The organism is Akkermansia muciniphila (assembly GCF_030848305.1).
Lineage (GTDB): Bacteria > Verrucomicrobiota > Verrucomicrobiia > Verrucomicrobiales > Akkermansiaceae > Akkermansia > Akkermansia muciniphila_A.
Genome location: NZ_CP114598.1, coordinates 1,037,489 through 1,094,473 on the forward strand (window position 1 = coordinate 1,037,489; position 56,985 = coordinate 1,094,473).

48 protein-coding genes and 1 other RNA gene (2 of these 49 only partly in view) are annotated in these 56,985 nt (G+C 58.2%); 23 read left to right on the forward strand and 26 right to left on the reverse strand.

What is annotated here, in order from left to right; all coding sequences use genetic code 11:
* Window positions 1-613, reverse strand: the 5' portion of a protein-coding gene (locus tag O4G22_RS04555; RefSeq protein ID WP_306702278.1) for an alkaline phosphatase. The gene continues 533 nt to the left of window position 1, outside the view; the window shows 613 of its 1,146 coding nt (coding positions 1-613); the start codon lies at window positions 611-613; the stop codon falls past the left edge of the window.
* 89 nt (window positions 614-702) lie between these two features.
* Entirely contained in the window at window positions 703-1,116 is a 414-nt protein-coding gene (mscL, locus tag O4G22_RS04560; protein ID WP_306702279.1) for a large conductance mechanosensitive channel protein MscL, read from the reverse strand.
* Between the two features lie 188 nt (window positions 1,117-1,304).
* Here mscL and O4G22_RS04565 point away from each other — a divergent pair, with 188 nt between their 5' ends.
* The 4 genes from O4G22_RS04565 (at window position 1,305) to O4G22_RS04580 (ending at window position 4,554) form a co-directional block, all read left to right on the forward strand.
* Entirely contained in the window at window positions 1,305-2,561 is a 1,257-nt protein-coding gene (locus O4G22_RS04565) for an aspartate aminotransferase family protein (RefSeq protein ID WP_306702280.1), read from the forward strand.
* Window positions 2,562-2,588: 27 nt separating this feature from the next.
* The gene (locus tag O4G22_RS04570) at window positions 2,589-3,047 is read left to right on the forward strand and encodes a hypothetical protein (protein ID WP_094136526.1); all 459 of its coding nucleotides are present in this window, start codon (window positions 2,589-2,591) and stop codon (window positions 3,045-3,047) included.
* Window positions 3,048-3,170: 123 nt separating this feature from the next.
* The gene (efp, locus tag O4G22_RS04575; protein WP_012419922.1) at window positions 3,171-3,737 is read left to right on the forward strand and encodes an elongation factor P; all 567 of its coding nucleotides are present in this window, start codon (window positions 3,171-3,173) and stop codon (window positions 3,735-3,737) included.
* Between the two features lie 163 nt (window positions 3,738-3,900).
* Entirely contained in the window at window positions 3,901-4,554 is a 654-nt protein-coding gene (locus O4G22_RS04580) for a GDSL-type esterase/lipase family protein (protein ID WP_306702281.1), read from the forward strand.
* Between the two features lie 129 nt (window positions 4,555-4,683).
* Here O4G22_RS04580 and O4G22_RS04585 read toward each other — a convergent pair whose 3' ends face one another.
* Together O4G22_RS04585 and O4G22_RS04590 are read right to left on the reverse strand one after the other, a co-directional pair.
* Entirely contained in the window at window positions 4,684-4,956 is a 273-nt protein-coding gene (locus O4G22_RS04585; protein ID WP_306713952.1) for a glycoside hydrolase family 16 protein, read from the reverse strand.
* Window positions 4,905-5,624: a glycoside hydrolase family 16 protein gene (locus O4G22_RS04590; protein ID WP_306713953.1), complete on the reverse strand. Its 720-nt coding sequence runs from the start codon at window positions 5,622-5,624 to the stop codon at window positions 4,905-4,907. Before O4G22_RS04590 ends, O4G22_RS04585 begins: the two co-directional genes overlap by 52 nt.
* 173 nt (window positions 5,625-5,797) lie before the next feature.
* Here O4G22_RS04590 and O4G22_RS04595 point away from each other — a divergent pair, with 173 nt between their 5' ends.
* On the forward strand, window positions 5,798-8,047 hold the full coding sequence (locus tag O4G22_RS04595) for a heavy metal translocating P-type ATPase (protein WP_306702282.1): 2,250 nt from the start codon (window positions 5,798-5,800) through the stop codon (window positions 8,045-8,047).
* A 34-nt stretch (window positions 8,048-8,081) separates the two neighbouring features.
* Here O4G22_RS04595 and recN read toward each other — a convergent pair whose 3' ends face one another.
* Window positions 8,082-9,740 carry a DNA repair protein RecN gene (recN, locus tag O4G22_RS04600; protein ID WP_022197226.1) on the reverse strand — a complete coding sequence of 553 codons (1,659 nt, stop codon included), beginning with the start codon at window positions 9,738-9,740 and terminating at the stop codon, window positions 8,082-8,084.
* Window positions 9,741-9,804: 64 nt separating this feature from the next.
* Between recN and O4G22_RS04605 the strand changes: the two genes are divergently transcribed.
* The 6 genes from O4G22_RS04605 to O4G22_RS04630 all read left to right on the forward strand — a co-directional run bounded on the left by O4G22_RS04605 (window position 9,805) and on the right by O4G22_RS04630 (window position 13,313).
* Entirely contained in the window at window positions 9,805-10,578 is a 774-nt protein-coding gene (locus tag O4G22_RS04605; RefSeq protein ID WP_179218409.1) for an MBL fold metallo-hydrolase, read from the forward strand.
* A gap of 26 nt (window positions 10,579-10,604) precedes the next feature.
* Entirely contained in the window at window positions 10,605-11,399 is a 795-nt protein-coding gene (locus O4G22_RS04610; RefSeq protein ID WP_306702283.1) for a WecB/TagA/CpsF family glycosyltransferase, read from the forward strand.
* Window positions 11,400-11,546: 147 nt separating this feature from the next.
* The gene (locus tag O4G22_RS04615; protein WP_297668510.1) at window positions 11,547-12,251 is read left to right on the forward strand and encodes an MmcQ/YjbR family DNA-binding protein; all 705 of its coding nucleotides are present in this window, start codon (window positions 11,547-11,549) and stop codon (window positions 12,249-12,251) included.
* A gap of 104 nt (window positions 12,252-12,355) precedes the next feature.
* Window positions 12,356-12,682, forward strand: coding sequence for a hypothetical protein (locus O4G22_RS04620; protein WP_022197230.1), 327 nt, complete (start codon window positions 12,356-12,358; stop codon window positions 12,680-12,682).
* A 78-nt stretch (window positions 12,683-12,760) separates the two neighbouring features.
* Entirely contained in the window at window positions 12,761-13,090 is a 330-nt protein-coding gene (locus O4G22_RS04625; RefSeq protein WP_295980660.1) for a hypothetical protein, read from the forward strand.
* A gap of 55 nt (window positions 13,091-13,145) precedes the next feature.
* Entirely contained in the window at window positions 13,146-13,313 is a 168-nt protein-coding gene (locus tag O4G22_RS04630; protein WP_164907846.1) for a hypothetical protein, read from the forward strand.
* A 93-nt stretch (window positions 13,314-13,406) separates the two neighbouring features.
* Here the strand turns inward: O4G22_RS04630 and O4G22_RS04635 are convergent, their stop codons facing one another.
* Genes O4G22_RS04635 through O4G22_RS04650 form a run of 4 tightly spaced genes read right to left on the reverse strand, consistent with a single transcriptional unit; the run spans window position 13,407 to window position 17,590 of the window.
* A complete protein-coding gene (locus tag O4G22_RS04635) occupies window positions 13,407-14,270 on the reverse strand; it encodes an LpxI family protein (protein ID WP_094136515.1) in 864 nt (287 codons plus the stop codon).
* Window positions 14,271-14,299: 29 nt separating this feature from the next.
* Window positions 14,300-15,574: a 2-oxo acid dehydrogenase subunit E2 gene (locus O4G22_RS04640; RefSeq protein WP_022197234.1), complete on the reverse strand. Its 1,275-nt coding sequence runs from the start codon at window positions 15,572-15,574 to the stop codon at window positions 14,300-14,302.
* An 18-nt stretch (window positions 15,575-15,592) separates the two neighbouring features.
* Complete coding sequence (locus tag O4G22_RS04645) at window positions 15,593-16,567, reverse strand: alpha-ketoacid dehydrogenase subunit beta (RefSeq protein ID WP_022197235.1); 975 nt, start codon at window positions 16,565-16,567, stop codon at window positions 15,593-15,595.
* Window positions 16,568-16,588: 21 nt separating this feature from the next.
* Window positions 16,589-17,590 (reverse strand): thiamine pyrophosphate-dependent dehydrogenase E1 component subunit alpha, encoded by a 1,002-nt coding sequence (locus O4G22_RS04650; RefSeq protein ID WP_233465527.1) that lies wholly within the window; start codon window positions 17,588-17,590, stop codon window positions 16,589-16,591.
* Between the two features lie 594 nt (window positions 17,591-18,184).
* Here O4G22_RS04650 and O4G22_RS04655 point away from each other — a divergent pair.
* Window positions 18,185-21,271, forward strand: a complete 3,087-nt coding sequence (locus tag O4G22_RS04655; RefSeq protein WP_306702284.1) for an autotransporter outer membrane beta-barrel domain-containing protein — start codon at window positions 18,185-18,187, stop codon at window positions 21,269-21,271.
* Between the two features lie 48 nt (window positions 21,272-21,319).
* Entirely contained in the window at window positions 21,320-21,763 is a 444-nt protein-coding gene (locus tag O4G22_RS04660; protein ID WP_290489676.1) for a hypothetical protein, read from the forward strand.
* Between the two features lie 334 nt (window positions 21,764-22,097).
* Here the strand turns inward: O4G22_RS04660 and O4G22_RS04665 are convergent, their stop codons facing one another.
* Window positions 22,098-22,856 carry a zinc metallopeptidase gene (locus tag O4G22_RS04665; protein ID WP_218823912.1) on the reverse strand — a complete coding sequence of 253 codons (759 nt, stop codon included), beginning with the start codon at window positions 22,854-22,856 and terminating at the stop codon, window positions 22,098-22,100.
* 128 nt (window positions 22,857-22,984) lie between these two features.
* Between O4G22_RS04665 and cobA the strand changes: the two genes are divergently transcribed.
* Window positions 22,985-24,598, forward strand: coding sequence for a uroporphyrinogen-III C-methyltransferase (gene cobA / locus O4G22_RS04670; RefSeq protein ID WP_306702285.1), 1,614 nt, complete (start codon window positions 22,985-22,987; stop codon window positions 24,596-24,598).
* Window positions 24,599-24,667: 69 nt separating this feature from the next.
* Here cobA and O4G22_RS04675 read toward each other — a convergent pair whose 3' ends face one another.
* Complete coding sequence (locus O4G22_RS04675; protein ID WP_297673322.1) at window positions 24,668-25,105, reverse strand: hypothetical protein; 438 nt, start codon at window positions 25,103-25,105, stop codon at window positions 24,668-24,670.
* 234 nt (window positions 25,106-25,339) lie between these two features.
* On the opposite strand from O4G22_RS04675, the gene O4G22_RS04680 reads away from it, so the two are divergent.
* Both O4G22_RS04680 and O4G22_RS04685 read left to right on the forward strand, forming a co-directional pair.
* Window positions 25,340-27,949, forward strand: coding sequence for a DNA topoisomerase (locus O4G22_RS04680; RefSeq protein ID WP_297546488.1), 2,610 nt, complete (start codon window positions 25,340-25,342; stop codon window positions 27,947-27,949).
* A 113-nt stretch (window positions 27,950-28,062) separates the two neighbouring features.
* Entirely contained in the window at window positions 28,063-29,235 is a 1,173-nt protein-coding gene (locus tag O4G22_RS04685) for a hypothetical protein (protein ID WP_306702286.1), read from the forward strand.
* A gap of 77 nt (window positions 29,236-29,312) precedes the next feature.
* Here the strand turns inward: O4G22_RS04685 and O4G22_RS04690 are convergent, their stop codons facing one another.
* Together O4G22_RS04690 and acnA are read right to left on the reverse strand one after the other, a co-directional pair.
* Window positions 29,313-29,978 carry a peptidoglycan recognition protein family protein gene (locus tag O4G22_RS04690; RefSeq protein ID WP_306702287.1) on the reverse strand — a complete coding sequence of 222 codons (666 nt, stop codon included), beginning with the start codon at window positions 29,976-29,978 and terminating at the stop codon, window positions 29,313-29,315.
* A gap of 186 nt (window positions 29,979-30,164) precedes the next feature.
* Window positions 30,165-32,918, reverse strand: coding sequence for an aconitate hydratase AcnA (gene acnA / locus O4G22_RS04695; protein WP_306702288.1), 2,754 nt, complete (start codon window positions 32,916-32,918; stop codon window positions 30,165-30,167).
* A gap of 269 nt (window positions 32,919-33,187) precedes the next feature.
* Between acnA and O4G22_RS04700 the strand changes: the two genes are divergently transcribed.
* Window positions 33,188-33,757 (forward strand): L,D-transpeptidase, encoded by a 570-nt coding sequence (locus O4G22_RS04700; protein WP_295980277.1) that lies wholly within the window; start codon window positions 33,188-33,190, stop codon window positions 33,755-33,757.
* Window positions 33,758-34,063: 306 nt separating this feature from the next.
* Here O4G22_RS04700 and msrB read toward each other — a convergent pair whose 3' ends face one another.
* The 3 genes from msrB to O4G22_RS04715 form a co-directional block, all read right to left on the reverse strand.
* The gene (msrB, locus tag O4G22_RS04705) at window positions 34,064-35,191 is read right to left on the reverse strand and encodes a peptide-methionine (R)-S-oxide reductase MsrB (protein WP_306702425.1); all 1,128 of its coding nucleotides are present in this window, start codon (window positions 35,189-35,191) and stop codon (window positions 34,064-34,066) included.
* Window positions 35,192-35,330: 139 nt separating this feature from the next.
* Window positions 35,331-35,825: a hypothetical protein gene (locus O4G22_RS04710; protein ID WP_306702289.1), complete on the reverse strand. Its 495-nt coding sequence runs from the start codon at window positions 35,823-35,825 to the stop codon at window positions 35,331-35,333.
* Between the two features lie 210 nt (window positions 35,826-36,035).
* The gene (locus O4G22_RS04715) at window positions 36,036-37,151 is read right to left on the reverse strand and encodes an RtcB family protein (RefSeq protein ID WP_306702290.1); all 1,116 of its coding nucleotides are present in this window, start codon (window positions 37,149-37,151) and stop codon (window positions 36,036-36,038) included.
* A 130-nt stretch (window positions 37,152-37,281) separates the two neighbouring features.
* Between O4G22_RS04715 and O4G22_RS04720 the strand changes: the two genes are divergently transcribed.
* A complete protein-coding gene (locus O4G22_RS04720) occupies window positions 37,282-38,199 on the forward strand; it encodes a LysR family transcriptional regulator (RefSeq protein WP_306702291.1) in 918 nt (305 codons plus the stop codon).
* 11 nt (window positions 38,200-38,210) lie between these two features.
* Here the strand turns inward: O4G22_RS04720 and O4G22_RS04725 are convergent, their stop codons facing one another.
* The gene (locus tag O4G22_RS04725) at window positions 38,211-39,443 is read right to left on the reverse strand and encodes an MFS transporter (protein WP_297668005.1); all 1,233 of its coding nucleotides are present in this window, start codon (window positions 39,441-39,443) and stop codon (window positions 38,211-38,213) included.
* Window positions 39,444-39,490: 47 nt separating this feature from the next.
* Window positions 39,491-39,712, reverse strand: coding sequence for a hypothetical protein (locus O4G22_RS04730; RefSeq protein WP_297405338.1), 222 nt, complete (start codon window positions 39,710-39,712; stop codon window positions 39,491-39,493).
* Between the two features lie 146 nt (window positions 39,713-39,858).
* On the opposite strand from O4G22_RS04730, the gene O4G22_RS04735 reads away from it, so the two are divergent.
* Complete coding sequence (locus O4G22_RS04735; RefSeq protein WP_297405337.1) at window positions 39,859-40,416, forward strand: cob(I)yrinic acid a,c-diamide adenosyltransferase; 558 nt, start codon at window positions 39,859-39,861, stop codon at window positions 40,414-40,416.
* A 147-nt stretch (window positions 40,417-40,563) separates the two neighbouring features.
* Here O4G22_RS04735 and O4G22_RS04740 read toward each other — a convergent pair whose 3' ends face one another.
* Both O4G22_RS04740 and O4G22_RS04745 read right to left on the reverse strand, forming a co-directional pair.
* Window positions 40,564-40,902: a cupin domain-containing protein gene (locus O4G22_RS04740; RefSeq protein ID WP_179218549.1), complete on the reverse strand. Its 339-nt coding sequence runs from the start codon at window positions 40,900-40,902 to the stop codon at window positions 40,564-40,566.
* 277 nt (window positions 40,903-41,179) lie between these two features.
* Window positions 41,180-43,501, reverse strand: a complete 2,322-nt coding sequence (locus O4G22_RS04745; protein WP_306702292.1) for a ribonuclease R family protein — start codon at window positions 43,499-43,501, stop codon at window positions 41,180-41,182.
* 188 nt (window positions 43,502-43,689) lie between these two features.
* Between O4G22_RS04745 and O4G22_RS04750 the strand changes: the two genes are divergently transcribed.
* From O4G22_RS04750 to O4G22_RS04760, 3 genes are read left to right on the forward strand one after another with little or no spacing between them, the layout of a single operon-like run.
* Window positions 43,690-44,640, forward strand: coding sequence for a hypothetical protein (locus O4G22_RS04750; protein WP_306702293.1), 951 nt, complete (start codon window positions 43,690-43,692; stop codon window positions 44,638-44,640).
* Window positions 44,641-44,648: 8 nt separating this feature from the next.
* The gene (locus O4G22_RS04755) at window positions 44,649-45,563 is read left to right on the forward strand and encodes a hypothetical protein (protein WP_306702294.1); all 915 of its coding nucleotides are present in this window, start codon (window positions 44,649-44,651) and stop codon (window positions 45,561-45,563) included.
* Window positions 45,564-45,568: 5 nt separating this feature from the next.
* On the forward strand, window positions 45,569-47,338 hold the full coding sequence (locus tag O4G22_RS04760) for a hypothetical protein (protein WP_297405333.1): 1,770 nt from the start codon (window positions 45,569-45,571) through the stop codon (window positions 47,336-47,338).
* Window positions 47,339-47,363: 25 nt separating this feature from the next.
* Here O4G22_RS04760 and O4G22_RS04765 read toward each other — a convergent pair whose 3' ends face one another.
* From O4G22_RS04765 to O4G22_RS04780, 4 genes are all read right to left on the reverse strand, one after another.
* A complete protein-coding gene (locus O4G22_RS04765; protein WP_306702295.1) occupies window positions 47,364-49,871 on the reverse strand; it encodes a U32 family peptidase in 2,508 nt (835 codons plus the stop codon).
* Between the two features lie 26 nt (window positions 49,872-49,897).
* Complete coding sequence (locus tag O4G22_RS04770; RefSeq protein WP_297405331.1) at window positions 49,898-51,112, reverse strand: bifunctional folylpolyglutamate synthase/dihydrofolate synthase; 1,215 nt, start codon at window positions 51,110-51,112, stop codon at window positions 49,898-49,900.
* Between the two features lie 65 nt (window positions 51,113-51,177).
* Window positions 51,178-51,272: signal recognition particle sRNA small type (gene ffs, locus O4G22_RS04775), an RNA gene on the reverse strand.
* Between the two features lie 51 nt (window positions 51,273-51,323).
* Window positions 51,324-52,340 (reverse strand): hypothetical protein, encoded by a 1,017-nt coding sequence (locus O4G22_RS04780; protein WP_297405330.1) that lies wholly within the window; start codon window positions 52,338-52,340, stop codon window positions 51,324-51,326.
* A gap of 165 nt (window positions 52,341-52,505) precedes the next feature.
* Here O4G22_RS04780 and O4G22_RS04785 point away from each other — a divergent pair, with 165 nt between their 5' ends.
* Complete coding sequence (locus O4G22_RS04785) at window positions 52,506-53,927, forward strand: Gfo/Idh/MocA family protein (RefSeq protein ID WP_297405329.1); 1,422 nt, start codon at window positions 52,506-52,508, stop codon at window positions 53,925-53,927.
* A 73-nt stretch (window positions 53,928-54,000) separates the two neighbouring features.
* Here the strand turns inward: O4G22_RS04785 and O4G22_RS04790 are convergent, their stop codons facing one another.
* Both O4G22_RS04790 and O4G22_RS04795 read right to left on the reverse strand, forming a co-directional pair.
* Window positions 54,001-56,688 (reverse strand): DEAD/DEAH box helicase, encoded by a 2,688-nt coding sequence (locus tag O4G22_RS04790; protein ID WP_306702296.1) that lies wholly within the window; start codon window positions 56,686-56,688, stop codon window positions 54,001-54,003.
* 37 nt (window positions 56,689-56,725) lie between these two features.
* A protein-coding gene (locus O4G22_RS04795; RefSeq protein ID WP_306702297.1) for a bifunctional metallophosphatase/5'-nucleotidase crosses the window boundary here: on the reverse strand, window positions 56,726-56,985 show its end. The gene runs 1,198 nt beyond the window's last position; the window shows 260 of its 1,458 coding nt (coding positions 1,199-1,458); the start codon falls outside the window, past its right edge; it ends in the stop codon at window positions 56,726-56,728.

The following is a 56,985-nucleotide window of genomic DNA, read 5'->3' on the forward strand; positions in this document are numbered from 1 at the left end:
AGCCCTGCGCCTGCATCTCCTGGAAAATATCCCTGCCGTCCGGCCTCTGCGTGAAGTATTTGCCGCCGCCGCCAAAGATGAAATCGGCGCGGGAATGGGGGTAATCCCCGATGATGCCGTAAGCATCCGATCTTTTTTCATTATTGGCGCAGAAAGATGCCGGGGTGGCGTCATTCAGCTCGCAGGTGGCGATGACGCCGGTGGATTTGCCCATGTCCGCAGCCTTGTCCACCAGGGAATCCAGCTTGTTGCCCCTGGGGCATACGGCGACCCGATGGTAAAGCGTCTTGGTTCCTGTCGCCATGGCGGTGCCCGCAGCGGCGGAGTCCGTGACCAGCTTGTCCGCGCACCATGTTTTGGAAATGCCCGTAACAGGACAGTTTTCAATAAACAGGCGGCCTCTGTTGGCCGCCCATGCCGCAGAAAGGTGATGAATGCCCATTCCGTCCCCAATCATCAGAATTACGTTGGTGACGGGAAGGCTGCGGTCAGGTTCCGGGATTTCCGTCACCGGATAGGGGCGTTCCAGAATGAAGCGCTGGTTTTCCGCCGCCGGAAGCAGGGACGGGGCAAGAAAGAGGGCAAAGGCTAAAAGGCGCAGCGGAGAAGTCATGCAATCACTTTCCCGTCTGCGGCGGAACAAGTAAAGAGGAAAAAACATGCCGGTCCCGCATGGAACCGGCATGAACCGTTCAAAAGAACTTATTTGGCGTCCGCCTGTTTTTGCAGGATGTCCCGGATCTGTTCCAGAAGGATGACGTCATCCGGCTTGGGAGCAGGGGCGGCCGGAGCTTCTTCGCTCTTGCGCCTCAGGGCTCCGATCAGCTTGATGGCTACAAAGACGGAGAAGGCGATGATGAGGAAGTCAATGGTCGCCTGGAGCAATTCACCGTATTTTAATTCCACATCGCCCAGTTTCAGCACCAGGTATGCCAGGTTGACTCCGGAAGTAAGGTAACCGATGATGGGGGTGATAATGCTGGAGACGAAGACGGAGACGATTTTATTGAATGCGCCGCCGATGACGACAGCCACCGCCAGGTCAATAACGTTCCCTTTAAGGGCGAATGCCTTGAATTCTTCCAGAAAGCCTTTGAGGTTGAAAAAATGAGCCATAGTGAATTATTACTGGTTGCGGTGATTATTCTGCCTTTAAAATGATAAAAGAAAAGAAAAATGAATGGTCGCCGGACAAAGATATGACCGTCTTCCGGGATAAAATGCGGGAATCATGACGTGGCTCCCAAAAAAATCATTTACAGACGGGGCCAGAAGCGCAAACTACGCCCATATTACCTTAACTTATGAACACAGAAGAAAAGCTCAACCAGTACGTACTCCATTCCTATAGCCGTTATCCCATGGCTGCCGTCCGCGGGGAAGGCTCCCGACTGTGGGACAGCACGGGGAAGTGCTATCTGGACTTCTGTGCCGGCATTGCGACCTGCGTGCTCGGGCACTGCCACCCTGCGGTGACGCAGGCCCTGCAGAAGCAGGCCGCCACCCTGGTACATTGCTCCAACCTGTACCAGATCCCCCAGCAGGCGGATCTGGCGGAATTCATCGTGACCAAATGCGTGGAGCGTCCGGGGAAAATCTTTTTCTCCAACAGCGGTGCGGAATCCAATGACGGTTTAATCAAAGTAGCTCGCCGTTACGGGCACCGCAAGCCCCAGCCGGACGGCAAGCCCCGTTATGAGGTGCTCACGTTCAACAAATCCTTCCACGGAAGGACGCTGGGCAGCATGTCCGCCACGGGGCAGGATAAAATCAAAATCGGCTTTGACCCCATGCTGCCGGGATTCCGCCATTTGCCTTTCAACGATCTGGAAACGGCCCGCGAAGCCATCAGGCCGGAAACGGTGGCCTTCATGCTGGAGACCGTCCAGGGAGAAGGAGGGGTCAACTGCGTGACCCCGGAATTTCTGCGCGGACTGGCGCAGTTGTGCAGGGAGCACGATCTTCTGCTGTTGATGGATGAAGTGCAGTGCGGCTTTGGCCGCTGCGGCGACATCATGGGATGGCGCGCCGTGGCTTCGGACGTGGAGCCGGACGGCGTTTCCTGGGCCAAGGCTCTCGGCGGCGGGTTCCCCATCGGCGGCTTCTGGATTTCCGGCCGCGCCATTGACGGCCAGGGTACGGAGCTTTCCTCCATCATGGACCCCGGTTCCCATGGCTCCACGTATGGAGGCAATCCGCTCGGCACTGCGGTAGGCCTGGCCGTGCTGCGGGAGGTTGTTTCCCAGGGACTCCCGGAGAGGGCGCGGCGCTTGGGCGCGGCAATTCGCAAGGAAATAGAATCCTGGAACCTGCCTGTTGTCCAGGGCGTGCGTGGGCTGGGCCTGCTGCTGGGCATTGGCCTGAACCCGGAAATGGTGGCCGCGCCGGAGGGCAAGACGATTGCCTCCGTAGTGGTGGAGGCCCTGCGGCAGGAAGGGCTGCTTTCCGTTCCCGCCGGGCCGGAAACCGTCCGTCTGCTGCCGCCGCTGAACGTAAGTGAAGAGGAAATCCAGCAGGCTCTGGCCATCATCAGGCGCGTGCTTAAAACGTACGCCAAATAGAACGCCGCCCCTATTTGCTTTATTGTTATGAAGGAAGAAGCCATTAAAGCCCCCGGCAGCACGATAAAGCAATATTCCATCATGCTCCAGAACCGGGTGGGGGCCCTGACCGCCCTCCTCGGCCTGCTGGACATGCACGGCATTTTCTGCCTGGGATTCAGCATGCAGGACTGCCATGAGGCGACCATTGCGCGCCTGATTGTCAGCGATCCGGAACGGACGTCTGAAATTTTTCTGGAGAAGGGTATTTGCTATACGGAATCCGGGGTGCTGGTGGCGGTGCTCCGCCATGGCCCCGCAGACCTCAAAAAATGCCTGGATGCGCTGTACGCCGCGGAAATGAACGTCAACTTTCTCTATCCCCTGCTGCCTTGCGTGAGGCGCGGGTCTCTGGTGGCTCTTCACGTGGAGGATCTCAACTTCGGGCGCACCGTGCTGAATTCCAGCGGCATCAAAGTCCTGTTCCAGCAGGACCTCAGCCGGTAGGAATGGCCGTTTTCCCTTTCTTCCCCGCTTCCCTGTTCAGGAGCGTTTTCCCCAAGCGCCTCAAGGGGTTGCCCGTTTTTTTCGCCTTGACGGGAGGGGAAAACATGGTATGGTACGGGCCGCATGGCAAAAGTACCCGTAATCAATCTTCGCAAGGGACACGCGGTCAATTACAACAATGACGTTTGCGTTGTAGTCAGCATGGAGCACAAGTGCCCCCCCCGCATGGCTTCCTATGTGCAAATGAGCATCCGCAGCATTTCCACTAAAAAGGTATATAACCTTCGCCTGACTTCCAATGAATCCCTGGAAGGCGTCAACCTCGCCCGTGAGGAATATGAGTTCAGCTACATTGACGGCATGGGTTATCACTTCATGAATCCGGATACATACGAAGACATCACCGTGTCTCCGGAAATCGTGGAACCCGTCAAGGATTATCTGATGGAAGGCAATATCTACATCCTGCTTTTCACGGATGAAACGGTCGTTTCCGTGGAACTCCCCGCCGCCATCACCATGGAAGTGGCGGAAGCTCCTGAAGGCGTCAAGGGTGACAGCGCGAACAATGTTTACAAATCCGCCACAATGACCACCGGACTGGTGGTGCAGGTGCCCCTGTTCATCAAGCCCGGTGAAAAGATTTCCGTAAAAACGGAAGACGGTTCCTATCTGGGCCGCGTAAACTGATCCGTCCCTCTTTCCGTTATTTGAAGGGCCCCGTCCGGTTTGTCCGGATGGGGCTTTTTTCATGCCGGAATTCCGCAGGAAAAGACCAGCGGGCGGTCCGGAGTGAAGGCTTTACTTTCAGAGGCGTTTCCAGTAAGCCATTTCCATCAGATTATTTTTCGCCATGAAAAATCTTATTGTTTTGTTGTGGATGGGGCTTCTGGCCGTTTTTCTGCCGGCGGACGGCTTTTCCGCTGTAAAGCTGGCCTGTCTGGGAGACAGCATTACTGCCGGGCTGGGAGTCAGGAAAGAAGAGTGCTGGGTGTCCCGTGCGGCGGAGGCTCTGGGCAAGAAGGCGGAGGTGGGCAACTTCGGCGTATCGGCCCGTTGTCTGCTGTTCAAGGGGGATCGTCCTATTACGCGGGAAAAGGCTTATCGTGATGCTTTGGCGTTCCAACCTGACATTTTATTGGTGGGGTTGGGCACCAATGACAGCAAAAAAGTGAATTGGAGCCACAAGGAAGATTTTGTAAGCAATTATAAGGAAGTCATCGCAGAATTCCGGAAGCGGAACCCCAGGCTGAAAGTGTACTGCCTGCTTCCTGTCCCGTCACAGGAAGCCAGGGCCGGGGGAATCAGCAGGGAATGCATTGAAAAGGAGGTTATTCCTCTTATCAGGCAGGCGGCGAAAAGCACCGGATCCAAAGTGATTGATCTCAACAAGGTGATGCAGGGCCGTGAAAGCCTGCTGGCGGATGGCGTGCATCCTAACGCAGAGGGCCACGCCCTTATGGCGGAACATGTTCTTCTGGTTCTCAAGGGGAAAGCTAAAGAATAACGGCCGGCCTCCCGTTCCCGAAGGATGGGAACCGAGGGATAGAGGCATCATGCCTGTGGGAGTATTTTTGCTCCGGCTATCCCATGCGCCGCAATTCCTGCTCTTGTTCCCGTTTCCGGAAAAGGACGGTTACTTTTCCGTCCGGTATGGAATGGTTCCCTTATGGGGGGAGTCCTTTTTCTGGTAAATGCGAACGTAGTCTATTTCATATTTCTGGGGAAGCGGCAGTTTGCCCAGATCTCCGCCGGTGGCGCCCAGGGCCAGGTTCAGGATGATGTAGTGCGGCTGACGGAAGGGGTTGGCGATTTCCTTGTAAGAAGCATTGACGATATTATCCAGGGGAGTCCGGTTCAGCAGAATATCGTCCGCATACAGGCGCACTTCCTGTTCGTCCCAGTCCATACGGAAGACATGGAAGCTGTCCGCCCAGTCCGCGTGTTTTTCCTGAAGCCATTTGAGCGGCGTGTAAGTGGTGCTCCATTTGCCCACGTGTTTTTTGGGGAACCCCAGCAGAGATTGGCCAGATAGGTGGACTGGTAATACTCCATGATATCTATTTCCCCGCACATGGGCCACTTTTCCTTGACGCCCAGGGTCCAGAAAGCAGGCCACATGCCTTCCCGCGGGCTGAATCTGGCCCGGATTTCAAACCGCCCGTACAACCAGGAAAATTTGCCGCGCGTCGTCAGGGAGGCAGAGGTGTATTCCGCCTCCTTCCGCGTCGTCTGCCAGTTTTTCCCCGCCGGATCGTAATGGGGATTGGCATGTTTTTCCTTCCTGCCTTCAATAATCAGCATGCCGTCTTTGCAACAGGCGTTTTCCGGCTGGTACCATTGCGCTTCCTTGTTGCGGACGAAACCGTGTTCATAATTCCATTTGGCGGGGTCCGGACGGCCGTCTTTGTCGAATTCGTCGTGCCAGACAAGTTCGTAATCGGAATAATCCGCTTTTTCCACGACTCTCTCCGTTTTTTTGACGCCGTCTCCGTGGAGGGTGTAAAGCTGGGCGTGGAGGGGGGTGGACAACAAGGCCGCGCTGGCCAGGACTTTGAATAAAGGAGGCATGTTCATGGTGGAAAATAAAGGTGTTTGTTACTGGTACGGGGCTGCGGGCGTTTTTTTGTCATTTTTTATCAGAAAGGGTTGAAGCCGCGAAAGCGGCTTGAGAAACGGAATAGATGTGTTAGAGCCAACTAACAGTATGGGGCCTTATCTGGACCCGGAACATCAGACACTCCGTTTTAATGACAATGGAAGAAAAGAACTATCTTGTTTCCGGCATGCATTGCGCCGGGTGTGCCGCCAAGGTGGAACGCGCCGTGGAGGGACTGGAGGGGGTGGAGCGCGTCGAGCTGAATTTGCTGACGGGGCGGATGACCGTTTTGTTTGAAAAGGCTGATTCCCCCGCCATGGAGCGGATAGCTCCGGTGGTAGAGAAAGCCGGCTTCCGCGTGGCGGATTGGAAGGAGCAGCCGCTTGCCGGAGCGCAGAAAGAGGAGAGTCAGGAACAGGAGGAAACGGGCGGCTCCCGCCTCGTCTGGTCCATTCTGCTGCTGGTCCCTTTGATGTATTTGTCCATGGGCCCCATGTGGAACTGGCCCGTTCCGGGAGGAAGTTGGGGCCTCTGGATGAATTGGTGGACGCAGTGTATTTTGACGGGCGCCGTCCTGTGGTTGAACCGGCATTATTTGATAAACGGCGTGCGGCAGCTTGTTGCGCTGTCTCCCAATATGGATTCCCTGATCGCCATCGGTTCCGGCTCCGCTTTTCTGTATGGGCTGTATTTGTTGGTTGCGGGGATGTGGCAGGGGTTCAGTGTGGATGGAATGGAGCTGTATTTTGAATCTGCGGCCATGATCGTCACCCTGATTTCCCTGGGGAAATACCTTGAACGCCGCTCTTGCCGGAAAACGAATGCTGCCGTAAAAGGGCTGGTGAAGCTGGTTCCCCAGGAGGCGCTGGTATGGAACGGCGGCGCGGAGCGCGCCGTTCCGCTGGAAGAAATTCGTTCCGGGGACCTGGTGGTGGTGAAAACCGGGCAGCGGATTCCGGTGGACGGCATGATTGAAGAGGGGCAGGCGGCTCTGGATGAATCGGACCTGACGGGGGAAAGCATGCCTGTGGACAGGACGGCGGGGGACCGGGTAATCAGCGGAACGTTCAACCGGGCCGGGTATCTCAAAATCCGCGCGGAACGCGTGGGCGGGGATTCCACGCTGGCCCGCATGATCCGCCTGGTGGAGCAGGCCGGCCAGTCCAAGGCGCCCATTGCGCGTCTGGCGGACCGGGTATGCTATTTCTTTGTCCCTGCGGTCATTGCCGTTGCCCTGGTGTCGCTGGTTGGGTGGATGGCCGCCGGGGAGGGGTTTTCCTTCGCCCTCGCCAGGGCCATTGCGGTGCTGGTGATTTCCTGCCCCTGCGTCCTGGGGCTCGCCACGCCCATCGCCATTATGGTGGGGACGGGCAGGGGTGCGCGGCTGGGCATTCTGTGCAAGTCCGCCGGAGCTCTGGAAGCCCTGAGCCGCGTGGATACCGTTGTTTTTGACAAGACGGGCACCCTGACGGAAGGGGAGCCGCGGGTAATGGCCGTGCTGCCGGAGGAAGGCATGGATGCGGACGCGCTGGTGGAAATGGCGGCGGCTTTGGAACAGGGTTCGGAACATCCGGTGGGAAAGGCTGTTTATGAACATGCCAGGCTTCTGAATTTGCCCGTCCGCGCCGTGGCGGATTTGTCCGTGGTTCCTGGCCGCGGCATTGCCGGAACGGTGGACGGGGCGCCTTACGCGGTGGGCAATTCCGGATTCATGCGGGATAGGGGAATCTTCTGGAAGGAGGATGAAAGCCGCCTGCGGGAATTCATGCGGCAGGGCGCGTCCCCGCTGTATGTGGGCCGGGGGGGCAGCCCCGCCGGCGTCATCATGGTGGCGGATTCCCTGAAACCGGACAGTCGCGCGGCGGTGGACAGTCTGAAGCGGATGAACCTGCGCGTCGTCATGCTGACGGGGGACAACGCCGCCACGGCGCGGCATATGGCCGGAGAACTCCGCATTGACGAGGTGGTTTCCGACGTGCTTCCTGATGAAAAAGCCTCCCATGTGATGAAGATGGAGGAACGCGGGGACAAGGTGGCGATGGTGGGGGACGGCGTGAACGACGCCCCGGCGCTGGCCTGCGCCCGGGTGGGCATTTCCATGAAGTCCGGAACGGAGCTGGCGATGGAATCCTCCGACATCGTGCTGATGAAAAGCAACCCCGCTGGCGTGGCGGAAGCCCTCCAGCTGGGCCGCGCCACGCTGCTCATCATCAGGCAGAATCTCTTCTGGGCTTTCTTTTACAACATCATCGGCATTCCGCTGGCCGCCGGGTGTTTATATCCCGCCTTCGGCCTTACGCTGAATCCCATGCTTGCCGCCGGCGCGATGAGTTTGAGTTCCCTGTGCGTGGTATTCAACTCCCTGAGGCTGCGCAGGTTCAACCCGCGCCTGGGGAAATAGGGCAGTTCTCCCCTCCCCTCCGGCGGTTTCCTGTTCATGAGGGTTGCAGCAGGGCCTGGGCCAGCGTGCGTGCGTGGTCTCCGCCGCCGCCCAGCATGCGGACCAGTTCATCCACCCGCTCTTCATGGCTCACCTCCCGCAGGCAGGAGATGGTGCGGTTGCCCGCGGAAGCTTTCTGAACCAGGTAATGATGGGAAGCCAGGGCCGCCACCTGCGGGAAGTGCGTGATGGAGATCACCTGGTGTCTGTTACCGAGCTGCTGCATCTTGAATCCCACGGCCCGCGCCACTTCTCCGCCCACGTTGGCGTCTATTTCGTCAAACACCAGCAGGGGGGTGGAATCCTTGTGGGCCAGGGCGCTTTTAATCGCCAGCATGATGCGCGCCAGTTCCCCGCTGGAGGCAATCAGGCGGAGAGGCTTGGAGGGTTCCCCGGGATTGGGGCCAAACAGGAATTCCACCGTTTCCATTCCCTGTGAGCCCGGTTCCTGAAGGGGGGAGAGGCTCACTTCAAAGACGGCCTGGCGGAATCCCAGCTCCCGGGAGTGCCTGACGATGGAGGCCGCCAGCCTGGGAGCGGAGTCCTGGCGCGCTTTGGTCAGGGCCTGCCCGGCGGCGTCCATCTGCTTGCGCAAAACGGCGATGGAGGCCCTCAGCTCTTCCAGGCGTTCCGTGCGGTGTTCCATGCGGTCCAGGCGGCCGGCCGCCTCCTCCCTCCGGGAGCAGACGTCCTCAAAGGAAGGGCCGTATTTCATTTTCAGTGATTCCAGCAGGTTGATGCGTTCCTCCAGCTGGAAAAGCTCCCGGGGGTCGCAGTCCAGTTCGGCGGAATAATCCGCCAGGCGTCCCTCGATTTCCTTGAGTTCCAAATTCACTTCCGCCAGCGGGGCCAGCCACGCGGCGGTGGAAGCGTCCATGCGTTCCAGCTCATGGGCCGCCCGTGTCAGTTCCCTTAATTGGGTCCCCAGGCCGGGCACATCCGTTTCCTCCAGCATGGAAAGCATTTTGGAGACCTGTTCCCGGAGCCGGGTGCCGTTGCGGGCGCGCTGCCAGCGCTCTTCCAGCGTGAGCACTTCCTCCGGAGTGAAGGCGGCGGAATCTATTTCATCCACCTGGTGGCGCAGCAGTTCTATTTCCCGCGCGGTGGCCGCTTCCGCATGTTCCAGGTCATCGTAGGCCCGGCGCGCATCCTGCCATTGCCTCCAGGCGTCCGAATAGGCGTGCATCAGGGGGGCGTGCTCTCCAAAGGCGTCCAGCAGGGAAAGCTGCCTTTCCTGGGAGACCAGGGAGCGGTGGTCGCTGGGGCCGTGCATGTCCACCAAGCAGGCCCCCGCTTCCCGCAGCAGGTTCAGAGTACACGGGCTGTCGTTCAGAAACTGGCGGTTGGCCGTGGAGGAAATGAGGCGCTTGATGATCAGGTTGCCGTCTTCGCAGGGCGGGACGCCATGCTCGTTCAGAATGGCGTGCACAGGGGAGGATTCCGGCAGATGGAACACAGCTTCCACGCTGCATTGCTGTTCCCCGGAGCGGATAAGCGTTTTGTCCGCCCGCTCTCCCAGCGCCAGGCGTATGGCTCCAATGATGACGGATTTCCCCGCCCCCGTTTCCCCCGTGATGCAGATGAATCCGGAACTGGGTTCCCAGAGCAGCTGGTCCACGAGGGCCAGGTTTTTAATTTTCAGCAATGTAAGCATTCGGGCTTTGGATTTTGAATGCATTATGGCATCATTTGCTCTAAACGCAATCATGACCTCTGTGATGAACATTCTCTTTTTGGGCACAGGAACGTCCACCGGAGTGCCGCAGATAGGCTGCTCCTGCGCGGTCTGCACGTCTCCGGACCCCAGAAACAGGCGGTTGCGTTCTTCTGTTTATGTGGAGGCCGCGGGCGCCCGCCTCCTGCTGGATTCCTCCCCGGATTTGCGGCAGCAGGCCCTGCGGGAACATATCACGGACGTGGACGCCGTCCTTTATACGCATGCCCATGTGGATCACGTGGGAGGTTTTGATGATTTGCGCGCCTTCTGCTGGCGCCGGTCCGGCGGCCTGCCCATGTATGCTTCCCCCATGACGGTGGACGCTCTGCGGACCATGTACGGCTGGGCGTTCGTTCCCAAACCGGGGCGGAGCGGCTACGTCAGGCCGGAGCCTCATGAGGTGACGGCTCCGTTCCGTGTGGGTAACGTGCTGGCGACGCCCCTTCCGGTGCTCCATGCCGGGGTGGAGACATATGCCTATCTCCTGGAGGCGGAAGGCCGGAGCCTGGTTTACATGCCGGATGTGAAAAGCATCCCGGAACCGTCCCTGGAGAGGATGAAAGGAGTGGATCTGCTGATTATTGACGGGCTGCGTTATCATCTGCATCCCACGCACATGTGCCTGGAGGAAACGTTGGCTGCCATTGCCGCCGTCCGGCCTCGCCGCGCCGTGCTGACCCACCTGTCCCATGATATGGATTACGGGATTCTTTCCGGCAAGCTGCCGGAGAACGTCATGCCCGCGTACGACGGGCTGAGGCTGTCCCTGCCGTAATGCTCACGCTGCATGTTCATCAGGCCATGACTATTCCAGACAATTCTGACCGCCCCGGAGCGCGGATACCGTCCGAAACCAGAAACGTATTCGGCTTTTCCGTAGCCGTCAGTTCCGTGGAAGAGATGTCCGCCGCGCTGGCGGAACGCGCGCTGGAGGCGGAAGCTCCGTTTCTGGTGGCCGCGGCGGACGTCCATGTGGTGACCCGCGGCGTGCATGACCGGGACTACGGGAACATGCTGGAACGGATGGATGTGATTTGCCCGGACGGTATGCCGGTGGTGTGGAAGCTGAACAGGGGCCTTTCCCCCGGGGAAAGGGAAGCCTGCCGCGTGAGCGGGCCGGATCTGATGGAAGCGCTGGTGCGTTTGAATGTGCAGTATCCGGGCTTGCGCCATTTTTTGCTGGGCGGGGATGAAAAGCTGCTGAAAGCCCTGTCTGGGGCATTAAAGGAAAAATACCCCGGTTTTCAACTGGCCGGCGCTTATTCCCCTCCGTTCCGGCCTTGGACGGAAGAAGATCTGGCACACATGCGGAAGGCGGTCGCTTCAAGCGGGGCCAATGTGGTATGGGTGGGGCTGGGCTGCCCGAAACAGGAACGGTGGATGGCGGAGCAGAGGGAGTTGCTGCCCCCCGCGGTTTATGTGGGCGTAGGGGCGGCGTTCGCTTTTCATGCCGGTACGGTGAAACGGGCCCCGCGGTGGATGCAGAAGAACGGCCTGGAATGGCTGTACCGCATTTACCGGGAGCCGGGAAGGCTCCTCAGGCGGTACGTGAAGCACAACAGCCTGTTCGTGTGGTATGTGCTGACGGGCAGATGAAGCCGTTTTTCCGGCGCGCGTCCCGGAGCTGCGCCGCAGGGTATTTTATCCTTGTGCCGTTTTCGTGCGGTTTTATCATGATTCCGTCTGAATCTGAACGGCAACGGAGGGAGCCTTCCCTTTTTCGTCTTTAACCCTGTTTTTCTTATGTTCTTTCGCCGTATTCCCCGGAAAAGCTGGTATGAAAAAGCTGTGGAACGCGTTTTCAGGGACAGGAAGCCGTGCATGGAAAAGCTGCTTTCCTTCGGTTGCGTTCGGGTGGAAAACGGTTTTCTGCACAGGGCGGCATTGCTGAACGGGCAGCTTTGCATGGAATTGGAAATACACGCGGACGGTTCCGTTCATGCAACGGTGCATGAGGAGGACGGGAAAAATATCCGGCATGCCGCCCCGGCAACGGAGGACAGGTTGCGGACAGGAACGCTCCGCAGGGAATATGAAGAAGAATTGTGGCATGTGGCGGAATGCTGCTTTGAACCTGATTTTTTCAAGGCGGCTCCTGCCCGGAGTCTCATCGCGCACATCCGGAAAGCTTACGGGGAGGAACTGGAATTCCTGTGGAGGAAGTTTCCGGGGAACGCAGTAGTGCGCCGGAAGGATACGGAGAAATGGTACGCCGCTTTTCTGGCTGTGCCGCGGTTGAAGCTGGGGGGAAGTTCACGGGAACGGGTTGAGGTGTTGAACCTGCGGGTTTGTCCCGGTGAATCCGGGGGGCTTGTGGATCATCGCAGCCGTTTTCCGGCCTACCATATGAATAAGAAAAACTGGGTGAGCTTTTGCCTGGATGGAACTGTTCCCTTTGAGGAACTGGCTGCGCGCCTGGAAACCAGCCGGAGGCTTGCCGGAAAGTAAGTTCCTCCGGGGCGGGATGCCGGGAGGAACCGCTTTCCCCCTTCTGGCCGGATGGCCGGGAAGGGGGTCTTGACCCGGAAAGAGAAGGAGCCTACAGTAAAGGCATGAACATAGAGGAAAAAGCTCTGTCCACCTTCCGCACGGCGCCCTGGCGCCACAACTGCGCCCAGGCTGTCTGCGCGGCTCTGGGCAGGGAGGATTTGCTGGAAACCGTCTCCGCTTGCGGTACCGGAAAGGCTCCGGACGGCCTGTGCGGCGCGCTTTACGGGGCGCTGCTCTGTACGCCCGTGGAATCCAGGGAGGAGCTGAGGCGGCGGTTTGTGGAAAAGCTGGGTTATTCCTATTGCAGGGAATTGAAAAAAGAGGGGGCCGTGCCATGCCGGGATTGCGTTGCCGCTGCGGCGGTTCTGGCTTTTAACTTGAGGGAGTGAACGCAGAATGACACTGCCGGATTCATGGTTTTTCATGAAAAAAGAGTCTATTGGAATGAAACCAAATAGAATAACATCATGAAAAAATTGATCTATATGATAGCGGCAGCGGCCGTTGCGATTCCGGTGGTAGCCCTGGCCCAGGGAGCCTGCGGCAGCGGCTCCTGCTCCAAGGGAGACAAGGATATGGCTGAAGCCAAAGAGCACATGAAAGAAGGCGCCAAGGCCGCCAAAGACGCCGCCTCCGAAAAAATGAAGGAAGGCAAGCAGGCTGCCAAGGACGCTTACGAGAAGGGCAAGGAAGCCGCCAGGGATGCTTATCAGGACACCCGGGACGCCGTTGACCATGCGGCGGACAGGGCTGCCGATAAGGCCGAGGCCGTAGGTGACGCCGTGAAAAACGGTTAATTCAAATGATCGACAATAAAAATATTTGCTTATTATGTGCGAATCCAAAGATCATATGAATAAAGGCTGCGGATGTGCGAACAATGCCGCTTCCGGAAAAATGGAGGAAGGCAAGCACAAGATGAAGGAGGCCTGCGAAAAAGGCAAGGAAGCCGTCAAGGACATGGCTGAGAGCGTGCGCGACAAGGCCAAATCCATGATGGACAAGGATAAGAATTCTTAGTCCCGGCGGCGGTTGAAGCAAGCCGTTTCCCATTCCTCCTCCCGTATGCGGGAATGGTCTCCCCTTGTCCGGATTTCCGGGCGAGGGGATTTTTTATGCAGGCCGGTCTTCCGGGGGAGGGCTGTCCTGTTCCACGGTTTGGAGGGCATGCAGGCTGATTTTATGCCTTTTGCATAATTCCGCCACCCGGCCGCGTTCCAGCAAAATAGTCTTGCCCGCTTCCAGGGCGATCTGCCTGACGCCGCATTCCGCGCACGTTTCAATGGTGACGGGGCCGACGGTGGGGATGTCAAAACGCATGTCGTGCCCCAGACGGGCCACTTTGGCCAGCGTGGCCGGTTTGCCGTTGCCCAGTTTCCCGCCGCGCCGTATGCAGTTGTTGGTGCCTTCAATCGCTTCCACGGCGATGACGGTGCCGCCGTGCACGATAACGGACTGCCCGATGTGGAGGCGGCTGATTTCCTTGGCCACCTGCATGCCGAAGCGGGCATCCTCCCATTGTTCAGGCGTGGGAAGCGGTCCGGCGATATGCCCCGGCTGCGGCATGTGCTCCTCCATGTAGGTGGAGGCCGGGAGGATGGTGAACCCTTCCTTTTCCGCTTCCGTGATGACGGCCCCAAGCAGGGAGTCCGCATTCTTTTCCGGCATGCGCATCAATACGGAAAGGGCGCGGAGATCCGGGCGGAGGGAGAGAATGTTCTTCGGATTGATGCCGCCGGCCATGATGACGTTCCTGACGCCGTGCTTTTTCAGGAAGGAAAACGGCTTGCTTATCTGGCCCACGCTGAATTCCTGGTAAGCGTCGCACAGGGGGATGACGGCGGGGTTGGTTTCCCCCTTGAACCCTACGGCCACGATACGCAATTCCGGCGTCCGGCGGCGTGCGCCCCGGACAATATATTCCGGATAAACGCCGTCTCCGGCTACCAGGCCTAATACGGGCGGGTCTGTTGTCATGCGGCGTGAAGCTGGGGGAACGGTGCTGGTTACAGGTATTCCGGGCGCTGGAGCAATTCCGCCACGCGCTTGAGCAGGCGTCCGATGTCCGCTCCGTCCACCACGCGGTGGTCTCCCGTAGCCACGATGTTGGCCTTGGAGATGGGAATGAACGCCTCCACTTCGTCACTCCAGACCGGGGTTTTGGTGACGGCTCCCACCCCCAGGATAATGGATTCGCTGGGCATGGGCATGGGCGCGGCAAAAGTGAGGCCGAAGCCGCCGAAGTTGGTGACCGTGGCGATGCCCCCCGTGCTGTCTTCCGGCGCCAGCCTGCGGCGGCGCGCCTGGGCAATCAGCCTGTTATAGTCTTCCAGCAGTTCTTCCATCGTCCGTTCGTTCACGCGGCGCAGCACGGGAACCATGACGCCGTCCGCCACCTGGGCGGCGATGCCGATGTCAATCGTTTTGGGAGAAAGAATGTTTTCCCCCACCAGGTAGCCGGCGCATTCCGGGCTTTCCGCCAGGGCCAGGGCCAGGGCGCGGGCAAAGTACAGGGTGATGCCGGGCCGCAGCGGGGAATTTTGCCTGTGCTTGATGAGAGGATCCATGAATACGGGGCGCCCGGCGGAGGCCAGGGGACGCGTCCAGCTGCGGCGCATGGCGTCCGCCACGGCCAGCCGCATGGATGAGGCCTTGCGGTTCGGCCATTGGCTGACATATTCCAGGAATTCCTCCAGGTCGTCAATGGTGACGCGCCCGCCCGCCCCGGAACCGGAGATGAAAGCGATGTCGGAGGCTCTCATGCCCAATTCATCCATGCGCGCCTTCATCCGGGGGGACATGTAATGCGCGCCCTTCATGCCGGCGGGTACGGGAAGGCCGCGCACGCTGGGCTGGACTTTCAGGTCCGTGCCGTTTTCCTGGTAGGATTCCCCCGTCACTCCGAAATGGACGCCCGCGGGTTGTTCCTCCCGGGGAGGGGCGGAGGGCGCGGCCTGGGGAACGGATTCCGGACTGGCTGGAAGGGACGGCTGGGTGGAGTCTCCGGCCGGAGTCGCTCCGGAACGCTCAATTTCCTCTTCCGTGGCCTCAATCATGGCCATGCAGGCGCCGACCACGACGGATTCCCCTTCCTTGATGAACACATCGCTCAGGATGCCGCCGCACATGGTGGTGACCCCCATGGTGGCCTTGTTGGTTTCTACCTCAAAGATTTCCTGGTCGGCTTCTACGGTATCGCCCTGGGCCGCCAGCAGGCGCAGCACGGTGGCTTCCGCAATGGAATCCCCGAGCTGGGGCATCAGAATGGGTACTTTAGGCATGATGGAAACTGGGTTGAATCAAATGGATAAAAGATGGCGGATGGAGGCGGCGATGGATTCCAGCGTGGGGCGGTGCGCCTTCCAGAGGTTGGGGTGCTGGGGGATGGGGGTATCCCGCGCGTTGAGCCTCTGGGGCGGAGCGTCCAGCAGGTGGAAGCCTTCCGCGACAATGCGCGAAACAACCTCCGCCGTGACGCCGCCCCACGGAAAGTCTTCCCCGACGACCAGGACGCGGCCGGTGCGCGCTACGGAGGCGATGACGGTATCCATGTCCAGCGGGCGCACCGTCCGGAGATCCACGACCTCCACTTCATAGCCGCTTTCCTTTTCAAGCAGGTCTGCCGCGCGCACGGCTTCCGGCACCATGGCGCTGTACGCCACCACGGTGGCGTGCTTCCCCGTGCGGGCGATCCTGGCCATGCCGAACGGGATGGCCGGGGCTTCCCGGTAGTTGTCCTCCGCCTTCAGCCAGCGGTACAGGAATTTGTGTTCCAGAAAAATGACGGGGTCCGGAATTTCCACGGCCTGGCGCAGCATCCAGTAGGCATCCGCTACCGTGGCCGGAGTCATGACGTGCAGGCCCGGATAATGGGCGAACAAAGCCTCCAGGCTCTGGCTGTGGAAAGGGCCGGTGCCGGGGGTTCCCCCGCAGGGCAGGCGCACCGTAATGTTGGCGGGAACGCCCGTGCGGTAGTAATGGGTGGCCGCCATGTTGACAATCTGGTTGAAAGCGATCGTGCTGAAATCGGCAAACTGTATTTCCATAATGGGCTTCTTGCCCATGACGGCGGCCCCGGTCACCATGCCGGCCATGGCGTCCTCACTGATGGGGGAGTCAATGACCCGGTCCGGGAACAGCTCCTTGAGGCCCTTGGTCGCTTTGAAAGCGCCGCCGAAAACGCCTATGTCCTGCCCGTACAGAAAGACGTCCCTGTCTTCCGTAAGCAGGTCTTTCTGGGCGTCGTGGATGGCATCAATGTATGTTACGCTCATGGGAATCTTCCGTTTGCTGGCTTAATAAGGTCTCCATACCGTGGCGTTCCAGTCTTCCCGGAAGGGGTCCGGCTCCGGTTCCCGCTGCGCGGTGGCTACGGCCAGCTGGACTTCGTCGGCATACTGTTTTTTCAGAGCCGCCGTTTCTTCCGGCGTGAGCCAGCCGGCTGCCAGCAGCTGCCGTTCCGCGACCGCCACGGGGTCTTTTTTTTCATATTCCTCTTTCAGCTCCCTGGGGATGTAGGAGGCGTCGTCATGCTCCCCGTGCCCGCACATGCGGAGGGTCTTGGCAAGCACCCACTGGGGCCCCCGGCCTTCCCTCGCGTTCTTGACGGCGGCCCGGAAGGTTTCCAGCGTGGCCATGAAGTCCGTGCCGTCCGTTTCATGCACGGTGAATCCGTAGCCGCGGCCCCTGTCCGCCAGGGAGGCTTCTCCGAATTCCCTGATATTGGGAGTAGAGTAGGCAAATTGATTATTGGTCACCACGAGCACCAGCGGCAGCCGCTCCACCTTCGCCATATTGGCGGCTTCATGGAAAGCTCCTGTGGACGTGGTGCCGTCTCCGCAGAAAGCCACTCCCACGGGGCCGGGCAGTTTGCCGTCCAGGCGCTTGGCGAAAAGGCAGCCGATGACGAAAGCCACCGTGCTGCCCAGATGGCTGATGGGAGCCATATAGCCTTCCGCGGGCAGGCCCCGGTGGACATTGCCGTCCCGCCCTTTCATGCATCCCAGGGCGGAACCCAGGTAGGCGCGCGCCGCTTCAATAATCGGTTCCCCCCAGGCGACGCGTGCCGCCTGTTCCCGGATGAACGGGGCGATGACATCGTAGCCGGCAGTCAGAAAGACGCCTCCGCACGCGGCAATCGCTTCATGCCCGCGGCCCAGATAAACGCCCCCCGTAATTTTGCCCGCTTTGTAAAGGCTGGAAATTTTGGTGTCGAAGGCCCGCGCCAGCAACATGGCCTTGAAAGCCCTGACGGCATTTTCCTTTAAGTCCGGTTGTGTAGTGTCGCAATGTGCCACCCCATTATTCTATATGCTGCATAAGGAAATGCAATGCCATTTCATGAAACTGCCTGAGACTTTATGTCCGCGGGAGCGGGGCCGCGCCGCAGGGCGGTCCCGGGCCGCCGGAAGCGCTTTTGCGTCTTCTGTTCCCGCCGCGGAAAACTTTTCGCGAACGCCGCCGGAACAGGGGGGCGGAGCGCGCTTATTTTCCCCATGGCAGGGGCCGTGAAAGGCTCCTGCCGCCTTGTTGCGGCAGGAGTTCCCGCATGCCGTGCATGAGGGGCATTGACGATGCGTATTTCGAATCCGCTGTTCACGCTGCGGTTTGACAGGAAAAGTCTTAGAAAATATCCCGCTTATCCCAAAATATGTCCTCAGTGAAACGGCAGGCGCGCGTTACCCCCGGAGAACAGCGGCGGCCAGTATCCGAAGGATCATGAGAGACAAATGCAATTTTTTTATTATCAATACATTTCTCATTCACACAGAACACGCGTTTTCCATGACGGCACAAAAAATGCATATCCTACTAAAATAATAGGATTGACAGCGGATTCGAAATCCGCTATTTAGCGGGCCTTCCAATATTAATGATTCTTTTTAAAAGATATGAGACTTATTCTTCCATTGCCGTTGCGCCGCTTCCTGCTGGGTCGTCTTCTGTTTTCCGTAACGCTGGCGACTGCCGCTTCCGGGGCGGAATTCGTGGTGGACGCCGCCCAGGCAACCAACCCGGGGCAGCATGTGTATAACACGCTTCAGGAACTGGCTGCTTCCGGAACGCTGTCTTCCGGGGATACCGTCATTCTGCACAATGACGATTCCTCGCTGACTGGCGGTCTGACGGTAGCCGTTAATTTCCGGTCCAATGATCCGGATACTTTCCGCACCATCGATTTGGCAAAATTGGGGGGAGGGGACTGTTTATATAGATTCAACTTCAATCCCTTTAGGCCCGACTCTTCTGGAGATCCCGATATGTCAGGAGTTCTTGACGTGAACGGAGTTGGCACTTTAATGCTGGATTCTATCATTCTGAGTAATGGTCGTGGCCTACAGATGGATGAGTACGCCCTTGCTACAAAAATAATAGGCGATATTCAATTTAAGAATTCTTCTGGGAGAGCCGCCATCTATGCCGAAAATGTCGTTTACGACGTCAATGCCAGCCTCAGAAGAGCTATCTCCCTGACATTGGAAGATAACACAGTTTTCTCCAATAATGATCGTGCTATAAAGATTTGTGATACAAGAATCGCAATAGGAGATAACGCCATATTCTCCGGTAATAGGGACGATACTGAAAAAGATGGCGGAGGTGCGATTTGGTGCAGAAATGGAGGTATCATCATAGGGGATAACGCCCTCTTCTCCGGCAATTATGTTGACATGGATTCACGAAACTCCTGGGGTGGAGTATTTTTAGATGACATGGGCGGAAGTACAATAACTGTAGGGGAGAATGCCCTTTTTATCGGCAACTATGTTTCTTCTAACTCCGACTGTGCTACTGGTGGTGTGATGTGGGTCAGGAAGTATGGATTGTACGACAATGTTAAAGATACTGGGGCGATATCCATGGGAGCCAATGCTACATTCATCAATAATTATGCATTCAGTGATTCCGGCAATGCTCTTGGGGGTGTCATTTACTCTGACGCGGATATCTCTTTCAGCGACGGGGCAACTTTCATCAACAACTATGCCAAGACCTCAGGAGGAGCCATAGAATTAGGAGGGAAACTCGACCTTTTCGCCCTGACGAAGGACGTGCTTTTCAGCGGCAACATGACCGGGGGTGTTTTCACCCGCCATGACGACGGCAGCTTCTCCGTGAAAAACGGCATCGCCAATGCTATTTCCATGTCCGATTACTTGACTATTTCAGAACAGGTTGCTCCTGTGCCTACGCTGACATTTGCCGCGGAAGAGGGGCGTGAAATCCGCTTCAACGACCCGATTACCAGCCGGAATGAACACTCCGACCGTCCACTTACTCTCACGCTCAACCGTTACACGGATGAGGAAGGGAAGGTTCACGACACAAACGGAACCATCATCTTCAGCGGCGAACTCTACCAGGGGGATGAAGCCCACCTCGCCGCCAGCCGGTACAACAACTTCGTGGCCGACACCACCCTCTATGGCGGCTCCCTCCTGCTGAGCGGCAACGCCGTCTTCGGCAGGAATATCGAGGACATCATTAACGACCAAGGCTCCTCCCTGACGGTACGGCAGGGCACGCTGGAAATCACCGGAGGAAGCACGGCCAACGCCACCTCCTTCTCCCTCTCCGGCAGGGACGCCGTGCTGCGCCCCGGAGACAGCGCCTTCATCAACGCCAACACCGCCGACTTCTCCCGCGGCTTCACCTTCGACATGCGCCACCAGCTCCAGGCCGGGCCGGACTTCGGCCCGGGCCTGACGCTCTCCGCGGCTCAATCCTTCACGGCCGGAGGCCTTATCGGCGTGGCGGACACGGGCTCCAACGCCCCGTACTTCTACGCGGACCGCTCCTGGAAACAGGACCGCGTCTTCCACGTGCTGACAGACGCGGAACACACCCTTCAGGGAAACTTTGACGGGGTCGTCTCCCAGGCCACGGGAACGGACCGGGTGGACTCCCCCTACTCCTACACGGGAACCTGGAGCCACCGGTGGACGGACGCCGACGGAGACGGCTATGCCGAACAGCTCCAGCTGGTCTGGAAGGCGGACGGAACCCCCATCAGCAGCATTGACCCGGAACTGGCCGGTGAGCTGGCCTTCAACTCCCTCTGGAGCTCGGCCTCCAACGCGGCGGCCCTGGGCGGCAATGTCCTTTCCCGCCTGAACGCCTTCCGCCTGGCCGACAAGCATGCGCACGACCTCTGGGGCATGGGCCTGGGAGACTTCGCCCGGCAGCGCAGCCGGGGAGGCGTGGACGGCTACGACTACAACGGAGGCGGCTACTCCGTGGGGGCGGACAGCGGGTTCGGCCATGACAACGGCATCTGGGGGATCGCCTTCGGCCAGCTCTACGGGCATGCCAAAAGCCGGGACTTCCAGGGCCGGAACACGCAGGACACCCGGATGGGCTCCCTGTACTGGGGCCGTCTGCTGGAAGAAAGCAGCAGGCGCGCCCGCTGGACCTTCAAGGGAAGCCTCACGTGGGCGGAGACGCACAACAAAATGAACAGCCGCCTGGGCGGAGCTCCGGCATCCACAGCCAAATGGAACAACGAAACGTGGCTGGCGCAGGCGGAAGTGTCCCGGACGGCGGACTATGCCGGAGGGTGGAGGCTGACGCCCTTCCTGAGGGTGGAATTCACGCACGGCACGCAGGACGCCTTCCGGGAACAGGGAGGGTACGGCCGTGATTTCGGAGGGGCGACGCTGAAGCGCCTGTCCATTCCCGTGGGGCTGGAAATAGGCAGGACGGACGAATGGAAGGGAAGGCCGTGGGCGCAGGCCCTGCGCGTGTCCTACGTGGGAGACGTCCTGCAGGACGCGCCGGAAGGAACGGTGTACAGCCCGTACAGCGACATGAGCTGGAGGGGGAGGGCGGTGAGCCCGGAACGGCACGGCCTGCGCGCGGAGTACAACACGTCCCTGCAGTGCAATGAGCGCTGGAGCGTGTACGGAGGCTACAGCCTGGAAGCGAGAGGAAACTCCCTGTACCACCGCGTCAATGCCGGCGTGGCCAGGAGTTTCTAGAAGGCTCTTCGAGGAACTCAACTATAAACATCATCCTATTATTTCAGCATGAATATACGCAAAAAAGTGATATTTGCCGTCATGGCGCTGGCCATTCCTTCATCATGGGCGGATATTCCGGAATCCTCCGTACCCGCCGCGGCCGTCTCCGCCGTTAAAGGCGCTTGGCCCAGGGCCGGCTTCATTGAATGGGACGCCAGCGGGTCAGGAAAACTTTATGAAGCCGAGTTCAAAATTAACGGTTTTGAATTTGACGTCAAAGTGACTCCTGAAGGAAAGATCATCCGGGTGAAGGAAGAGATAGCGGTATCTTCCCTTCCTGAGCCGGTTCGCGCGGCCGCTTTGAAGCCGTACCCCGGCGGCAGAATCAGAGAGGCGGACAAAGTGACGGAAGGAGAACTCATCCGTTACAAGGTGGAGGTAGTGGACAATCTGGACGATTACGATGTTCTGCTGACTCCGGACGGCACGATCCTTTACGTTGACCATTAAACGGCTCTGCCCATAGGGGAACTCCGTGTCCTGCCGGGTGAATGCCGGCGTGGCCCGGAGCTTCCGGGAACAATTCTTCAGTAATACCTGAAGTCATCAAGGAAGTAAGGAGGGGGCGTTTTCCGCGCAGGCCGCGGGAGGCGCCCCCTCTGATTGACGGGCGATCGTCGGCACGATGACGATGTTTTGCCGGCACCGGATGGCGTTTGTTTTTTCCATTTCCCCTGTGCGCGGCGCGGCATGCGCCCAGGTGGAGGCTGTGGGCCGGCGGCCGGGCCAGGCAGCCCGGACAGGTTTCCAGAGGATGATTTTTCCTCCGCAGCGCGGCGCGGAATTATTCCCTGCCGCGGGCGTTCAGGAAAATGAACACGTAATACAGCAGCATGGCCAGGGAGGAAAGCGCGCCTACCACGTAAGTCATGGCGGCCCAGAACAGGGCGCTTTTGGCCTTTCCATGGTCGAAATAATTCATCAGGCGGGAGCGGTCCAGCCATTTCAAAGCCCTGGCGGAGGCGTCAAATTCCACGGGAAGCGTGATGAACGCGAAGACCGTGGTCACGGCAAACAGACCGATGCCCAGCCCCAGCACCCACGGAGAGCCGCCCATGGCCAGCAGCACAATGCCGATCATCAGCACCATGCCCACCAGGTTGGAGGAGAGCTGGACGATGGGAACCAGCGCGGACCGCAGGCCCAGCCAGTGGTAAGCCTGGGCGTGCTGCACGGCATGCCCCACTTCATGGGCGGCGACGGCCGCGGCGGCGATGCTGTTGGAATTGTAAACGGACTCGCTCAGGTTGACGGTTTTATTTGCCGGATTGTAATGGTCCGTCAGATGGCCGGGCGTGGAAATCACTTTCACGTCCGTAATATGGTTGTCCTTCAGCATCTGCTCCGCCACCTCCCGCCCTGTGACGGGAATGGGAATCTGGGAATATTCGCTGAAGCGGCTCTTCATGCGCGCGCTGACCAGCCAGCTCAGAAGCATGGAACCCAGCAGAATCAGCCAGTAAATGGTATAGGAATGCGTTGGCGCGGTTTCCGCCGTCTGCACCGTATAGGAAAGGAGATCGATATTGAATAGCTCAATCATTGCAAATTTGACCTTATATCACTAGGCTTTGTTGAATCCAGAGGGCGCCGTGTCAGCCTCCGGGGGAGTCCCCGGCTTCTGTCATACGGAATAATGGCATTTATTAAGAAACGGGAATCCTTTTGCGGATGTTTCGCGACAGGTGGGCCATCCATGAAATGAATCCGGGCATGGCGGGGTTTCTTGTCGCCAAAAAGCGGATGGTGGAGTTGAATGGCGGCATGCAACAGGGTATTGTTTATTTGCTTGGAGCGGGTCCCGGCGACCCCGGGCTGATCACCGTCCGCGGGCGGGAACTGCTGGGAATGGCGGAAGTGCTGGTATATGATGCGCTGAGTTCGGCGGAAATGCTGAACTGGGCCCCTGCTGCATGCGAAAGGATTTTTGTGGGGAAGCGGGCTTCCCGCCACGCCCTGCCGCAGGAGGAAATCAACGCCCTGCTGGTCAGGCTGGGCCGTGCCGGGAAAAAAGTGGTGCGCCTGAAGGGGGGCGACCCCTACGTCTTCGGGCGCGGGGGGGAGGAGGCGGACGCCCTGCATGAAGCGGGCATCCCGTTTGAAGTGATTCCGGGCGTTACTTCCGCCATTGCGGGGCCGGCCTACGCGGGCATTCCGGTGACGCACCGCAGGTATTGCACGCAGTTCACCGTATTCACAGGGCATGAAGACGTGAACAAGAAGGCGTCTTCCCTGGACCTGAAGGGAATAGCGGGAGCGCAGGGCACGAAAATCATGCTGATGGGAATGCAGAAACTGGCGGATGTGTGCGAAGCCCTGATCGGGTACGGGCAGGAGCCGTCTGCGCCTGCCGCCGCCGTCCAGTGGGCCACCACGGGCGTTCAGCGTACGGTTACGGGCACTGTGAAAACACTGCCCGCCAGGGTGCAAAAGGCCGGTTTGAGCGCTCCCGCAGTAGTGGTCATCGGGGATGTGGTGAAAGAACGCGAGTCCCTGAACTGGTTTGAACAGCTGCCTCTGTTCGGCAAGCGCATCGTGGTGACGCGCACCCGCGCCCAGGCAGGGGAATTGAGCGCGCGCCTGCGCCGTCTGGGGGCGGAAGTGCTGGAGATGCCTGTCATACGCATTGCCCCGCCCTCCAACAGGAGGGAATTTGCGGAAAGCGTGGTGCACGCCCACACGTATGACTGGCTGGTGTTTTCCAGCCCCAACGGGGTGGAGCGCTTCTTCCAGGCGTTTTTTGCCGTGTACAGGGACATCCGGAGCATTGGCGGAGCCAGGATTGCGGCCATCGGGCCGGGGACGGAGGCGAAGCTCCGGGAATACGGGCTGGCCGTGGATATCATGCCTAAGAAGTTTGTGGCGGAAGGCCTCGTTAAAGCGTTCAGGGACGCGCGCGAAGAAATCGGAAGCATTGAGCACAGCACTTTCCTGTGGGTGCGCGGAGAAGAAGCCCGCCGCGTGATTTATGACGGGTTGAATGCTCTGGGCGCCATCGTGGATGAATGCATCGCCTACAAGACGGAGGCGGAAACGGAGGATGCGGCGGGAGCCCAGGAGGCTTTCCGCGAACATGGGGCGGACATTGTGACGTTCACCAGTTCCTCCACGGCGGAGAACTTCTTCAAGCTGGGGCTTCCGTGGCCGGAGGGCTGCCGGGCCGCCAGCATCGGCCCGGTAACCACGGCAACCCTCAAGGAACTGGGGCATGCCCCTTCAATTACGGCGAAAACACACGATATCAACGGTCTGGTGGAAGCCATCGTCAAGGCCGCCGGCAAATAGGGAAAACGGCGCGGCCGGCGTGAAATGCCGGGCCGGGCAGATGGAAGACACGAGGCGCGGGGAGGCCGTCTAAAAGCCGTTGACGGCTTCCCAGCCGATGACCTTCCCGTTTTCAAACAGGACATTGCAGGAAACGGGCGGACGGCTGCCCAGGGGCATCGTGACGCCTATCCCGGCGCCTGTGCCGGAATCCCAACCCCGGAATCCTCCTCCGCCCAAACCCACGGACCAGCCCGTGCCGTTCTGCGTGTAAATCCACCGTTCCGTGTTTTTCCCGTTCATGCTGCCCGCCATTTTCTGTTCGGGTTCTCCCCATGCCAGCAGAACCGCCGTGGGGGACATTCCTTTTGCCAGCTCCCCGCGCGCCACTTTGGCCTGATGCTCCTTCGGGAGCTGCTCGTAAGCCGGCATATTCTCCGCAATGCGGTCGGACGGCGTGGGGGTGCAGGCTGCCAGCAGCACGAGGCAGGAGGGAAGAAGAACGAAAGAAAGGCCAGTTTTCATCATCCCGTAAATAGCACGGCGGCGGATGCCTGACAAGATGGCGGAGCGGCTTCCCGGGAAAATGGAGATGAAAGGATCCGTTATTTTGACATAAAAGCGCGCTTTTCCCGTAAGTACATAATTGGTTATTGACAAGCATGGGGGGTAGGGGAGTAGGAATTCACCTCCAACTGCAACGCCCCCTTTCCCGAAGCGGGCGCCGCCTTTATTGTTCAGCACTTTTTCCGAGCCGCCGATATGTCCAAAACGTTAATTATAGCAGAAAAGCCGAGCGTCGCCACTGATTTGGCGAGAGTGCTGGGCAAAGAGCTTGGAAAATTCACCCGGGACAAGTCCGGGGCATTTTACCAGAATGACCGGGCCATCATCACCTCTGCCGTGGGGCATCTGCTGGAACAGAAAAAACCCATGACGGAAGAGGGAAAATCCCTGCCGTGGAAATTCGACTATCTGCCCGTCATCCCCCGGAAGTTTGAACTGGAACCCATCAAGCAGTCGGAAGACCGTTTGAAAAAGGTTCTTCAGCTTGCCAGAAGCAAGGAAGTCACGGAAATTGTCAACGCATGCGACGCCGGGCGTGAAGGGGAACTGATTTTTCACAATCTGGTGCGTTACGGAAAATGGACCAAGCCTACGCGGCGCCTGTGGATGCAGTCCATGACGGATGAGGCCATTCTCAACGCATGGCACGGCATGCGCAGCGAAGCTGACATGAAGCCCCTGACGAATGCCGCCGTGTGCCGTTCCGAATCAGACTGGCTGGTAGGGCTGAACAGCACCCGCGCCCTGACTATCCTGCAATCCCGCGGCGGCTTCAACGTCACCCCCGCCGGGCGCGTGCAGACGCCCACGCTGGCTATTCTGACGCAGAGGGAATTGGAAATCCAGGCGTTTGAGCCGGTTCCTTATTCGGAAGTATGGGCTGAATTTGACGTGCAGTCCGGCTCTTACTCCGGCCGCTGGATTGACCGTGACTGGAAGAAAAACGATCATCCCCATTCCCGCGCGGAACGCATCTGGGATCCGGAACAGGCAGCCGTTATCCGCGACCGCTGCCGCGGCAAGTCCGGCACGGTGACGGAAGAAAAAAAACCGGTCACGACGATTGCTCCGCTGTTGTATGACCTGACTTCCCTTCAGCGGGAAGCCGCCAACCGCTACGGCTTTTCCGCCAAGCGCACGCTGCAGCTGGCGCAGGAATGCTATGAAAAGCACAAGGTGCTCACTTATCCGCGTACAGACTCCCGCTACCTGCCGGAAGATTATCTGGGCAAGGTTTACGGCATCGTAGGCACGGTGGCGGAGCAGAATCCTGAATTCGCCCCCTTTGCCAGGGACATTCTGGACAACAAGCGCATCAAGCCCAACCGGCGCGTGTTTGATACGAAAAAGGTGAGCGACCACTTTGCCATCATCCCGACCGGGAAGATGGAGAAGCTTACCGGGGACGCGCAGAAGCTCTTTGAAATGGTCATGGCCCGCTTCCTGGCCGTCTTTTTCCCCGCCGCCGTGTTTGAAGACACGCGGAGAACCACGCTCATTACCCACCAGGACGGCGTGGCGGACGCTTTCCTGACCACGGGCCGGGTGCTTGTGGAGCCGGGCTGGCAGGCTGTTTACGGACGGAAAGCCGGCGCTTCCTCCAAGGAAGAACTGGTGCCCGTCCGCGACGGGGAGCAGGCCGCCTTGCGTGAAATTGAAATCCGCAACGCCATGACCAAGCCGCCCGCCCGGTACAATGAAGCCACGCTGCTGGCCGCCATGGAGGGAGCCGGGAAGCTGGTGCATGACGAAGAACTGGCCGCCGCCATGAGCGAACGCGGCCTGGGCACTCCCGCCACACGCGCCTCCATCATTGAGGGACTGATTTCCCAGGAATACATTGTCCGGGACGGCCGCGAACTTCTGGCGACGCGCCGCGGTATTGAGCTGATTGCCCTGCTGGAACGCATCGGCCTGAAAACGCTTACCTCCCCCAGCCTGACAGGGGAATGGGAATACAAGCTCAAGCAGATGGAACAGGCCGCCCTGCCGAGGGATTCCTTCATGGATGGCATTAAGACCCTGACCGGGGAAATCGTGAAGAGGGTGAAGGATTTCCGGGAAGCCCAGCAACAGGTGGAACTGCCGGAGATGGAACTGGACTGCCCTTCCTGCCATGCCCACGGCCTGAAGAACACGCTGGACGCCGTTTCCTGCCGTTCCTGCAAGTTCAGCATCCGCAAGGTTATCTCCGGCCGCGACATGACGGACGAAGAATTGAAAACTCTTATTGTGGACGGCAGAACGGGAATCCTCCACGGATTTACCTCCCGGTTCGGCAAGCCTTTTGAGGCGGGGCTGGAACTCAACGACAAATTCCGGGCTACGCTTTATTTCCCGGCGCGGGAAGAAGATGAGGCCGCAGGGGCGGAGGAAGCTGTGAAAGTGGCTTCCGTCACCATCCCGGACATGGGAGAGCATGATGTGATGGAAACGGCCAAGGCCTGGAAAATTCCTTCCCTGACCCTTGGAAAGGAACATGCCGCCGTTTCCGTCTCCCGGACTATTCTGGGGCGTGAAATCCCGCTGGACCAGGTATTGAAGATTCTGGCGGAAGGGAAATCCGATCTGATGAAGGGATTCATTTCACAGCGTACCAAGCGCCCGTTTGACGCTTATCTGGTCTTCAACGCGAAGACGGGAAAAATCGGTTTTGAATTCCCGCCGCGGGAAAGGAAATATCCCGCTAAAAACGCTGCCGGAAAAACGGAAGGCAAAGCGGAGAAGACGAGCCGGAACGCCGCCAAAACAGCCGGGAAAGACTCCAAATCCGGGGCTGCGTCCAAAAAGGGGCGCAAGCAATAACGCCGGCGGGAAAATGCCGCCGGGAACGGAGATTGAGGGAAGAGCCGGGAAAAAGCTTCTTTCCGGCCGTTCCCGTATGTTAGCTTGAAAGCGCACCCCCTGGATTCCTGACGATGAAATTCCTTTTCTTTGCTGTGCTGGCGTGGTGCGGCGCGGTTTGTGCGCCGGCGGAGGAATGCTCCTTTCCGGGGGAACGGGAATGGATTTCCAAATTTGGAGATGTGGTGAAGGGCAGTTTCCAGTCCTGCACAGGGGCCGGGGCAGTTCTGAAAATGGGGCGCAGGCGCGTGGAAATTCCGTTAACCCGTCTGGATGAGGAAGACGCCGCGCTTGCGGTTTCTCTGACGGGAGCGGAGGCGCGCCGGAATCTGAAACTGGCCGCGATGCTTTGGCCCTTCCTGATGAAGGAACTGGAAAAGGTAACGTGGACGCCGGCGGAAAAAGATATCCCGCCCCGGTATCAGGAGATGGCCCGGAGAAAAAATGCCGGAGCTTTGACGGGAACCAGGAAAGTGGATGGGCTGGTTTGCGCCACATCGCTTTCCATCATTCAGGGGCCTCCGGTCCGTATCCGGGAATACTTCCGTCCGCAGGCGCGTCCGGAAAGCGGCAGGGGGCAGAAGAATTTCGATGTGGTTCTGGAGCAGGGGAACCGTTGCGTTTATTATGATATGGGTAAGGGCGTTCTTATTCCTTCCAAATGCCTGTCTGAGGAACGCACGGAAATGCGCGCTCCCGTTTCCTTTCTGCTTCCTCAGGGGGAACAGCTTGCCGCAAGGGAAGCAAGGAACTACAGGAATGCGGACTACTCCCTGCTTGTGGAAAACCGCCCCGTCAGGGGAGCCTATGAAACGTGCAAGCCCAATTCCCTGGGAAGAAAAAAACTGGTCATATACTGGAATACGGAGGGTGAAATGGTTTGCGGCGTCATGAAGCTGGACTACGACAACATGCGCGTGGCCGCGTTATTTGACAGCAGACGGAAGCTGATGAATGCCCCTGGGCTGGGATATGCCGTGATTCTTTCCCGGCTGGAGAAAAAAGGCAGGAGCTTGAAGGAGAAAGGCCGTTACTATCATGTGGCGCTGGCCGCGGACGGCCTGCCCGTGTACCATCATGAAGGCCCGGAAGATGAGGCCGCCATGAACCCGCTGCTTTACGGGAAACTATGCGATTCCGAGAAAAAAGCGGCGCTGGCGGAGGAAAGAAAACGTGAACAGGCATGCCGGGCCAAGCGGGAGGCCCGGCGGCGCCTGGTGGAATCCGCCAGGAAGCGGAATACCTGAAACATTCCCTGTCCCCTTGATGCCGGAAGCGGCAAAGGAGAACGCTGCATATGCGGCAATACGGCGGGGGGAAAATGTTATTTTCCCGCCTGGAGGCAGCGGTAATAATAATCCACGCGGGAAATGAACCAGCTCCATTTATATCCGGGGCGCCCGTTAGTCATCAGCGGGGCGGGGCAATTCTTGCCGGACCAGTAGTTGTGGGGCACTACGTTGCGCAGGGGGACGTTGTAGCGCATCATCAGCAGAGCCGCCAGTTTGGCCGTTTTGTTGTAGATGACGACAGGGTTGTGCGTGGTGCATTCACACATTTCAATGGCTACGGAGTATTGGTCTCCCGGTCCGGAATGGTCCGCATGGTGGCCTGTTTCCGTAGTGGGGAGGTGCTGGTAGGCGCCGAATTGGTCCACAGTGAAGTGCCAGTTCAGGCTGCGGGATTTGCCGCTGTTCAGATAGCGGGAGTGGGCGTTGGCGTCTCCCTTGGGGTTGGCGGTGCTGTGGATGGTGATGAAGCGGGGACGCATGGAGGACGCGCGCTTGCGGGCATACGTATTTTTAGGCATGTAGGAAACTTTAATGCCTACTTCACGGCTCATCTGGCCGGGTGTGCGGGGGATTACCGACGCCTTTTGAATTTTAAAGGAGACGGCCGGAGGCCTCATTTTATCGTTCTGCGAACAGCTGCAGAACGTCAGGGCGGCGAATACGGCAAGAAAGCCCGTCCGGACAAATCTATATTCCATGCGTTTGTTCTAGAAACAGCCTGGAAGGATTGCAAGAAGAATTTGGAATTAGTTCACCTGAACTAATTGAGCTGCGCCATGAAGCTGCAGATGTACCCTGTGCAGATAAAACGGACGGGCCGCGCCTTCAGGAGGGAGCCCGTCCGCGAGGGGAAGCCGTGCCGGGAACGCCCGGCACATACCCCGTTATTTGAGGATTTGGGTAAGGACATATTGCAGGATGCCGCCCGCCAGATAGTATTCTTTTTCAATAGGCGTATCAATGCGGACGATGACAGGCACGTCAAACGCTTCCGCGTCTGCGGGCTGTACGCGCAGGGTAACCTGCTGGCGCGGAGCGATGCCGTTGTTCAGGCCCAGAATGGAGAAGGTGGCGTCCTTCAACGGAGCGATGCGATCATAGTCCGCCTTGTCAGCGAAGTTGAGGGGCAGGACGCCCATGCCGATCAGGTTGGAGCGGTGGATGCGCTCAAAGCTCTTGGTGATGACGGCCTTGACGCCCAGCAGGTTAGTCCCCTTGGCCGCCCAGTCGCGGGAAGAGCCCATGCCGTAATCTTCTCCGCCGATGACAATGAGCGGCACTCCGTCCTGAGCATAGGCCATGGCCGCATCATAGATGAAGGCGGGCGTTCCCGCAGCCGGGGTTATTGCCTTGTCCGGGGCGGGAACGGCGCGGTTGCCGAAATACAGCGTGTAGCCGCCTTCCGTGCCGTCCACCATCAGGTTTTTAATGCGGACATTGGCGAAGGTGCCGCGGGTCATCACGCGGTCGTTTCCGCGGCGGGAGCCGAAGGAGTTGAAGTCTTTTCTGTCCACGCCCATGCCCTGCAGGTACAGCCCTGCGGGGCCTGTTTCCCGGATGGCTCCGGCAGGGGAGATGTGGTCCGTGGTTACGGAATCGCCGAAAATGCCCAGCGGACGGGCGTCCGTGATATCCGCCAGTGTGCGGGGCTGGCCGTTGAAGCCGCTGAAGAAGGGAGGGTCCTGAATGTAGGTGGAGTGTTCATTCCACTGGAAGACAGAGCCTTCCGGCGCGTACACGGCTGCCCAGCGGGGATTCTTGTCCGGCGTGATGGTGTAAAGCTCCCGGTAGGCTTCCGGGTTGCGGGATCTGGCAACAGCTTCCGCAATTTCCCCGGAGCTGGGCCAGAGGTCTTTCAAAAATACGGGGTTCCCGCTGCGGTCCGTGCCCAGCGGTTCCGTCTGGAAGTCAATATCCACGCGGCCGGCCAGAGCGAAGGCGACGACCAGCGGGGGGGACATCAGGAAGTTGGTTTTGATGGAGGCATGGATGCGCGCTTCAAAGTTGCGGTTGCCGGACAGGACGGAGGCCGCGACGATGTCATTGTCCCGGACGGCCTGTTCCAGTTCCGGATTTAACGGCCCGGAGTTGCCGATGCAGGTGGTGCAGCCATAGCCGACGGTTTCAAAGCCCAGGGCGTCCAGGGATTCCTGAAGGCGGTTGGCCGCAAAGTAGTCGGAGGCGATACGGGAACCCGGAGCAATGGACGTTTTTACATGCGGAGGAACTTTCAGGCCCCGTTCAACCGCCTTTTTGGCAAGCAGCCCGGCGGCAAGCATCAGGCCCGGGTTGGACGTGTTGGTGCAGGAGGTGATGGCGGCGATGAGGATGCTGCCGTCTTTCAGCTTCGCTTCCTGGCTGAAGCCGTCCACCGGGACGGGGACGCCCGCCGGGGAATGCATGGAGACTGTGACTTCCGGAGATTCCTTTTTGCCGTAGCCTCCTTCCGCCACGGGCATGCTGACAAGCTTGCGGAAGCTGTCCCTGATGGAGTTCAGGCGGATGTGGTCCTGCGGGCGCCTGGGGCCGGAGACGGCCGGTTCCACGGCGGACAGGTCCAGTTCCAGCTGGTCCGTGTAGTCCAGATCTCCGTTGCGCGGCATTCCCCACAGGTTCTGCGCCTTGAAGTAGTTCTCGTACGTGGTGATGGCTTCTTCGCTCCTGCCTGTCTGGCGCAGATAGTCGGAGCAGCGTTCGTCCATGGGGAAGAAACCCATGGTGGCGCCGTATTCCGGGGCCATGTTGGCTACGGTAGCCCGGTCTGCCAGAGGCAGGGCCGCCGCCCCCTCTCCGAAGAATTCCACAAATTTGCCTACGACGCCGTGGCTGCGCAGCATCCGGGTGACATGCAGCGCCAGGTCCGTAGCGGTCACTCCTTCGCGGAGTTCTCCCGTCATATGGACGCCCACTACTTCCGGAACCAGGAAAGTGACGGGCTGGCCGAGCATCCCGGCTTCCGCCTCAATGCCGCCCACGCCCCAGCCTACAACGCCCATGCCGTTAATCATCGTGGTATGGGAGTCCGTCCCCACCAGGGTATCCGGGAAGTAAACGCCGTCCTTTTCCATCACGCCCTGCGCCAGGTATTCCAGATTGACCTGGTGGACGATGCCCACGGACGGAGGCACTACGGAAAAAGTCTGAAAGGCCTGCTGGCCCCATTTGAGGAATTCGTAGCGTTCCGCATTGCGCTGGAATTCAATGTCCAGGTTTTTCTCCAGGGCATCCGTGCAGCCTGCCCAGTCCACCTGGACGGAGTGGTCCACCACCAGGTCTACAGGAACCAGAGGTTCAATGACGGAGGCATCTTTCCCCAGGCCGGCTACGGCGGAGCGCATGGCCGCCAGGTCCACCAGAAGAGGGACGCCCGTCAGGTCCTGCAGGACAATGCGGGCTACCGTGAACGGAATTTCGTAGGAACCGGGATTGTCCGCATCCCAGGAAGCCAGGTTGTCCACATCCTTTTCAGTCACCTTCAGGCCGTCGCAGTTGCGGAGCAGGGATTCCAGAACGATCCTGATGGAAACGGGCAGGCGGTTCAGGCGGGAATAGCCGTTTTCCGCCAAAGCTGGCAGTGAATAAAACTGTCCCGGGGTTCCGGCTCCCGTGGTGAACGTGCTCTTGGCAATCTTGGTCATGATGCGGAATAGAGGGTTAACTGTAAACAGGCGGCTGCCCTCCTGGCAGTCGCGGGTACTATACAGGCCAAATGTGATAAGGCAAGGAATCTGTGTGACGGAGAGCGGATTTTTCCCCCCTTCCGAAGCCGGGGTAATTTTTCTTTGCGCCGGGGTTTCCGTTTTTTTCCGGCATTTTTTCTCCATGCATGCCGCAGGAATAACAGAGTGCGTCATGGAACATTGAAAATAAGTTCTCAGTATTGTCCAACCCTGTGAAAGGTTTCAAGATGATGAACGCGAAAAATATCTTATTAATCACTGCCGGAACGGGAGCGTTGGCGCTGGCTTCCTGCTCCGGCCCGCAGGAAGAGAATTTGCGCATGGTGCCCCTGACCGTGCCTGCAACCGTACCCATGACCTCCTACGGACCGAACGCGAGGGTGGTCGTGGCAGGAATTGATTATACGGAGGTGCACGACGAATGGATGGATACGGATACCATGAAAAAGGCCACCCCGGGCAATACGCGCGTGGTGATCAGCCGCGGGCGTCAAAGGGGCCAGTTGATGGTGGGGGATGAGGTCGCCATGGATTTTCCCGTTTGCGTGGGTAAGGCTTCCCACCGCACGCCCGTGGGCCATTTCCGCATTACGGAAAAGGCGGTGCATCATGTTTCCAATTTGTATGATGCCTCCATGCCTTACTTCATGCGGCTGACGGACAGCGGCATCGGGATGCACGTAGGCCCTGTTTTCCAGACGCCCCAATCCCATGGGTGCATCCGCATGACCCGCTCTTCCTGCGTGCCGCTTTTCAAAACCGTTAAGGTAGGCACGCCCGTTACGATTGTACAATAATGCCCGGAAAATCTCTGGACGCTTTTCCGGCAGAAAAGTTTCCCGCGTTAAAAAACTCATTTTTTTAAACAAAAAAACGCCGCCCGCCGCTATTTTAATAAACGGTACTTGCCGCAAGTCGCATTGCCTCAGCAACCCGAACTTCCATGCCGCTGCCGGCTCATTGTCTTCACTTCATCGGCAGCGGCATGGAAGCCGTCCGCTTAGCCGAGGAACCTGCGGGATGAACGGACTGCCCGTGTGTTCCTCCGGGTTGTGAAGGATTAATGGAGAAGGAGGGATGGCATTCCCTGTTTGCCTTCCGGATTATTTTTCCGCAGCGTTTCTGTCTGTTCCCGTCCGGCGAAGCAGGGGCAGGTATTTTCCATAACCCTGCGCTTCCATCTCCTGTTCCGGGATGAATTTCAGGGAGGCGCTGTTGATGCAGTAGCGCAGGCCGCCCAGCTCCTTCGGGCCGTCCGCGAAAACATGGCCCAGGTGGGCGTCTCCCGTTTTGCTGCGGACTTCCGTACGCCGCATGCCGTGGGAGAAATCCTGTTTTTCCTGAATCAGTTCTTCTTTGATGGGGCGGGAGAAACTGGGCCAGCCGCAGCCTGAATCAAACTTGTCCGTGGACAGGAATAAAGGTTCTCCTGTTGTGACGTCCACATAAATGCCTGGTCTGTCGTTATTGAAATATTCGTTGTGGAAGGGAGGTTCCGTAGCGTTATTCCGCGTGACGGCAAATTGTTCGTTTGTCAGGATGCGGCGCAGCTCTTCGTCCGGTTTTTTCCGGTAAACAGGTTCGTTTTCACGGGCCTGGGCCGCTTCCCGGAATTTGGCGGGTGGAATATGGCAGTATCCGCCGGGGTTTTTATCCAGATAGCGCTGATGGTATTTTTCCGCCCGTGAAAATTGGCGGAGGGGCTGAACTTCAATTGCCAGAGGCTGCCTGAAGTTCTGCTGGAGCCTTTTCAGGGACGTTTCTATAACAGGTTTATCCTTTTCATCCGCGTAATAAATGCCCGTGCGGTATTGAATTCCCCTGTCGTTTCCCTGTTTGTTGACGGAAACGGGATCAATAATGGAGTAATACCGTTCCAGCAGAAAGGGGAGGCTGAGTTCTTCCGGGTCAAATACTATTTTTACCGTTTCCGCATGGCCCGTTTTCCCGCTGCATACTTCTTCATACGTGGGGGAGGGTGTGGAGCCGTTGGCGTATCCCGCTTCCGTTTCCTGAACGCCGGGTATCAGGGAGAAGTACTTTTCCACTCCCCAGAAACAGCCTCCCGCCAGGTAAATCGTTTTTAAATTCTTGTTGTCCATATGAGATTTGTCATTGCTGCTCGCCTGGCCTTTTTCCCCGCAGGAAAAAAAGGAGAGCATGGCGACTGCGGCCAGAATGGCGCATGCCAGTCCGGCCAGTGTCCATGGTCCGTGGTAAATATGCTTCATCAACGCTGTATGGAGTCGTATTCCGGTGCGGGCGCCGTAGCCCCGTGGGCCGGGGATTTGTTGTCCCCATCTCTTCCGGAAAGGTAAAGAATTAGACACCAGCCGGTTCATTCCGTTCGATACCTGGGTCAGTATGCCCTTATTTCTCCCGTTTTTCCGTCTGCATCCTGTTTTTCAGCCACTGGTAAATAACACGGTCGGAGGCGTCCGGTTTTCTGCTTGTCTGCATGCTGAATCCGTATTTAGTTCGGAAGTTGAAGACGGCCAGGGAAGGGCTCAGGCCGATGGAAAGCCCATCCATCCGTATTTCCACCTCTTGCGGGACATGGCTGGAAAAGTTGAGGCGCCCGGCATTGGTGACAGTTCCCACATAATTTTTAATCAGGGAAAGAATTGCCGGCTGAAGGGAAGAACCTCTGGACATGGTCCGCGCGGCGGGCGAGCAAGGCTCTCTAAAAAGAACGGCAACGGGAGCATCCGCTGCGCGGGGAGCCGCGAGCTTGTCCATGGGAACGTTCCACAGGAAAGAAAACAGAGCCGTTCCCGCCAGAAAAACGGGAATCGCCAGAATGGAGGCCCATAGGCGCAGCCTGTTTTTATTCCGTTTTTTGCCGTTGTCTTTCCCCCCAGTCATGGAAGAAGCTGAAGCATGGCATGGGTTCCCGGCAGTGTCCATCAGTAAATGCAGGGTAATGAAGCGTTGCCGGGCTGGATGCCCTTGCGGGGTTCTTTTGCATGGAGCTGAGAGAGAACGGGAGATATTCTTCCTGTTCCCGGGCGTTTTATGGCAACAGGTCCCACCCGGAAAGCCATGTTCCGGGTGGGGCGGGTATTGGGGCGCCTGCTATTCGGGTGCCTTGAAGTTATATACGGGCCTGATGCGTTCCACGATTTCCGCCGTTTCATGGATGTTGTCCAGCACGCTCTCGCCATCCTTGTAGGCCATCGGCGCTTCATCCAACGTGGCGCGGGAAACGCAGGTGGAGAAGATACCCTGCATGGAAGCTTCGAATTCCTCCAGGGAGAGATTGGCTTTAGCCTTTTTGCGGGACATGCTGCGGCCTGCGCCGTGCGGGGATGAAGAATTGAATTCTTCATTTCCTTTGCCGATGCAGATGACGGAGCCGTCACGCATATTCAGGGGAACGATGAGTTTTTCTCCGCGTCCGGCCCGGACAGCTCCCTTGCGGATGATTTGGTCTTCCGCAATGTAGTTGTGCACGGTGTCGAAACTTTCCAGATCAGCTGCATCGTCCAGCAGTTCATGCAGTATCACGCGGCGGTTCAGGGCTGCGAAGCGCTGGGCCGCCTTCATGTCCCGCATGTAGTTCAGCGTATCTTCTCCCTGAAGGTAGCAGAGTCCTTTCTTGCGTTCTTTGAGATAGGCGTCCGGACAAGTGTCCACGGCGATTTTCTGATAGCGTTCCGCAATCTTCAGGCCGAAATTGCGGGAACCGGAGTGGATGCACAGGAAAGCGTGTTCCTTCCCTTGCGCTATTTCAATAAAGTGGTTGCCTCCTCCCAGAGACCCCACGGAGCGGCGGTGCCTGTCTTTGTCCGTTCTCAGCACATCCATGCAGATGCGGGAGATTTCTTCATCCAGTTCCGGGTCGTCCAGCAGGGCTTGATGAACGGAGGAACGGGCGTGCATCCCGGACGGGACACGCTCGCGCAGGCGTGCGTCAAAGCTGGAAAAATCCGGTAGTCCGAACAGTCTGGCGGTAAGCACTCCGCAACCGATGTCCACGCCGATCAGATTGGGAATTACCTTATCCGTTTTCAATTCCGCCGTGAACCCGATGACGCAGCCGGCGCCGGCGTGCACGTCCGGCATGATGCGCACCCGGCTTCCTTCAAAGGCGGGGTGGTTGCAGACGTCCCTGATCTGGGTGCGGGCCAGGTCTTCCAGTTCATCCGTGAACACGCGGGCTTCCGTGTATTTTCCGTCAATGGTGATCATGGTTTTATTCTTTTGGTTGAGGGGCGCAGAGATATTCGGAAAGCGCCTTCGCGCCCTGTGACCTTGTTACCATAACGTATTTTTTGACTCTTGCATTATATAAGTATTCATATTATATAACTATAAAGTTATGTTTGAGCATCTTTTCGCAGAACGGGGGCTGTCCCTGGACCGATTGAAAACCTTGATAGAAGTGGCCAAGGCCGGGAGCATTGCCGCTGCCGCCCGGGGGGACAGTGCGCGGCAGAGCCTGTATTCCCGGCAGATCAAGGAATTGGAGGAATTCTTCGGTGTGGAGCTGGCGAGCCGCCGCGGGAAAGTGCTGGCTCTTACCGGAGCCGGGTGGGAGCTGGTGAGGCTGGCCAGTGAAAGCCTGTGCCTGCTGGATGATTTCAAAAGCCGGAGCCGGAATCTGCCCTACCGGTTCACCATCGGAGCCGGGGACAGCCTGCATGCTTGGGTGGCGGCTCCCGTTCTGGCGAATATCCAGAAACGGGGGCTGCCGTGGCTTTTCGCGCTGGAGAACTTCCGCAACAGTGAGATTCCCTCTAAGCTCCAGAATATGGATATAGACTTCGGCATCGTGCGTACCAGCGCGCTGGAGGCGGAAGGGTTGGAAAGCCGGGTCATTTGCTCCATGGATTATGCGCTGTACGTTCCTGTAGCCCTGGCCGGGAAAAAGGCGCGGGGGAGGAAGGAGGATTTTCTCCGTCTGCTGGAAATGTTCCCCCTGGCGACGCTGGGGAGCGGTTCCGGGTTTCATGCGTTGCTGAAAAGGAACTGCGCTGAGTTCGGCATCAGGCTGCGGGTGCAGTGTGAAACGCAGTCGTTTCCTTTTGCGGCCCGCATGTTGAAGAGCGGGGCGTTTATGGCGATTCTGCCCTGTATGGCGGAAAAAGAACTGGGGGAGGGATTCGTCAAGGTTGCTCATCCGGCGCTGGACGGGTTGTCCCGCAGTATTTCCCTGGCCTGGAATCCGCGGTTGCTGCGCGTGAGGCCTTCAGCCAAACGGGTAATTGATGTTTTTTCCATCTCGGAACGGGAGTGATGAAAGGAAAATCAATCCGAATCCACGCCCAATTTATTTTTCCGGTAGTGGTCCAGGGAAATGCGGTAAAAATACACGATTGCCAGCAGATTCAGCAGGGCTCCCGCTCCGAAGGCCCAGTTCAGGTTCAGGTACGCGTAAATTTTGCCTCCCAGGAACATGCCTGTTCCCACCCCGATGTCAAAAGCGGTGAAAAATGTGGAATTGACGGCTCCCCGGTGGCCGCGGTCCGCCATGTTCAGTTTCATAGTCTGGAACGTGGGGATGAAAATGCCGAAACCGAAGCCGATGAGGATGGCGGAAGCGTAGTAAATCCATTCCAGCGGCGCCAGCGCCAGCGCGCCGAAGCTGACGGTCAGAATGCCCAGGGAGATGACGGAAAGCTCCGCCACGCGTCCGCGGTCGATTTGTCTGCCTACCATGAATCTGGAGACCAGCATGCCCAGCCCCATCAGCGCGTAAAACAGCCCGGCGTATCTGAATCCGTGCATTTCCCCGTACAGGGCGGAATACACGGCCACCACGCCATAGGAGAAGGTGGCGATCATTACGTTCACCGCCAGCGGAATGCCCACGCGCAGCACCAGACGGTCCAGTACCTTTTTAGGCGTTTCATACACGGGCTCCTGAACAGGGCTCCCGGGAACGCGGATGAGAGATGCAATGCCCGCTCCGGCCAGGCACAGGAGCAGGGAGCTCCAGGTAATCACGTAAAAGCCGTACTGCTGGTATACCTGAAGGCCGATGACGGGGCCCAGGCACATGCCCAGCGTCATTGTCATGCCGAAGAAACCCAGGCCTTCCCCGCGGCGGGCAGGGGGGATGATATCCACCGCCATTGTCGGGCCGGAGGTGGTCATGCCTCCCCAGATCAGGCCCTGTATGAAACGCGTCAGGAAAAACGCCAGGGCGGTGGCGGCCGCAGCATACCCTGAAAAGGACAGGGCCAGCAGAATGTAAACCGTGATGTAAATCTTTTTGCGGTCTCCGGTATCCACCCGGTGTGCGAACCAGGGGCGGGAGATAATGGCGGCCAGAACATAAATGGACATGATCCAGCCCAGCCAGCCGGAGGAGACCTGCAATTGCCCCGTCAGATACAGCGGGAGAACGGGCACCAGTTCATAGAAGGCCAGCCCCGTCATTAAGTTGGCGCAACAGGCCAGGATGTAGTCCCGCGTCCAGAGAGGCGCTTTGACGGATGGTGCGGTTCCCGCCGCCAATTCATCTCTGGTCCGGGTCATGCAGGGGTTGTACAGCCGTTGGGAAAAGTTTCAAACGGCCTGACGTGTCATGATGATGAGGAGCGGGGAAGGGACGGATTGTCCAGATTGATGGTCAGGCATCTTTCACAGGTTGAATCCGTCTTCCATTCCTGTATGGGGCCGGGCAGTTCCGATGCGTTCACGATTATTTCTCCAGGCAGCAGGGCGCTTCCCTGTTTAGAGCATGCCTCAAAAAGGAAGCTGATGAAGAGAGGGAGGAAAACGGCAAGAAGACGAAGCAGAAGCATTTATTCATTCTTCTTATATAGTTTTTATTGCATGTCAAAAGAATAGAGAGTGCGATATGCACCGGGAAAGATGACGCTGGCTCCCGCTCCGGAATATGCCTTCTTTTTTGCGTGCAGGACGGCGTGGGCATGGTAGGGTACATGGTATGAGTGTAATCACCAAACGTGGAGACAGCGGCGAAACGGACCTGATGTTCGGCAGGCGGAGTCCCAAGACAGCGCCGCGCATTGAAGCTTACGGAACGGTGGATGAATTAAATTCCCTGATTGGCGTGGTGCGCCATTCCGGGGTAAGCTCCCGGACGGTGGAGATGCTGGACGGCGTCCAGGCGCGTCTGGTGGGAGCCATGGGGGAACTGGCTACGCTGGAGGAAGATTTGCCCAAATATGACGCCAAGGGGTACGCCCGCATTACGGCGGAAGATGTGACATGGCTGGAGGAACAGGCTCATCTGCTGGAAAAGGAATGCGACATCCGTTTCAAAGGCTGGGCCCGCCCGGGCAAGGAAGGATCGCTGGGTTCCGCATATTTGGACCTGGCCCGTTCCGTCTGCCGCCGTGCGGAACGCCGTGTGGTTGCATTGAGGCTGGATCATGCCCTGAGCAACGTGAACACAGCCTTGTTTCTGAACCGCCTTTCCGATCTCTGCTGGGTGCTGGCCCGTTTTGAGGCGCTGGCCGCAGGGGAAAAGGGCCACGCCTGAGCAGGCCGTTTCCGCCCGTCTTCCTTGCGTATCTGCGTGGTTCCTGTGTCGGGAGAAGCCCGGAAAGAATGGTTTTGCCGCAGCTCCATGTCCGGAGGGCAAAGCCCCCGGAATTGTTCTTCGTTATCTCCGGGGGGAGCTTCCCGGTCAATCCAGCGGCAGGATGGAAGTAACCAGCATTTTGAACCGTTCCCGGGCAATGACGGAGTGAGGCACTCCGGCGGGAATCAGAAGGCTTTTTCCCTGGGGCAGAATAACTTCTTCATTGCCCACGGTGAAGTACGCCGTCCCGTCCAGAATCTGTATCAGCGCAGGACCGGGCGTCTGGTGAGTGGGAAGGAGCTGTTCGCTGTCAAAGGCCAGAATGGTCATGTTGACCCCTTTGGAGCGTACAAGGGCCAGACTGGTGATTTGCCCTTCGCGGTAATCGGTCAGATCGGCGTAATTGAAGGGCGTGCGTTCGGGGAGGCGCTGAATGGATGTCATACAAATTGGACATCCTTGTTGGCTCTTCCCGTTTCTCCATGACAGGCTTCCGGGAAAAAGGTCCGCTCCAGACCCGGGAGCGGACCTTGGCATTCAGCATTCATATGGTGCTTACTTACGGAGTCAGCGTCCTGAATTCATAGGCGTGAGGTCGAGTTCACAAGTAAACAACAATTTTTCTATATATGAAAAATACAATTTACTTCAAGAGAATTTCTGCAGGAAAGTTCGGATTCAGCATCCGTATGAGGTTGTTTCCAAATGCGGGCATCTGCCGTCAGCGGTTCCGCCGCCCGCGGCCGGATGTGCGCTTCTCCTGTTTGGCGGGGAAGGCCGTTTTTTCCGTTTGCCGCGGTTTCTTCCGTGAGACGATGGCGAAATCCGCCCACTGCTGCTCCCTGTCCACTTTCACGGGAATGACGGGAACGCGCAGCCCCGCGCACAGCACGGAACCATGGTCGTTTTTCCAGCGGCTGGCAAACGCCTCATACACCCAACGGCCGCCGGGAAGTTTGTCCGGCTTGACCAGCCCCTTAATCTGGAGGCGCGGGATTTCCAGCAGCACGCCGAAGTGGCGCGTTTCCGTAACCAGAGCTTCGTGCACTTCCGGATGATCCGTGTAGCACTGACCTTCCAGCCATTCGAAGAGTTTCATCCGGTTCGCGTCCTTTTCCGCGCTGGCGGAAATGCGTTCCGTCTCTGAAATGTGTTCCGCGTCTTCCTCCAGCCTGCCTGCACTGCCTGCTCCTTTGGCTCCTTTGGGAGGATTGGACAGCAGGGGATTCAGGGAGCGGTGAACCACCAGGTCCGCGTAACGGCGGATGGGGCTGGTAAAATGGCAGTAATTGGGAGTGGCCAGGCCGTAGTGGCCCAGGGGTTCCGTGTCGTACCTGGCCCTCATCAGGCTTTTCAGGAGCGCCAGTTTAAGCAATTGCTCGTCCGGGGAATCCTTGATGGACTTCATCAGTTCATTCAGGTACTGGCGTTGTCCGATATCGTGGACGGGATGCCCGTACAGTTTGCACAGCTGGCCGAATTCAAACAGTTTGGAGGAATCCGGTTCTTCGTGAACACGGTAGATGGTGGGACGGTTCCCGTTTTTCAGAGCCAGGGCCACGGCCTCGTTGGCGGCCAGCATGCACTCCTCAATAAGCTGATGGCTTTCATCGTATTCTTCCGTGATGATGCCCGTCACGCGGCCGTCCTTGTCCATAACGGCTCTCACTTCCGGGAAGTCCAGATCCAGGGCTCCCTTGGCGTAGCGGTTGCGGCGCAGGATGGAGGCCAGATTCCAGGCTTCCCGCACCGTGGAGGGAACTTCCCCCTTGTTGTTTCCTTTCAGCATGGCGAAGGCCTCCTGATAGGTCAGGCGCGCCTTGCTGCGGATGAAAGCGTCCGCAAAGCGTGTACGGAGCATCTTCCCCTTTTGATCAAATTTCATTTCGCATACTTTTGTCAGGCGCACGACATCCGGCCGCAGGCTGCACAAATCGTCGGAAAGGCGGGGAGGGAGCATCGGAAGGACGCGGTCCGGCAGGTACGTGGAATTGCCGCGGCGCAGGGCTTCCCCATCCAACGCGCCGCCGGGCCTGACGAAATGGGAGACGTCCGCAATGTGAACGGCCAGCGTCCAGCCGGACGGAGTGGCCGTGATGGAAATGGCGTCGTCAAAATCCCTGGCGCTTGCCGGGTCAATGGTGATGACGGTCCGGTCCGTCCAGTCTTCCCGGCGGGCGAGTTCCTCGGGGGAAGGGTTTTGAGGCAGCGTTTCCAGTTCCCGGAGCACGGAGGCGGGGAATTCCGTGGAAAGGCCATATTTTCTGATAACGGCTTCCATGTCCACGTGGGGTTCGTCCGGATAGCCGAGCACCTCCACGATTTTCCCGCGCGGGGCTTTCTTTTCCTCACCGCAGGGTACGGGCTCCACGGAAACCAGTTGGCCGGGAAGCACCTCCATGGCGGGTTTTTCCGCCAGTTCAATGGATGACGGAGAGCTTACGCCGTCTCCCAGCACGCGGCCCAGCTTGTTCTTTCCGGTGCGGAAGACGCCAAGCCAGCGGGAGTGCGCGCGTTCCGTCACTTCCTCCACGCGGGCTTTCATGCCGGCATCCAGGGAAGAAAAGCGGTCCCTGCGGATATTCCTCCGGCCCTTGGCCGTCTTGCGTTCCACGCGCACGGCCACCCGGTCCCCGTCCAGGGCATTGCCCAGATGGTTGGGTTTAAGTTCCAGCTCCGGAATGGCTTCCGTGTCCCATCCCAGGGCCGCAGCGGCGGGGTCCCCTTTTCTGGGGAGAAAAAGAATCTTGCCGGAGCGCAGGATGCGGATCATGCCATGCACTAGGTTCCGGCGTTCCCGCTTTAAAGCGTATCTGCCCTTTTGCAGCCGCACGAGTTTTCCCTCCTCCTCCATCTGGTCCACCAGGGCGCGGAAATACAGCTTCTGCCGGGAATCCACGTTCAGGGCGCGGGTCAGTTCGGATTTGCTCTGGGGTTCGTAACGTCCGTCTTCCATGTGACGGATCAGGCGGTCTTTGAGGGAATGATTCATTTTGCGGAAGTTCCGGGAAAAGGTGTCTCCCATTCCCATGAGAGCCATCATAGGGCGGTTTGCGCGCCGCTTCAAGGCGCGGGCGGTGCATGCCGCGTTCGTCAGTGGTTTTTGGCCAGCTGCCGGGCATGCCGTTGTACGGAGCATGTCCGCAGTCCGTCTAGGGATTTTTTTAACTATGTGGTATATGTATTGACAATGATTTGTTTTTTGGATTTAACGATGTTTGGTCGTTTTTTATGAAAACATTTATTTTCCCGTTTTTGGCCTGCTGTTTCCTGGTGTTCAACGCGCTGGCGTCCAAGGGCGTTGAAATACGGCATAAAACCCAGTTCTGCGCGGCGGAAGTATATTTCAGGTATCCCGATCGCAACCCTCCCCAAGAGGAGATAGACAAAAGCAACAGAGAAAGAACAACCGTCACCCTCCGGGAATACATCGCCCTGACCGCCACGCTGGACGGCAAAGAGCTTCCCGAAGGCACCCGGTGTGACTGGTCCGCCGTGGAAGGAGTGGAATATTTCAAACTTGCAATTGATAATGATAAACCGGATCAAGCTACCGTCGATATCAATACCCTGGCCAAAACGCGTCAGACGCTCAAGGTGAAGGCTGAGGTGGACGGAGTGGAGCAGATGGTGGAATTCACCCTCATCCCGCCCCAGGGGCTGATGTACGCGGGGGCGGAGAGCCCTTTCCGGCAGGCGGAGGAAGAAGCGGCCAAGGTGGGATGCACCGTGGGGCTGAGCGCCCTCCGCATCCTGCGCGTGTATCCCTTGAACGTCAGCTTCACCAATCTTTACTCCCTGGAGCTGCATGCCGGTTATGATCCCGACCCTCTTCCGGACCATCCCCTGGTCAGTGAGCATGCGCCTTTGCTGGAGCCCGCACGGGTTTCCGTCACCAATGAAGTCTATGACAGCACCAACTGCCTGTATCCGCCGGCGCTCATTGACGCGTTCTCGGGTTCCATCGGCTGGACGTGGAAGTGCCGCTGGCAGATATTCGGATGCACGGATAAACCCCAAGGCGGCAGGTACACGAAAGAAAAAGTGCTCTGGGATTTCAACACGGATCAGGTTTTCTCCATCAGGCGCGATCCCGATACGGGAACGGTGCACTACCGGATCCAGAAGTTCAAGGGATTGAACAAAAATGACCCGGGCATCGTCACCGCAACAAGCAACTGATTTTCTTTATGAACTATTACCTTTCCCTCTGTCTTTCCGTGTTTCTTTTCTTTTCCGTCGAGAGCCGCGCGGATGAAGCCTCTGTGTACGACGATTTGCCCTCCTTCATGGACATCCAGATTGAACGGCTTAGCGGGGACGCGCGGCATCTGAAAGACCTGCTGGACCAGGGAAAGCTGGGCGACTTTTACCAGCAGGCGCTGCCCGTGCTCAACAGGGAGCTGTTTGACGAGGACGGCGGAATGACCCCGGAGGAGCTGGAAAACGCCCTGTTCATCAACAACATGGTCGTCAAGGCCCCCTATCAGGACTACCGGCTGGACAACTTTTCCATCTGGATCAACGGAGGTGAGCTGGAAACCAAATTTAAGGCTGGGATTAATTTTTCTAAAATCTGCAAATATATTCAAGACAACAAAAAAATAAAACATGGAAAAGAGCTCGCGAGGTTTTGTCTGGAGGCGAAGTTCGAATACCTCAGGCGGATGATTCTCCAAGGCTCCGCCGTTTACCGCTACATCGCCGGCCTGGAGGAGGAGCACGGGAAGTTCCATCCCGTGAGGCCGGTCGACACGCTGCCCTTCTGGCGCTACTGGGAGACGAAAAACCTCGCCGCCTGCGGTGCGGAAGAGGAACGGCGCAGGAAGATCTTGTACGAGCGGAACGTGGACGAGCTGGTCCGCCTCCGGCAGTCCTTCCGCTGGTATATTGAGAACAGCGAGGGTATCCTGTTGAATATCGTTCTGAAGCTTCACCCCGGGAATAGGGGCCGCGCGCTGGAAAGGCTGAGGGAATGCGGCTACAAGACGGACCGGGAGCTGGTGGAGTTTCTGGAGAGGACCGGAGGCATGAGAAAGAGAGTTCAATTCCTGTACTCTCCCGGGATGCTCCGGGAACACAGAAAACTCGGGAAGGAGGATTAGCCGCCATGGCCGCGAATATTCTGCTGAGAATGCTGTTGTGCTGCGTCCTGTTACTGGTATCTGGCGTTTCCCGGGCCCGGGATGCCGCCGCCGTGGAGAGTTTGCTGAGGGCGGATTATTCTTCAGTCATCATTGACGGCGTACGGAATCAACTCCGGAAACATCTTGATTCCGGTACTCTTTCACCGGAAAAAATCCGGCGGATAGTACATCATCCGGAATTGGAGCAACTGTGCCATATCGGACAATTTTTCCGTTATGCCAGCCAGGAAAAGGCGTTTTCAACAAGAGAGCTCCGGGACCGGACGTTTACCAGGTGGCTTGTCTCCCATCCGGAAGCTTTCCGGAAACTGGCCCATGCAGGGTATGCTCAGCAGAGCAGCCTGGCTATTCTTTACCGTCTGTGGAATAGCGCAGATAGGGACTTGTGCGGAGTTGACCTTAACATCGCCCTGGGGGCCTGTCTCATCGCCGATGTTTTCACGGCAGAGGAATGTATAGCCAAGTATGGATTTTACCATGATTCCCATCATCATGGCAGGTGTTATCCGCAGGCCGACAGCCTTGAACCGTGGGAATGGGCCGTGGTTCTGAGAGGAAAAGAGAGTCTGGAAGATCTGGCATGGGCCCAGCAATTTATTGAAGGGAAAAATATCAAACCCGAGCAGGCAGGGGGTAAATTTACCGGATTTATTCCCTACCGTAAAAAGAATCACAGAGGAATCAGCGTCCATGCCGGGGCCGCGTTTTACGATAACAAGCCCATCACTCTTCAGCTTTATACGGAATATGGAGGCGTGTGCGGAGCCGTTTCCAAGGGGGCCGCGGGTTTTTTAAGAGCCAAAGGCGTCCCGGCGTACCCCATCGGGCAGCCGGGGCATTGCGCTTTTATTTGGAAGCACCCCAAAGGGCAATGGCTGATCGGCAACAACATTGGAGGATGGAACTGGGCCAATGGTGGAAATAAACTGCCGTGGAAAGGCCCCGTGCAGATTATCTCCGCCCTCTGCGCTTTCTGGCAGGGCCCCCAGGCCCGTGAATCTTCCTTGATGTACGATTTATCTTTTTATTCCCGGAATCCGCAGCATGTGGAACTGCTGCTTCAGGAGGCGTGCCGGGCCAATCCTTACAATTATCCGGCCTGGGCGCGTTATTTGGGCATCAAGGCGGGAGGTGCGGGCGATAAGAAGAAGCTGGAGTACCTCATTCAGTTCAGCAAGGCGATGCCCCGTGAACATAACCTGATTGATTACGTGGCGGGTCATGTTTTGAAGATTAACCCTGAAAAGGTGAATCCCTATGAATTATACGCCTGCGGGGTCAGCCCGGACAGTACGCCCGAAGCAGAGGAACTTTTCATCCGGCAATTTTGGAAAAAGCTGATTGCCGACTGCCCTGAGGTTAAACTCCATGCTGTTTACAAGGAAGGGACTACCGGTAATTTCTTAAATTTGTGGCTGGAAAAATCAAAAAATATCAAATGGAATTCCAAAATGAAGAGCAAAACCAGCAAAGCTTTTCAACAGGCGTTGCTGGCTTTGACCGGCAAGGAAAAAATTTTCATTAAAATGATGAAAAGCTACCGCCGGTTTCTCATCATGTGGAATGATGAGAAATATATGATGCAGGCGCATGAATTTGTGCAGGACCATTTAAAAGGCATTACCAGCGACCAGGTGAAAAAGGAGATGGCCGGCATGGGTAGAAAAATGGGTATCCTTTTAAAGAATGATAAAATATTGAACATGTATGGTCAAAACCGGGAATCCGAATAGGGATTGACCATTGTTCAAAGGGACATTATCTGGGCCGGAGCGTACCTTCCGTGGTGCCGAGCTGTTCCGCGACATCCAGTTCCCGGATGAGCCGGGCCGCCGTGCAGGAGCCGTCCAGCAATTCCCGGTAGCGGGACACCAGAAGGCGTATTTTTTCCGGGGGATCATCCAGCAGTTCCAGACGGAAGCGGGAAAGACCCAGGCGGCGGAAGCCCCGGAGGAAGCCGGCTCCCGTCTGAGCGCGTCCGTTGAACAGCGTGTTCCGGCACCCGGCGTCCGCCAGCAGGGGATGAAGCTGGCCTACGCGGTCACGCAGCTGCACATGATGCCGTTCGCAGGGGCGTCCGCAATTCTTATAACTGGTGCCGTCCGACAGGAAGGTGCAGAACACGCAATGCTCCATGTGAAACATGGGCATATGCTGATGCAGAGTCAGTTCAAACCATTCCGGCGGCGCGGCGCGGAGCAGGTCCGCCACCTGTTCCGCGTTCAGGTCGTAAGAGAGGGTGAGATATTCCAGTCTCCCCCGTTCTTTCAGGATAGCCGCGCTATACGGATTGGCGACATTCAGGGAAAAATCCCCAATGCGGCGCAGGGGGGAATGGCGGAAGTATTGCGCCGCGCCCAGGTTGCGGATGAGGATGCCGTCCGGCTCCGCCCGTTCCATGAGCTTAAAGTAACCGGTTTCAGACGGCTTCTGGATGCGGGGCGTCGCCAGAAAGACGGGGATGCTGTCCGCGTGCTGCCGAACCGCTTTCACTCCCGCCGCATAGTCCCGGAGGTCTTCAAAGTCCAGATAAACGGCATCCGCCCCGGCATCCAGAACGGAAGGTATCTGTTCCGGCCTGCGGCACAGCACAGACAGGTGCGGAGGTGCGTCCGGAGTTGCCGCCCCCGCCGGAAGCGCGGAAGGGGTGAAAGCCGCGGAAAGACGGGAGGGAACGGGGGCTTCCCTCTCCTGCCGGACCGTTTGAATTTGTTCCACGAGGGCGCGCCTTGCCTGGTTGAGGATGCTGAGCGGGAGCATCAACCCGTTCGGCAGCCGGCATTCGCAGGAAGCCAGGCGGAACCCCGTTCCTCCCAGTCTGCCAAGCTGCTGTTTCAGCGCTTCAGGAGTCAGCGGACGTTTTTCCGCCGTTTGCAGGGGCTGTGCGGACTGCACGGAACACCCGTATTCCGGGCAGGAAACTGTCAGAGGCTCCCCGGCGGATCCGGTGCATGTCAAATGGAGGGGTACGGAGGCTTCCGGCAGGTGTTCCCGCATTTTTTTCAACTCCGCGTTCAGGGCCGGATCATCCGTTTTCCAGAGCTTCTGCCCCGGCCTGACCCTGCTCCAGTCAATGCGGGATGCTTTTCCATGGAAGAAAAGGCGGTTTCTCTGCACTTTCCAGATACGACCGCCCTGTTCTTCATTGCGGTCTTCCCCTGCATCAATGACGAAGCCGTCACCGGGCGCGAGCGGAATGCCTCCTTCCGGTCTGATATCCAGCCAGCCCTGACCGCTGTTCATGATGACGCCTGCATAAGCGCCCCTCTTTTTACCGTAGCGGCCGTGGGTCAGACGCGGGTGGTCCGTTCCGTCCAGCCAGCCTGTGGAGAAGCCGCGTGAAAATACCATTTGCAGTGCGTAGCGGTCGCGTACGGTCACCATTTCATCCACAGGTATTCCAGCGCAGGCGGCGTCCAGGGCTTTTCTATAGGCCGCCGTCACCGCCGCAACGTATTCCGGGCTTTTCAGGCGACCCTCTATCTTATAGCTTTTTACACCCATGCGGACCAGGTCCGGGATGCGGTCAATGGCGCACAGGTCCTGGGGGCTGAGCAGGTAGCGCCGTTCTCCCAGGGGAACGGCTTTGCCGTCTACAACCAGGGAATAGGGCAAGCGGCAGGCCTGCGCGCATTCCCCCCTGTTGGCGCTGCGCTGGCCTAGGCTTTCCGATGTAAGGCATTGGCCGGAGTAGGCCACGCAGAGCGCCCCGTGAACAAATACTTCCAGGGGTATGTCCGTATGCCGTACGCATTGCCCGATTTCCTTCAGGCTCAGTTCCCGGGCCAGGACGGCCTGCTTCAGGTCCAGGAATCCGGAGGCGAATTCCAGCCCGTCCGGAGAGGAAAGCGTCATCTGGGTGGAGGCGTGCAGTTCCAGCTTCATGTCGGGAACCTGCCTTCCCCATTCCGTCAGGCAGCGGGCAAGTCCAATGTCCTGTACGATGACTCCGTCCGCGCCGGCGGCATTCAGGTGGCCCAGGTAGGAGAGGGTGTCCGCCAGCTCGGAGGTGAAAATGAGCGTATTCATGGTTACGTACCCCCTCACGCCGTGCGCGTGAAGGAAACGCATCAGCTCCGGAAGGGAATCCAGCGTGAAGTTGTTTGCGCGCAGACGGGCGTTGAAACGGTCCAGACCGAAATAAATGGCGTCTGCGCCATTGGCTACGGCGGCGCGGGCGCAGTCCATGTCCCCGGCGGGAGCCAGCAGTTCGGGACGCAGGTCTCCGGGCCGGAGGGCGGAAAGGGTCATGTCGTCGGAAGTCACGGGGAAAGGCAAAGAGGCTGTCGGGGTTATTGGGCGGTGCTGCGTTTTTCCGCATGGCAGAGCAATGCTTTCAAATCTCCCAGAAGGAACAGGGAACCTGCCGCCAGAGCGGGGAACGGGGAAGCCAGCGCCGCCTGCAGCCCGTCCGGAAGCGTGGAATGAATGAAAACGGGGCCGGTTTCCTGCCCGGCCAGCAGGGCAGCCATTTCTTCCGCCGGCATGATGCGGGGGGAAGTGCAGGGAACCAGGTGCCATTCTCCGGCAATTTCCCGCAAAACCGGAATCATTTCCCGGATATGCTTGTCTGCGGATGCGGCAAAAACCAGCGCCGCCTTCCGTCCCGGGAATTCCTCTTTCCACGTGGCCGCGAGCACGCGCGCCGCATGTTCGTTATGAGCTCCGTCCAGTACCAGAGGGGGCGTCTCAAGGCGTTCGAACCGTCCGGGCCACTGTACTTTGTCCAGGGCAGCGGCGGCTGCGGCAGGGGAGGGAAGGGCATGGAGTTGCCTCATGGTTTCCAGCGCCAGGGCTGCGTTTTCCCGCTGATGGGCTCCGGGCAGGGATGGGCGGGGCGTGTTCCGGTCCGCCCGGGCAATCGTGAGGGGAGAACGGCGGTTCCGCGCCGTCCGTTCAATGACGGCCATGACGTCCGGGTGCTGCACGGCGGTTGCGGACGGTTTGCCGGGGGCGATGATGGCCGCTTTTTCCGCGGCGATCTCTTCCAGGGTGTCTCCCAGATACTGCTGGTGGTCCAAACCGATGGGGGCCAGTACGGCGATATCCTTGGGCACGGCGTTAGTGGCGTCCAGTCTTCCGCCCAGCCCTGTTTCCAGAATGATGAAGTTCACGTTGTTTTTACGGAAGTGGCGCAGGGCGACGGCCAGAGCCAGCTCAAAAAAAGTGGGCGGCTGTTCCCAGCCTTCCGCCAGTTGTTTCAGGAAGGAAATTTCCTCCGCCAGGGCATCCGGAGCAATCATGTTCCCATTGACGCGGATGCGTTCAGAAAAATCTACCAGATGGGGGGATGTGAACAGGCCCGTTACATAACCCTGCGCCCTGGCCAGGGCTTCAATCATGGCGCAGGTGGAGCCTTTACCATTGGTGCCGGCCACATGGACCACGGTGGCGCTGATATGGTCCGCCCCGGCTGCCGCCAACAGTTTTTCTGTGTTGTCAAGCCCCAGCTTGATCCCGAAAAATTGGGTGGAAAAGAGCCAGTCAAGGGCGGCGGATACGTTCATGGGCGGTATTTTACCACGGGAAAACTCCCGTTCAACTCCGGTATGGCGGGGAGAGCCATAAAATACCGCCGGGAACAGACGCGGCAAACACGAACAAGCTACCGTTGCTACCTCTCGGTCCTGGCGGGGTTTGCCAGTCGTGCCTCCACGGGGTTCCCGGCGGCCCACCCAGTAAACTAGGTTTGCAGTGCAGTGTCAACCTTCAAAGACATCATCTCCTTCTGGCGAAAGAGAGCAGAATGGAGATCAGCAACATTACGCCGATGACGGCCGCCACCGTGAAAAAAATCTCTTCTTCCTGTCTGAGCCGGCTGCGCTCTTCTTCGATTTTCGCGTCTCTGACGCGTTGCAGCCCGTGCAGGGCTTTGGCCTGTTCCTCTACATCCGCCTCCGTTCGCATGACAATCGTTTCCTCATGGTTGACGGCCTGGTCATAAGGAGCGATCATCGCGCGGAATTCGGGGTCTTCCGAAAGTATTTCCGTTTCATCATAATCTTCCGCCAGGGGGGAATTCATGGAGTCCCGAAGGCTGGCGATTTGTCTGTCCACGTTGTTTTGGAACAGGCCCAGCTCCCTTTTGGCTTTTTCGTAGGCTTCCGTCTGGTCTCGCAGAGCGGCTTCCCCCTGGTTGGTAATGCGCTCCAGTTCCTGCGGAAGGCTGGCCTGAAGTTGAAGCAGATCCGCCCGGTTCTCCGTCACTTTAAAATCCCCGCTTTTCTTGTTGGATGCCTCCGCGCGCTGGATGCGGTTGATGTCCAGACGGGTTTCCACCTGACGTATTTGTTCCTGAATCCGGTTTCGGGCGTTGTCCAATTGTTGTCTGGTGGCGTTCCGCCTGCTTTTGAGTTCTTCCACTTCCGCAACGCGGCGGTCATATTGTTCCAGCAGATAGGCTATTCGGGCTTCCGCGCTTCGGGCATTGGGCCTCCCGTTCACGGGGGAGGGCGCCTTTTTCCTGTCTTTTCCCTGGTCGGTCTGCTTGGTTCGGGAATCCCAGTACTTGCGTACGGCTTCTTCCTTCCGTTGAATGGCTTTTTGGAGGCGCGCCGCCTGCTGTTCGTGAAGTTCCGCGGCTTCATCAAAACGGGCTTGGGCCGCATCCAGCTCCGGGCACGGTTCCTGCTCCATGGCTTTGAGAGCTTCATGCTTGGGTGCGATGCCGTTTTGATAATAATTCCAGCCGTAGTATCCCCCGGCGAGCAACAGGATGAGAAGGAGGTAACGCATAAATGAAAGGAGGGTAGAGTCAGAAGCAAATCTCATAGTGGGAGTTCCGCCGGATTTTGCAAATCCTAAAATCAGCCATCCGGAGCTTTTTCCCTCAATAGGGAGAATGATGATAAATCCACTCCGGAGGGGGCGTAGTTTTCCTTGAAGCCATACTTTCAAGCCATGTCTATTTTCCCATCACGCAGACAGTTTCTCAAATCCCTGGGGCTTGCGGCCGGAGCGGCTGCCGCCGGAAATGCCCTCCCCGGGCAGGCTGTGGAAATCCCTGCCGGAGACCATCTCTGGAAATCAGCCTTCCCTGTGGCTCCGAGGCCTTCCGGTTCCACATACATGGGTGGATTCAAGGCTCCCCGGCTGAATCGCATCAGGCTGGCTTTCATCGGCGTGGGCGGGCGCGGGTTCTCCCATTTGACGCAAATGTGCGTGATGGATGGAGTGGAAATCGTGGGCATATGCGATTTGAAGGAAGAGTTGACGAGACGCGGCGTGGACCGCGTGCTTTCCAGAATGGGGAAAAGCCCTCTGGGTTATTCCGGCGGCGACACGGAATACCTGACCATGCTGAAGGAGCTGCAACCGGATGCCGTCATTATCAGTACGGATTGGAGTTCGCATGCCAGAATCGCCTGCGACAGCATGAAGCACGGCGCTCACGCCTTTGTGGAAGTTCCTCTGGCCGTCTCTCTGGAGGAACTCTGGAATCTGGTGGATACCAGCGAGGCCACCAGGAAACATTGCATGATGATGGAAAACGTCAACTATGGGCGGGATGAACTCATGTTCCTGAACATGGTCCGGCAGGGCGTCATCGGCGACCTGCTCCACGGGGAGGCCGCGTATATCCATTGCCTGGTGACGCAGCTGGGGGACACGCGCGGGGAAGGGGCCTGGCGGCCGGAATATCATACCAGAATCAATGGCAACCTGTACCCCACCCACGGGTTGGGGCCGGTGGCTCAATATATGAATTTGGAGCGTAGAGAGGATCGTTTCTGCCGTGTGGCGGCGTTCGCTTCTCCTGCTCTCGGGCGCAATGCCTACGCTAAAAAACATCTTCCCGCCGACCACCGCTGGAACAATACCCCATTCATCTGCGGTGACATGAATACGGCTGTTGTCAAGACGCAGCTGGGGCGGACCATTCTTGTCCAGCTGGATGAGACGTCTCCCCGGCCTTACTCCCGCGCCAACCTGATCCAGGGAACGGAGGGCACGCTGGCCGGCTTCCCAACCCGCGTGGCGGGTGAAAAGCTGGGCAACGGCAATTATCATGAATGGATTGAAGGCAGGGAAAAACTGGCCGCTATTTATGAAAAATACGATCATCCCCTCTGGAAACGCATCGGGGAGCTGGCCACGAAAATGGGCGGTCACGGCGGTATGGACTTTGTGATGCTTTCCCGCATCGTGGAATGCCTCCGGAATGGAAAGCCGATGGATCAGAACGTTTACGAAGGAGCCGCCTGGTCTTCCCTGCTGCCGTTGACAGCCCGTTCTATCGCCCAGGGCGGCCTCCCCGTGGAATTTCCGGATTTCACCCGCGGAGACTGGAAAACCACCGCGCCTCTGTCCGTGGTTTCATGAATGGCGCCGGGGATGAAGGGGCGCTGTCCTCTTCCGGAGAGTTCAGGAAAGAATCCGTTCTTACGCAGGGTGCTCAGCAAGGACTGCCGGAAAACAGATTGTTTAATTCTTCCGCGCTCATCTTCAGGAGCCATTGTTCGGGGCCTCCGGAGAACAGGTCGTCCGCCATGCGGCTCTTGTTCTTCAGCATGGCGTCAATGCGGTCCTCAATGGTGCCCCGGCAGATCAGGCGGTGCACAAGTACGTTCCGGTGCTGCCCGATGCGGTAGGCCCGGTCCGTGGCCTGGTTTTCCACAGCGGGGTTCCACCAGCGGTCCACGTGAATGACGTGGGAGGCCTGGGTCAGCGTCAGGCCGGTGCCGGCGGCTTTCAGGGACAGGATGCAGAAGGGAGGCCCGGATTCCTTTTGAAAGGCGGTGACGATGTTCTGGCGTTCCGGAATGGGCGTTCCCCCGTGCAGGGTAAGCCCGGAACGGCCGAAGACTCCGGACAGGAGATCGTGCAGGTGAGGAATGATGGAGCGGAACTGGGTAAAGAGAATGGTTTTTTCCTGCCGGGCGGCAATGGAAGCGCACAGTTCCTGAAGACGCCGGAACTTTCCGGAACGTTCCGGCGCGTAGTCGTCCGTGCCCTGGAACTGGGCGGGGTGGTTGCATATCTGCTTGAGGCGTGCCAGAATGGGTAAAATCAGCATCAAGCGGGCAGCCGGGTCCGGTTCGTCCAGTACGGCATGCAGCATGTCTATCTGTGTTTGGTAAAGGGCGGCCTGTTCCGGCGTGAGGGAACAATAGGCCGGTATTTCCGTTTTGTCCGGCAGGTCGGGAACCAGCGCCTGGTCCGTTTTCATTCTGCGCAGGATGAAGGGGCGTACCAGGCGCCGCAGCGGAGCATAGCCGTGTTCCAGGGAACGGGTGAAGGATTCAAAGCTTTTTCTGCTGCCCAGCAGCCCCGGATTCAGAAATTCCATCAGGCTCCAGAGTTCATTCAGGTTGTTTTCCACCGGTGTGCCGGACAGGGCTATGCGTCGCTCCCCATGCAGGGAACGGATGGCGCGGGAACGGGCGGAGCCTGCGTTTTTAATAGCCTGGGCTTCATCCAGAATGATGGCCGGAAAATGCAGGTCGGCCAGCGCGGACGTGCGCGCGGCCATGCCATACGTGGTGATGACGGCGTGGCAGTCTTTCCGGCGCGGGGTATTTTCCGGCTGCCACGGGTCCGGGGAGGAAGGGTGCATGATGCACAGCATAAGTTCCGGAGCGAAGCGTTGCGCTTCTTCCTTCCAGTTGGACAGGAGGGAGGCCGGAACCACAATCAGAGCCGGCAGGTTCTCCAGCCGGCCTTTTCTCCGCAGGACATCCAACCACGCGATAGCCTGAAGGGTTTTCCCCAGTCCCATATCATCCGCCAGGCATGCGCCGAAACCCCGTTCCGTAATCCGGTAAAGGAAAGAAAACCCTTCTTTCTGGTAAGGGCGCATCAGTGCGTCCAGCCGGGGAGGAAGCTCCGGTACGGGGGCAGGGGTTTCCCCCGTCAGGATGTCCAGAGCCTGCCGGAGGTTTTGTCCCGGTTCCATAACGCAGTCTTCATCCGGTTCCGGAATCTGTACAAGCTGGCTGGAAGGGCCATTAACCAGCATTCTCAGGCCCTGGACCAAAGGGATGCCGAGGGAGCTCATCATACATGCCGCTTTAGTCCACCGGTCCATTAAATCCCGGACTTTCCGGGCGTCTACGCGAACCCATTCCCCCTTGAAGCGGATCAGGCCGTCTCCGTTGCTGAGCAGTTCCCCCAGTTCCTCCGGGGTCAGGTCTTTGCCTCCCAGAATGGCGGATACGGAGAAATTCAGCAAACTGCGGACGGAAAGCCCGGAGGAATGGGCCGTCTTTTCGCTTCCGGATGCATCCGCCGTGACTTTTACCTGCAGTTTGGGAGGGTTCTTTTTCCATAGATTCACCATGCGCACAATGATGCCTGCGCGTTCGTAGGTCGGCGTATCCTGCAGAAAGTCCCGTGCTTCCGGAGCGCTCCAGGCCATCGGCGTATAAATTTTCCCGTTATTCAACAGCCGCCTCAGCAGGGAACTTTCCCGTGCCGCTTCTTTCAAGGGCTGGAGCACAGCCAGCAGGGCGGTGTGATTCCCTTCATGGAGTTTCAGGGCGGTGGAGAGGGGAAGGTGGCGCACCTGGTTGTCCGCAGCGCTTTGATGCGCAAAGGTGGCCATGAAAGCAAAGGGGCGGGCTCCTGTGGCGTCATCCCGATTTTCCGCAAGGTGGAAAAATACCTTGCCTATCTGATTCCAGGGAGCGCCCAGGCCGTTCAGCCATTCGGCGGGGGTGATTCCTCGGGCGCGGATTTCCTTTGCTATTACCTTTCGCAAGTCTTCAAGCCATCCGGCAATGATAGCTGGCGTAGCATATTCCGCGCCCGGTATGGGTGGGAATTGTTCCGCCAGAGAGGCTTTTTCCGCGGCGGAGGCCAAAAGATGGTCCAGAACAGCATCTACCTCATCCGGCCTTTCTGCGGCAGCGTGCGCCATGCGGGTAAGCGCCTGGCGCGCCATGTTCTTGATAAAGAACGCGCCCGGATCCGGGGCGGTTTCCCAGTTGGATACGGCCAGTGCATACAGTCCGTTTCCGGTTCCTTCTTCAAACAGGCGGTCGAGGGGCGGCGTGTCCGTCACCGGAGCGCCGGAGGGAAGGATGCGGAAACCATTGATATTCCGTTTCTCTTCCGGTACTGCATCATAGGGATCCGGCTGCATGGCTGGCGGGAATGTAGCGTGAGCTTGCGGCCGTAGTTCAAAGGGCGAACGTTTTATCTCTGATGATAGGCAGCTTGGACGGCGGCGGATTGAGCAGCTTTTTGGTTTGTTTCAGGTAATCAATCAGGGCTTTACGGACATCTATCCCCGTCGGTTTGCCGTTTCCCCGCTGGGGAAAGATGAAATTGCTGCACAAGTAGTCTCCCATGGCGACAGTGTAAATGACCCCGTTTTTCAGCGTGCTGGTAATGCTGGGCGTAACACCGTCCATGATCTGGTAGGAAAATCCGGAGCAGT

Excerpts from the sequence above, each read along its gene's own strand:
- O4G22_RS04700 (WP_295980277.1), top strand. The coding sequence starts at position 33,188 with ATGATGAACGCGAAAAATATCTTATTAATCACTGCCGGAACGGGAGCG.
- O4G22_RS04635 (WP_094136515.1), bottom strand. The coding sequence starts at position 14,270 with ATGACAACAGACCCGCCCGTATTAGGCCTGGTAGCCGGAGACGGCGTT.
- O4G22_RS04755 (WP_306702294.1), top strand. The coding sequence starts at position 44,649 with ATGAACTATTACCTTTCCCTCTGTCTTTCCGTGTTTCTTTTCTTTTCC.
- O4G22_RS04655 (WP_306702284.1), top strand. The coding sequence starts at position 18,185 with ATGAGACTTATTCTTCCATTGCCGTTGCGCCGCTTCCTGCTGGGTCGT.
- O4G22_RS04585 (WP_306713952.1), bottom strand. The coding sequence starts at position 4,956 with ATGGACTGGGACGAACAGGAAGTGCGCCTGTATGCGGACGATATTCTG.
- O4G22_RS04675 (WP_297673322.1), bottom strand. The coding sequence starts at position 25,105 with ATGATGAAAACTGGCCTTTCTTTCGTTCTTCTTCCCTCCTGCCTCGTG.
- O4G22_RS04750 (WP_306702293.1), top strand. The coding sequence starts at position 43,690 with ATGAAAACATTTATTTTCCCGTTTTTGGCCTGCTGTTTCCTGGTGTTC.
- acnA (WP_306702288.1), bottom strand. The coding sequence starts at position 32,918 with ATGACCAAGATTGCCAAGAGCACGTTCACCACGGGAGCCGGAACCCCG.
- O4G22_RS04780 (WP_297405330.1), bottom strand. The coding sequence starts at position 52,340 with ATGCGTTACCTCCTTCTCATCCTGTTGCTCGCCGGGGGATACTACGGC.
- O4G22_RS04685 (WP_306702286.1), top strand. The coding sequence starts at position 28,063 with ATGAAATTCCTTTTCTTTGCTGTGCTGGCGTGGTGCGGCGCGGTTTGT.
- O4G22_RS04740 (WP_179218549.1), bottom strand. The coding sequence starts at position 40,902 with ATGACATCCATTCAGCGCCTCCCCGAACGCACGCCCTTCAATTACGCC.
- O4G22_RS04735 (WP_297405337.1), top strand. The coding sequence starts at position 39,859 with ATGAGTGTAATCACCAAACGTGGAGACAGCGGCGAAACGGACCTGATG.
- O4G22_RS04645 (WP_022197235.1), bottom strand. The coding sequence starts at position 16,567 with ATGAGCGTAACATACATTGATGCCATCCACGACGCCCAGAAAGACCTG.
- O4G22_RS04745 (WP_306702292.1), bottom strand. The coding sequence starts at position 43,501 with ATGATGGCTCTCATGGGAATGGGAGACACCTTTTCCCGGAACTTCCGC.
- O4G22_RS04770 (WP_297405331.1), bottom strand. The coding sequence starts at position 51,112 with ATGAACGTATCCGCCGCCCTTGACTGGCTCTTTTCCACCCAATTTTTC.
- O4G22_RS04760 (WP_297405333.1), top strand. The coding sequence starts at position 45,569 with ATGGCCGCGAATATTCTGCTGAGAATGCTGTTGTGCTGCGTCCTGTTA.
- O4G22_RS04625 (WP_295980660.1), top strand. The coding sequence starts at position 12,761 with ATGAAAAAATTGATCTATATGATAGCGGCAGCGGCCGTTGCGATTCCG.
- O4G22_RS04785 (WP_297405329.1), top strand. The coding sequence starts at position 52,506 with ATGTCTATTTTCCCATCACGCAGACAGTTTCTCAAATCCCTGGGGCTT.
- O4G22_RS04690 (WP_306702287.1), bottom strand. The coding sequence starts at position 29,978 with ATGGAATATAGATTTGTCCGGACGGGCTTTCTTGCCGTATTCGCCGCC.
- recN (WP_022197226.1), bottom strand. The coding sequence starts at position 9,740 with ATGCTTACATTGCTGAAAATTAAAAACCTGGCCCTCGTGGACCAGCTG.
- O4G22_RS04725 (WP_297668005.1), bottom strand. The coding sequence starts at position 39,443 with ATGACCCGGACCAGAGATGAATTGGCGGCGGGAACCGCACCATCCGTC.
- O4G22_RS04660 (WP_290489676.1), top strand. The coding sequence starts at position 21,320 with ATGAATATACGCAAAAAAGTGATATTTGCCGTCATGGCGCTGGCCATT.
- O4G22_RS04790 (WP_306702296.1), bottom strand. The coding sequence starts at position 56,688 with ATGCAGCCGGATCCCTATGATGCAGTACCGGAAGAGAAACGGAATATC.
- O4G22_RS04615 (WP_297668510.1), top strand. The coding sequence starts at position 11,547 with ATGTTCTTTCGCCGTATTCCCCGGAAAAGCTGGTATGAAAAAGCTGTG.
- O4G22_RS04710 (WP_306702289.1), bottom strand. The coding sequence starts at position 35,825 with ATGACTGGGGGGAAAGACAACGGCAAAAAACGGAATAAAAACAGGCTG.
- mscL (WP_306702279.1), bottom strand. The coding sequence starts at position 1,116 with ATGGCTCATTTTTTCAACCTCAAAGGCTTTCTGGAAGAATTCAAGGCA.
- O4G22_RS04720 (WP_306702291.1), top strand. The coding sequence starts at position 37,282 with ATGTTTGAGCATCTTTTCGCAGAACGGGGGCTGTCCCTGGACCGATTG.
- O4G22_RS04665 (WP_218823912.1), bottom strand. The coding sequence starts at position 22,856 with ATGATTGAGCTATTCAATATCGATCTCCTTTCCTATACGGTGCAGACG.
- O4G22_RS04640 (WP_022197234.1), bottom strand. The coding sequence starts at position 15,574 with ATGCCTAAAGTACCCATTCTGATGCCCCAGCTCGGGGATTCCATTGCG.
- O4G22_RS04565 (WP_306702280.1), top strand. The coding sequence starts at position 1,305 with ATGAACACAGAAGAAAAGCTCAACCAGTACGTACTCCATTCCTATAGC.
- O4G22_RS04570 (WP_094136526.1), top strand. The coding sequence starts at position 2,589 with ATGAAGGAAGAAGCCATTAAAGCCCCCGGCAGCACGATAAAGCAATAT.
- O4G22_RS04630 (WP_164907846.1), top strand. The coding sequence starts at position 13,146 with ATGAATAAAGGCTGCGGATGTGCGAACAATGCCGCTTCCGGAAAAATG.
- O4G22_RS04680 (WP_297546488.1), top strand. The coding sequence starts at position 25,340 with ATGTCCAAAACGTTAATTATAGCAGAAAAGCCGAGCGTCGCCACTGAT.
- O4G22_RS04730 (WP_297405338.1), bottom strand. The coding sequence starts at position 39,712 with ATGCTTCTGCTTCGTCTTCTTGCCGTTTTCCTCCCTCTCTTCATCAGC.
- O4G22_RS04595 (WP_306702282.1), top strand. The coding sequence starts at position 5,798 with ATGACAATGGAAGAAAAGAACTATCTTGTTTCCGGCATGCATTGCGCC.
- O4G22_RS04620 (WP_022197230.1), top strand. The coding sequence starts at position 12,356 with ATGAACATAGAGGAAAAAGCTCTGTCCACCTTCCGCACGGCGCCCTGG.
- O4G22_RS04580 (WP_306702281.1), top strand. The coding sequence starts at position 3,901 with ATGAAAAATCTTATTGTTTTGTTGTGGATGGGGCTTCTGGCCGTTTTT.
- O4G22_RS04605 (WP_179218409.1), top strand. The coding sequence starts at position 9,805 with ATGAACATTCTCTTTTTGGGCACAGGAACGTCCACCGGAGTGCCGCAG.
- O4G22_RS04715 (WP_306702290.1), bottom strand. The coding sequence starts at position 37,151 with ATGATCACCATTGACGGAAAATACACGGAAGCCCGCGTGTTCACGGAT.
- O4G22_RS04610 (WP_306702283.1), top strand. The coding sequence starts at position 10,605 with ATGACTATTCCAGACAATTCTGACCGCCCCGGAGCGCGGATACCGTCC.
- efp (WP_012419922.1), top strand. The coding sequence starts at position 3,171 with ATGGCAAAAGTACCCGTAATCAATCTTCGCAAGGGACACGCGGTCAAT.
- O4G22_RS04590 (WP_306713953.1), bottom strand. The coding sequence starts at position 5,624 with ATGAACATGCCTCCTTTATTCAAAGTCCTGGCCAGCGCGGCCTTGTTG.
- cobA (WP_306702285.1), top strand. The coding sequence starts at position 22,985 with ATGTTTCGCGACAGGTGGGCCATCCATGAAATGAATCCGGGCATGGCG.
- msrB (WP_306702425.1), bottom strand. The coding sequence starts at position 35,191 with ATGAAGCATATTTACCACGGACCATGGACACTGGCCGGACTGGCATGC.